General features: G+C 46.1%; 51 protein-coding genes (2 of these 51 running past the window's edge). 39 read left to right on the top strand and 12 right to left on the bottom strand.

The annotated features are described in order from the left end of the window. Window positions 1-1,032, top strand: the 3' portion of a protein-coding gene (gene recA / locus AB3F25_RS08985) for a recombinase RecA (protein ID WP_373603485.1). 27 nt of this gene lie to the left of the window's left edge; only the last 1,032 of its 1,059 coding nucleotides appear in the window; the start codon falls outside the window, past its left edge; it ends in the stop codon at window positions 1,030-1,032. Between the two features lie 73 nt (window positions 1,033-1,105). Then, the gene (recX, locus tag AB3F25_RS08980; protein WP_373603484.1) at window positions 1,106-1,564 is read left to right on the top strand and encodes a recombination regulator RecX; all 459 of its coding nucleotides are present in this window, start codon (window positions 1,106-1,108) and stop codon (window positions 1,562-1,564) included. Here recX and crcB read toward each other — a convergent pair whose 3' ends face one another. Continuing rightward, a complete protein-coding gene (gene crcB / locus AB3F25_RS08975; RefSeq protein ID WP_373603483.1) occupies window positions 1,565-1,948 on the bottom strand; it encodes a fluoride efflux transporter CrcB in 384 nt (127 codons plus the stop codon). Next, the gene (locus AB3F25_RS08970) at window positions 1,948-2,775 is read right to left on the bottom strand and encodes a Cof-type HAD-IIB family hydrolase (protein ID WP_373603482.1); all 828 of its coding nucleotides are present in this window, start codon (window positions 2,773-2,775) and stop codon (window positions 1,948-1,950) included. Before AB3F25_RS08970 ends, crcB begins: the two co-directional genes overlap by 1 nt. A gap of 219 nt (window positions 2,776-2,994) precedes the next feature. Here AB3F25_RS08970 and dnaE point away from each other — a divergent pair, with 219 nt between their 5' ends. The 14 genes from dnaE (at window position 2,995) to AB3F25_RS08900 (ending at window position 27,620) form a co-directional block, all read left to right on the top strand. Beyond that, window positions 2,995-6,471, top strand: a complete 3,477-nt coding sequence (dnaE, locus tag AB3F25_RS08965; RefSeq protein ID WP_373603481.1) for a DNA polymerase III subunit alpha — start codon at window positions 2,995-2,997, stop codon at window positions 6,469-6,471. Between the two features lie 74 nt (window positions 6,472-6,545). Further along, entirely contained in the window at window positions 6,546-7,058 is a 513-nt protein-coding gene (def, locus tag AB3F25_RS08960; RefSeq protein ID WP_373603480.1) for a peptide deformylase, read from the top strand. A gap of 252 nt (window positions 7,059-7,310) precedes the next feature. After that, the gene (gene fmt / locus AB3F25_RS08955; RefSeq protein ID WP_373604363.1) at window positions 7,311-8,267 is read left to right on the top strand and encodes a methionyl-tRNA formyltransferase; all 957 of its coding nucleotides are present in this window, start codon (window positions 7,311-7,313) and stop codon (window positions 8,265-8,267) included. 12 nt (window positions 8,268-8,279) lie between these two features. Then, window positions 8,280-9,647 (top strand): 16S rRNA (cytosine(967)-C(5))-methyltransferase RsmB, encoded by a 1,368-nt coding sequence (gene rsmB, locus AB3F25_RS08950; RefSeq protein WP_373603479.1) that lies wholly within the window; start codon window positions 8,280-8,282, stop codon window positions 9,645-9,647. Between the two features lie 8 nt (window positions 9,648-9,655). Then, window positions 9,656-10,462 carry a glycosyltransferase family 2 protein gene (locus tag AB3F25_RS08945; RefSeq protein ID WP_373603478.1) on the top strand — a complete coding sequence of 269 codons (807 nt, stop codon included), beginning with the start codon at window positions 9,656-9,658 and terminating at the stop codon, window positions 10,460-10,462. Next, the gene (gene trkA, locus AB3F25_RS08940; RefSeq protein WP_373603477.1) at window positions 10,459-11,835 is read left to right on the top strand and encodes a Trk system potassium transporter TrkA; all 1,377 of its coding nucleotides are present in this window, start codon (window positions 10,459-10,461) and stop codon (window positions 11,833-11,835) included. Before AB3F25_RS08945 ends, trkA begins: the two co-directional genes overlap by 4 nt. 69 nt (window positions 11,836-11,904) lie before the next feature. Beyond that, on the top strand, window positions 11,905-12,291 hold the full coding sequence (gene mscL, locus AB3F25_RS08935) for a large-conductance mechanosensitive channel protein MscL (RefSeq protein WP_373603476.1): 387 nt from the start codon (window positions 11,905-11,907) through the stop codon (window positions 12,289-12,291). A 167-nt stretch (window positions 12,292-12,458) separates the two neighbouring features. Beyond that, window positions 12,459-14,321, top strand: a complete 1,863-nt coding sequence (locus AB3F25_RS08930) for a ShlB/FhaC/HecB family hemolysin secretion/activation protein (RefSeq protein WP_373603475.1) — start codon at window positions 12,459-12,461, stop codon at window positions 14,319-14,321. Window positions 14,322-14,383: 62 nt separating this feature from the next. Beyond that, window positions 14,384-24,571, top strand: coding sequence for a hemagglutinin repeat-containing protein (locus AB3F25_RS08925; RefSeq protein WP_373603474.1), 10,188 nt, complete (start codon window positions 14,384-14,386; stop codon window positions 24,569-24,571). A 4-nt stretch (window positions 24,572-24,575) separates the two neighbouring features. Next, entirely contained in the window at window positions 24,576-24,923 is a 348-nt protein-coding gene (locus AB3F25_RS08920) for an Imm8 family immunity protein (RefSeq protein WP_373603473.1), read from the top strand. A gap of 408 nt (window positions 24,924-25,331) precedes the next feature. Beyond that, on the top strand, window positions 25,332-25,718 hold the full coding sequence (locus tag AB3F25_RS08915; protein ID WP_373603472.1) for a hypothetical protein: 387 nt from the start codon (window positions 25,332-25,334) through the stop codon (window positions 25,716-25,718). A gap of 140 nt (window positions 25,719-25,858) precedes the next feature. Further along, window positions 25,859-26,116: a hypothetical protein gene (locus AB3F25_RS08910; RefSeq protein WP_373603471.1), complete on the top strand. Its 258-nt coding sequence runs from the start codon at window positions 25,859-25,861 to the stop codon at window positions 26,114-26,116. 165 nt (window positions 26,117-26,281) lie between these two features. Continuing rightward, the gene (locus AB3F25_RS08905; RefSeq protein WP_373603470.1) at window positions 26,282-27,394 is read left to right on the top strand and encodes a hypothetical protein; all 1,113 of its coding nucleotides are present in this window, start codon (window positions 26,282-26,284) and stop codon (window positions 27,392-27,394) included. Then, entirely contained in the window at window positions 27,381-27,620 is a 240-nt protein-coding gene (locus AB3F25_RS08900; protein WP_373603469.1) for a hypothetical protein, read from the top strand. The genes AB3F25_RS08905 and AB3F25_RS08900 overlap by 14 nt, the downstream gene beginning before the upstream one ends. A gap of 206 nt (window positions 27,621-27,826) precedes the next feature. Here the strand turns inward: AB3F25_RS08900 and lysM are convergent, their stop codons facing one another. After that, window positions 27,827-28,270: a peptidoglycan-binding protein LysM gene (lysM, locus tag AB3F25_RS08895; RefSeq protein WP_373603468.1), complete on the bottom strand. Its 444-nt coding sequence runs from the start codon at window positions 28,268-28,270 to the stop codon at window positions 27,827-27,829. Between the two features lie 137 nt (window positions 28,271-28,407). Here lysM and AB3F25_RS08890 point away from each other — a divergent pair, with 137 nt between their 5' ends. Next, a complete protein-coding gene (locus AB3F25_RS08890; protein WP_373603467.1) occupies window positions 28,408-29,235 on the top strand; it encodes a neutral zinc metallopeptidase in 828 nt (275 codons plus the stop codon). A 264-nt stretch (window positions 29,236-29,499) separates the two neighbouring features. Here the strand turns inward: AB3F25_RS08890 and AB3F25_RS08885 are convergent, their stop codons facing one another. The 3 genes from AB3F25_RS08885 to AB3F25_RS08875 all read right to left on the bottom strand — a co-directional run bounded on the left by AB3F25_RS08885 (window position 29,500) and on the right by AB3F25_RS08875 (window position 32,504). Then, on the bottom strand, window positions 29,500-30,444 hold the full coding sequence (locus AB3F25_RS08885) for an alpha/beta fold hydrolase (protein ID WP_373603466.1): 945 nt from the start codon (window positions 30,442-30,444) through the stop codon (window positions 29,500-29,502). 57 nt (window positions 30,445-30,501) lie between these two features. Further along, window positions 30,502-31,617, bottom strand: coding sequence for an aspartate-semialdehyde dehydrogenase (gene asd / locus AB3F25_RS08880; protein ID WP_373603465.1), 1,116 nt, complete (start codon window positions 31,615-31,617; stop codon window positions 30,502-30,504). A gap of 167 nt (window positions 31,618-31,784) precedes the next feature. Then, entirely contained in the window at window positions 31,785-32,504 is a 720-nt protein-coding gene (locus AB3F25_RS08875) for an MgtC/SapB family protein (protein WP_373603464.1), read from the bottom strand. Window positions 32,505-32,671: 167 nt separating this feature from the next. Here AB3F25_RS08875 and rimO point away from each other — a divergent pair, with 167 nt between their 5' ends. Continuing rightward, window positions 32,672-34,009: a 30S ribosomal protein S12 methylthiotransferase RimO gene (gene rimO / locus AB3F25_RS08870; protein ID WP_373603463.1), complete on the top strand. Its 1,338-nt coding sequence runs from the start codon at window positions 32,672-32,674 to the stop codon at window positions 34,007-34,009. Between the two features lie 23 nt (window positions 34,010-34,032). Further along, window positions 34,033-36,288 carry an adhesin gene (locus AB3F25_RS08865; protein WP_373603462.1) on the top strand — a complete coding sequence of 752 codons (2,256 nt, stop codon included), beginning with the start codon at window positions 34,033-34,035 and terminating at the stop codon, window positions 36,286-36,288. A 32-nt stretch (window positions 36,289-36,320) separates the two neighbouring features. On the opposite strand, the gene recQ is transcribed toward AB3F25_RS08865, so the two are convergent. Both recQ and cyaY read right to left on the bottom strand, forming a co-directional pair. After that, a complete protein-coding gene (recQ, locus tag AB3F25_RS08860; protein ID WP_373603461.1) occupies window positions 36,321-38,177 on the bottom strand; it encodes a DNA helicase RecQ in 1,857 nt (618 codons plus the stop codon). A 1-nt stretch (window position 38,178) separates the two neighbouring features. Next, window positions 38,179-38,484: an iron donor protein CyaY gene (gene cyaY, locus AB3F25_RS08855; protein ID WP_373603460.1), complete on the bottom strand. Its 306-nt coding sequence runs from the start codon at window positions 38,482-38,484 to the stop codon at window positions 38,179-38,181. A gap of 96 nt (window positions 38,485-38,580) precedes the next feature. On the opposite strand from cyaY, the gene AB3F25_RS08850 reads away from it, so the two are divergent. Further along, entirely contained in the window at window positions 38,581-38,700 is a 120-nt protein-coding gene (locus AB3F25_RS08850; RefSeq protein ID WP_373603459.1) for a lipoprotein, read from the top strand. Window positions 38,701-38,763: 63 nt separating this feature from the next. Beyond that, window positions 38,764-40,011: a diaminopimelate decarboxylase gene (gene lysA / locus AB3F25_RS08845; protein WP_373603458.1), complete on the top strand. Its 1,248-nt coding sequence runs from the start codon at window positions 38,764-38,766 to the stop codon at window positions 40,009-40,011. 125 nt (window positions 40,012-40,136) lie between these two features. On the opposite strand, the gene AB3F25_RS08840 is transcribed toward lysA, so the two are convergent. Next, a complete protein-coding gene (locus AB3F25_RS08840) occupies window positions 40,137-40,562 on the bottom strand; it encodes an excinuclease ABC subunit A (RefSeq protein WP_373603457.1) in 426 nt (141 codons plus the stop codon). A 146-nt stretch (window positions 40,563-40,708) separates the two neighbouring features. Between AB3F25_RS08840 and AB3F25_RS08835 the strand changes: the two genes are divergently transcribed. From AB3F25_RS08835 to AB3F25_RS08750, 18 genes are read left to right on the top strand one after another with little or no spacing between them, the layout of a single operon-like run. Then, complete coding sequence (locus AB3F25_RS08835; RefSeq protein ID WP_373603456.1) at window positions 40,709-41,137, top strand: hypothetical protein; 429 nt, start codon at window positions 40,709-40,711, stop codon at window positions 41,135-41,137. 2 nt (window positions 41,138-41,139) lie between these two features. Continuing rightward, window positions 41,140-41,874 carry a beta-ketoacyl synthase chain length factor gene (locus AB3F25_RS08830; protein ID WP_373603455.1) on the top strand — a complete coding sequence of 245 codons (735 nt, stop codon included), beginning with the start codon at window positions 41,140-41,142 and terminating at the stop codon, window positions 41,872-41,874. Next, entirely contained in the window at window positions 41,859-42,629 is a 771-nt protein-coding gene (locus AB3F25_RS08825) for a lysophospholipid acyltransferase family protein (RefSeq protein ID WP_373603454.1), read from the top strand. Before AB3F25_RS08830 ends, AB3F25_RS08825 begins: the two co-directional genes overlap by 16 nt. A gap of 2 nt (window positions 42,630-42,631) precedes the next feature. Continuing rightward, window positions 42,632-42,895, top strand: a complete 264-nt coding sequence (locus AB3F25_RS08820; protein ID WP_373603453.1) for a phosphopantetheine-binding protein — start codon at window positions 42,632-42,634, stop codon at window positions 42,893-42,895. Between the two features lies 1 nt (window position 42,896). Then, the gene (locus tag AB3F25_RS08815) at window positions 42,897-43,154 is read left to right on the top strand and encodes an acyl carrier protein (RefSeq protein WP_373603452.1); all 258 of its coding nucleotides are present in this window, start codon (window positions 42,897-42,899) and stop codon (window positions 43,152-43,154) included. Then, on the top strand, window positions 43,151-44,818 hold the full coding sequence (locus AB3F25_RS08810) for an AMP-binding protein (RefSeq protein WP_373604362.1): 1,668 nt from the start codon (window positions 43,151-43,153) through the stop codon (window positions 44,816-44,818). Before AB3F25_RS08815 ends, AB3F25_RS08810 begins: the two co-directional genes overlap by 4 nt. Next, complete coding sequence (locus AB3F25_RS08805) at window positions 44,819-45,355, top strand: hypothetical protein (RefSeq protein WP_373603451.1); 537 nt, start codon at window positions 44,819-44,821, stop codon at window positions 45,353-45,355. A 3-nt stretch (window positions 45,356-45,358) separates the two neighbouring features. After that, window positions 45,359-46,675 (top strand): AMP-binding protein, encoded by a 1,317-nt coding sequence (locus AB3F25_RS08800; RefSeq protein ID WP_373603450.1) that lies wholly within the window; start codon window positions 45,359-45,361, stop codon window positions 46,673-46,675. Further along, window positions 46,656-47,384, top strand: coding sequence for a glycosyltransferase family 2 protein (locus AB3F25_RS08795; RefSeq protein ID WP_373603449.1), 729 nt, complete (start codon window positions 46,656-46,658; stop codon window positions 47,382-47,384). Before AB3F25_RS08800 ends, AB3F25_RS08795 begins: the two co-directional genes overlap by 20 nt. Beyond that, a complete protein-coding gene (locus AB3F25_RS08790; RefSeq protein WP_373603448.1) occupies window positions 47,384-48,307 on the top strand; it encodes a glycosyl transferase family 2 in 924 nt (307 codons plus the stop codon). Before AB3F25_RS08795 ends, AB3F25_RS08790 begins: the two co-directional genes overlap by 1 nt. Then, window positions 48,304-48,744, top strand: coding sequence for an acyl-CoA thioesterase (locus tag AB3F25_RS08785; protein WP_373603447.1), 441 nt, complete (start codon window positions 48,304-48,306; stop codon window positions 48,742-48,744). The genes AB3F25_RS08790 and AB3F25_RS08785 overlap by 4 nt, the downstream gene beginning before the upstream one ends. A 9-nt stretch (window positions 48,745-48,753) precedes the next feature. Continuing rightward, a complete protein-coding gene (locus tag AB3F25_RS08780; protein ID WP_373603446.1) occupies window positions 48,754-49,347 on the top strand; it encodes an outer membrane lipoprotein carrier protein LolA in 594 nt (197 codons plus the stop codon). Between the two features lie 6 nt (window positions 49,348-49,353). After that, a complete protein-coding gene (locus AB3F25_RS08775; RefSeq protein ID WP_373603445.1) occupies window positions 49,354-51,651 on the top strand; it encodes an MMPL family transporter in 2,298 nt (765 codons plus the stop codon). A 52-nt stretch (window positions 51,652-51,703) separates the two neighbouring features. Continuing rightward, entirely contained in the window at window positions 51,704-52,183 is a 480-nt protein-coding gene (locus tag AB3F25_RS08770) for a hypothetical protein (RefSeq protein ID WP_373603444.1), read from the top strand. 8 nt (window positions 52,184-52,191) lie between these two features. Beyond that, complete coding sequence (locus AB3F25_RS08765; protein ID WP_373604361.1) at window positions 52,192-53,412, top strand: beta-ketoacyl-ACP synthase; 1,221 nt, start codon at window positions 52,192-52,194, stop codon at window positions 53,410-53,412. Next, complete coding sequence (locus tag AB3F25_RS08760; protein ID WP_373603443.1) at window positions 53,405-53,863, top strand: dehydratase; 459 nt, start codon at window positions 53,405-53,407, stop codon at window positions 53,861-53,863. Before AB3F25_RS08765 ends, AB3F25_RS08760 begins: the two co-directional genes overlap by 8 nt. A 36-nt stretch (window positions 53,864-53,899) precedes the next feature. Beyond that, a complete protein-coding gene (gene fabG, locus AB3F25_RS08755) occupies window positions 53,900-54,628 on the top strand; it encodes a 3-oxoacyl-ACP reductase FabG (protein WP_373603442.1) in 729 nt (242 codons plus the stop codon). A 22-nt stretch (window positions 54,629-54,650) separates the two neighbouring features. Then, window positions 54,651-55,895 (top strand): beta-ketoacyl-ACP synthase, encoded by a 1,245-nt coding sequence (locus AB3F25_RS08750; protein WP_373603441.1) that lies wholly within the window; start codon window positions 54,651-54,653, stop codon window positions 55,893-55,895. 166 nt (window positions 55,896-56,061) lie between these two features. Here AB3F25_RS08750 and AB3F25_RS08745 read toward each other — a convergent pair whose 3' ends face one another. The 3 genes in view from AB3F25_RS08745 to AB3F25_RS08735 are tightly spaced (each overlapping or abutting the next) and all read right to left on the bottom strand, a layout consistent with a single transcriptional unit that may run on beyond the window. Further along, complete coding sequence (locus tag AB3F25_RS08745) at window positions 56,062-56,652, bottom strand: hypothetical protein (RefSeq protein ID WP_373603440.1); 591 nt, start codon at window positions 56,650-56,652, stop codon at window positions 56,062-56,064. Then, on the bottom strand, window positions 56,649-57,635 hold the full coding sequence (locus AB3F25_RS08740) for a beta-ketoacyl synthase N-terminal-like domain-containing protein (RefSeq protein ID WP_373603439.1): 987 nt from the start codon (window positions 57,633-57,635) through the stop codon (window positions 56,649-56,651). Before AB3F25_RS08740 ends, AB3F25_RS08745 begins: the two co-directional genes overlap by 4 nt. Beyond that, window positions 57,635-57,671, bottom strand: the end of a protein-coding gene (locus AB3F25_RS08735) for an acyl carrier protein (RefSeq protein WP_373603438.1). The gene runs 254 nt beyond the window's last position; 37 of the gene's 291 nt are visible here — the last part of the coding sequence; its start codon lies off the right edge, out of view; it ends in the stop codon at window positions 57,635-57,637. Before AB3F25_RS08735 ends, AB3F25_RS08740 begins: the two co-directional genes overlap by 1 nt.

Here is a 57,671-nt window from a genome sequence, read left to right as displayed (position 1 = left end):
GCCCTTGCGGCGGCATTAGGTCAAATTGAAAAGCAATTTGGTAAGGGTTCGATTATGAAATTGGGCGATACCAAAGCGCTTGATGTCGAATCGGTTTCAACCGGCTCAATCGGCCTGGATGTCGCGTTGGGGATCGGCGGTTTGCCGATGGGACGTATCGTCGAAATCTTCGGGCCGGAGTCCTCCGGTAAAACTACGCTAACTCTCTCCGTTATTGCGCAAGCGCAAAAAGCAGGTAAAACCTGTGCCTTTATTGATGCGGAACATGCGCTGGATCCGATTTATGCGGCGAAACTTGGCGTAGATGTAAAAGAATTATTGGTTTCCCAACCGGATAACGGCGAGCAAGCGTTGGAAATCTGTGACGCTTTAGTACGTTCCGGTGCGGTAGATGTTGTGATTGTGGACTCTGTCGCTGCATTGACGCCGAAAGCGGAAATCGAAGGCGAGATGGGCGATTCGCATATGGGGTTACAAGCGCGTTTGATGTCCCAAGCGTTACGTAAATTGACCGGTCAAATTAAAAATGCAAACTGCTTAGTCGTGTTTATTAACCAAATTCGGATGAAAATCGGTGTGATGTTCGGCAATCCGGAAACTACAACGGGCGGTAACGCGCTGAAATTCTATTCTTCCGTGCGACTGGATATTCGTCGCACCGGTTCGGTGAAAGACGGCGAGGAAGTCATTGGTAACGAAACCCGCGTAAAAGTGGTGAAAAATAAATTGGCCGCCCCTTTCCGTCAAGTGGATTTCCAAATCCTTTATGGCGAAGGCATTTCAAAGGCCGGCGAACTGATTGAATTGGGCGTAAAACATAAACTTGTGGAGAAATCCGGCGCTTGGTATGCCTACAACGGTGAAAAGATCGGTCAAGGTAAAGCAAACGCTATGAAATGGTTGCATGAAAACCCGGCGAAAGCGGACGAACTTGAAGCTAAACTTCGTGCGGAATTGGTTGCAAATCCCGAACAGGCACTAATGGCAGATATTGAGCAACTCGACGACGATACTGCCGACAACGAACTATAAATCTGATTCTTATTTTATTTCTGTGCGGTCAAAATGAATGTAATTTGGCCGCACTTTTTTATGGCACAAAAATATGTCTGATATGGCTTTAAGTTATGTGGTGAATTTGCTTGCTCGTCGTGAGTATAGTGAATTTGAACTGCGCAATAAAATGCAAGAGAAAATGTTTTCGGAACAAGAAATTGAAAACGTCCTTCGTTATTGTCAGCAAAAACACTGGCAGAGCGATCGTCGTTTTGCGGAGAATTATATTAATGCTAGAGCGCAACGTGGTTATGGCGTAAATCGCATTAAACAAGAACTTCGTCAATTGAAAGGCGTGCCGGAAGATGTGATTGAGACCGCATTGGAGGACTCAATGGTGGATTGGTCGATGATTGCATTGCGCGTGCTGAAAAAGAAATTTCCTTATTACGGGGAAAAGCAAACCCCCAAAAGCAGGCAAAAAATTTGGCAATATATGCTTTCTCACGGATTTTATCGTGAAGACTTTGCCGATTTGATTGGTTTTACACCAGATGAGGATTTTTAGTTAGGATTTAACCAAAAGCCCGTACAATACCAGGCCCAATGCGGTGCTAAATAGGCCGCCCGTCACATGGAGCAAAATGACGACTAATCCGTTTAGCCATTTTTCTGATATGAACAATTCGATCGTTTCCGATGAAAAAGAAGAAAAAGTGGTAAATGCGCCGAGAAAGCCGGTATTCAAGAATAATTTCCATAAGCCGTTAAACTGCGGAAATTGCCAGAAAAAGGCCATTAACAGGCCGATAAGAAAACAACCGACAAAATTAACGAATAGCGTACCAAAGTTAAAAGCAGAAAAAATAGGATTTAGCCATTGGCTTAAGCCCCATCTTCCTAATGCGCCGAGCACCGCACCCGCGCTAACACACAAGATTGCTTGCCACATTATTTCATTCCAAATGTTCTGCGGAGATATTTTGCTACGGATTCGTTTTTATTTGTTCCGATTTGTTCCAGCTGTGGGCAAGCCGCTTTTAAGCGTGTATCTGCGTTTTCCATAATACAACCTTTGCCTACGGAGGATAGCATTTCCATGTCATTCATGCCGTCACCAAATGCGATACAATCTTTTAGATCGTAATCGCGTAGAGCCAGCACTTGTTTTAGGGCGTCGCCTTTTGAGACGTTTTTATTCATAACCTCTAAGCAAGCGAGCGCTGAATAGACAATCGTCGTTTCGTTGCCGAAGTGTTCGCGCAAATAATTTTCCACTTCAATAAGATCTTCCGGCGTTTTTCCAATAAAAAATACTTTTTCCACATTGCGGGCGTGGTGTCGGGCGAAATCGACCACTTCGTACATAAAACCGGAGTCTTGGTGAAATTTTCTTAATGCGGGTACGTCTTTATTGATAAACCAGCCTTCATCTTGGTATGTATTCAAACAGACTTTCGTTGTATCGAACGGTGTTTGGTAAAGCTTGAACACAATTTCTTCCGGCAAGCTGTTGCTGTAGAGTAAATTGCCCTTTAAGTCGCGCACTCTTGCTCCGTTTGAGGTAATCATGAGTGCGCGTTCTGCTCCGATTTTAGCAAGGATAGAAGATACGTCCGTATGGTTGCGACCGGTTGCCAAGACGATATCAATGCCTTGTTGTTCAAGTCTGTTTAAGGTATCGATAGTGAAATCGCCAATTACATGGTTGCTGTTTAATAAAGTGCCGTCCAGATCAGATACAACAGCACGAAAGGGTTGTTTTAATTGATGTGACATAGGTGAGCCCCAAAAAAATCTTGCATATCATAGCAAAAAATTTAGCGTTTTTTATAGTGCTGTTTGAGGAGATACAAGAAACGGCGATTTCTTGGCGTGTGTGTTCCATAGTTTTGGGGATAGAGGCAAGATTTGCCTGTTAAATTCTCGTATAATACGCGGCTGTAAAAATACCTCCAAAGATCAATCGTATTGGGCTTTTAATAGCAAGGATTTTAAATGACACAACCCCGCTTCGTTCATCTCCGAGTGCATACGGATTTTTCTATGATTGACGGCATCGCCAAAGTAAAACCCTTGGTAAAAGCCTGTGCAGAAAATAATATGGTGGCGATGGCACTGACGGATTTTACCAATTTTTGCGGTGTGGTGCGGTTCTACGGCGAAGCCCTGTCTTCCGGCATCAAACCGATTATTGGCACCGATGTGCTGGTGAAAAGCGCAATGTTTGGCGATGAACCGTTCGAATTGACATTGCTGGCAAAAAATAACGCCGGTTATAAAAATATTACTTTACTCCTTTCCAAAGCCTATCAACGCGGTTATGTGGATTTACCTTATATTGACCAAGATTGGTTGATTGAACATCGTGAGGGCGTCATTATTTTATCCGGCGGTACCAAAGGCGATGTAGGCAAAAAGTTACTCAAAGAGAATCTTGCCGAAACGGAAAGCGCGGTTAAATTTTATCAAGAATTTTTCCCCGACCATTTTTATCTTGCGTTGTCGCGCACCGGTAGAACAGATGAGGAACGTTACATCAAAGCTGCCTTGAAACTCGCGAAAGAAACCGGCTTGCCGTTAGTGGCGACCAATGACGTGGTGTTTTTAAAATCTGATGATTTTGAGGCGCACGAAATTCGTGTAGCGATTCATGACGGCTATACTTTAGATGATCCGAAACGTCCGAAACATTATAGCGAGCAACAATATTTTCGTAGCGAAGAAGAAATGTGTGCGCTATTTGCGGATATTCCGTCAGCATTGGAAAATACGCTATTGATTGCGCAGCGTTGTAGCGTGACTTTGCGCCTCGGGCAATATTTCTTACCGCAATTTCCAACAGGCGATTTAACAACGGAAGATTTCTTGGTGCGAAAAGCCAAAGATGGCTTGGAAGAACGTTTGGCTTTTTTGTTCCCAGATGAAAAGGAGCGGGCGGCAAAACGCACGGAATACGATAAACGTTTGCAAGTGGAACTTGACGTTATTAACCAAATGGGCTTCCCGGGCTACTTCTTGATCGTGATGGAATTTATTCAGTGGTCGAAAGATAACGACATTCCGGTCGGGCCGGGACGCGGCTCCGGTGCGGGTTCGTTGGTGGCCTATGCGCTGAAAATCACTGATCTCGATCCGCTAGAATTTGACTTGCTGTTCGAACGTTTCTTAAATCCGGAACGGGTTTCCATGCCTGACTTCGACGTGGATTTTTGTATGGACGGGCGCGATCGCGTGATCGAGCACGTAGCGGAAACTTACGGGCGCGGTGCGGTGTCGCAAATCATCACCTTTGGTACGATGGCGGCGAAAGCGGTTATCCGTGACGTAGGGCGTGTGTTAGGACATCCTTACGGTTTCGTGGATCGTATTTCCAAACTGGTTCCGCCCGATCCGGGTATGACCCTTGCGAAAGCTTTTGAAATGGAACCGCAACTACAGGCCGCTTATGACAGTGATGAGGAAGTGCAGGCGCTCATTGATATGGCGCGCAAATTGGAAGGTGTCACTCGAAATGCCGGGAAACATGCCGGTGGCGTAGTAATTTCGCCGACTTTGATTACTGATTTCGCCCCACTGTATTGCGATAATGAGGGCTTGCATCCGGTGACTCACTTCGATAAAAACGACGTGGAATACGCCGGCCTTGTGAAGTTCGACTTCTTAGGATTGCGCACGCTCACCATCATCAAATGGGCGCTGGATATGATCAATGCCCGTATGACGAGCGAAGGCAAACCACCCATCGATATTGCGGCGATTCCATTAGATGATGCGGAATCCTTTGATTTATTGAAACGCTCCGAAACCACCGCCGTATTCCAATTGGAATCGCGTGGCATGAAAGATCTGATTAAACGTCTGCAGCCGGACTGTTTCGAAGATATTATCGCGTTGGTGGCATTGTTTCGTCCGGGGCCTTTGCAATCGGGCATGGTGGATAATTTTATCGACCGTAAACATGGGCGTGAAGAAGTCTCTTATCCTGATGCGAATTATCAGCATGAAAGTTTAAAGCCGATTTTAGAACCCACGTACGGCATTATTTTATATCAAGAACAGGTTATGCAAATCGCTCAGGTGTTAGCCGGTTACACGCTTGGCGGGGCGGATTTATTGCGCCGCGCGATGGGTAAGAAAAAACCGGAAGAAATGGCGAAACAACGCTCCGTGTTCGAGGAAGGCGCGATTAAAAACGGCGTGGACGGCGAGCTTGCCATGAAGATTTTCGATTTGGTGGAAAAATTCGCCGGCTACGGTTTTAATAAATCCCACTCCGCCGCTTATGCTTTGGTGTCTTACCAAACGTTATGGCTGAAAACCCATTTCCCGGCAGAATTTATGGCTGCCGTGATGACCTCGGAAATGGACAACACCGACAAAATTGTTGGTTTGTACGACGAATGTTTACGCATGGGCTTAAAAGTTACGCCGCCGGATATTAACGTCGGCAAGCATCATTTCAGCGTGAACGAAAATGGCGAAATCGTGTACGGCATCGGCGCCATCAAAGGTGTGGGCGAAGGGCCGATTGAAGCCTTGATCACCGCGCGTAACGAGGGCGGTTTCTTCAAAGATTTATTTGATTTATGTGCGCGTGTGGATTTGAAAAAGATTAATCGCCGCACTTTTGAAAGCCTCATTATGTCCGGCGCCTTCGACAAATTAGGACCGCATCGCGCGGCGCTTACTAAGAATTTGGAAGATGCGCTGAAAGCTTCCGATCAGCACGCCAAAGATGAAGCGTCGGGTCAATCGGATATGTTCGGCGTGCTAACCGAAACTCACGAAGAAGTAGAAAACGCCTATGCCAATACGCCGCCTTATACGGAAAAACAAATCCTCGATGGCGAACGTGAAACCTTAGGCCTTTATTTAAGCAGTCATCCGATCAGCCGTTATTTGAAGGAGCTCTCCCATTACAGTCCTACGCGTTTAAAAGAATTAGTACCGAATCGCAGAGGCCAAATTAGCACCGCATCGGGGCTTGTGATCGCCTCGCGCATTGCCGTCACCAAAAAAGGTAACCGTTTAGGCATTGCGACACTTGACGATAGATCCGGTCGCTTGGATATCACCTTATTCGGCGAAGCGCTTGAACAATTCGGAGAAAAATTGCAAAAAGACACCGTGGTGGTTGTTTCCGGCCAAGTCAGCGTCGATGATTTCGCGGGTGGGCTAAAAATGACCGTGCGCGACTTAATGACGCTGGATGACGCGCGTTCGCGCTATGCCAAATCGCTGGCCATCAGCCTGTCAGACGAACAAATTACGCCGATATTTATTAAACGATTAAAGGAAACGCTCACGCCGGCCAGCGGTGGCAGCTTGCCTATTAACGTTTATTATCAAAGTCCGAAAGGTCGCGCTTTGTTACGTCTCGGCGTTCAATGGTCAATTAACCCGACCGACGAAATCCTTACGGAACTGGTGAATATGTTGGGCGAAAATGCTGTGGAATTGGAGTTCGGTTAATGCAAATTCAGGACAGCTTAAGCTTCCTGTGCTACAATCCCGCCGCTATTTAGCGTTACAAAACAAGAGAAATTATGACCGCACTGAATGTATTAATTTATCCCGACGAACACTTGAAAGTTGTTTGCAAACCCGTCACCGACGTGAATGACGAAATCCGTAACATTGTGGATGATATGTTCGACACCATGTATCAGCAAGAAGGTATTGGTTTGGCTGCGCCGCAAGTGGATATTTTGCAACGTATTGTCACTATCGATATCGAAGGCGACAAGCAACACCAGCTGGTATTGATTAACCCTGAAATTCTGGCCTCTGAAGGCGAAACCGGTATCGAAGAAGGGTGCCTATCGATTCCCGGCTTTCGCGCCTTGGTGCCGCGTAAAGAAAAAGTGAAGGTAAAAGCGCTGGATCGTAACGGCAAAGAATTTACCCTAGATGCGGACGGCTTACTGGCCATTTGTATTCAACACGAAATCGATCATCTTAACGGTATTTTGTTTGTGGATTATCTTTCTCCGCTGAAACGTCAACGAATTAAAGAAAAGTTGCTGAAATACAAAAAGCAGCTTGCGAAAAACGAATAACTAACGAAAGTGCGGTTGTCTCGACCGCACTTTTAACTTTTCCTCTTGCCGCTTAGCAAAGGAAACGCCGAAAGCGGAAAAACGCGACTTCAATGCGGTGCTGATCGGCGACTTCGTCGCAACACGCCTTATTACGAAGCCGCGGCGAAAGCCACTTCAATGCGGTGCTCCGGCGCACTTCCTCGGCAAGTCAGTTGCCCGCGACACACGATAAATCGCGCACCGTTTACCTGAACCATAACGCAGAATATGATGAAACCACTCAATATTATCTTCGCCGGCACGCCGGATTTTGCTGCACAGCATTTGCAAGCGCTTCTCAATTCCCGACACAATGTGATTGCGGTTTATACGCAGCCCGATAAACCCGCCGGCCGCGGCAAAAAATTGCAAGCAAGCCCGGTGAAACAGCTTGCAGAACAACATAACATTCCGCTTTATCAGCCGAAATCCCTCCGTCAAGAAGCCGCACAGGCCGAACTTAACGCGCTTAATGCGGATGTGATGGTTGTGGTGGCGTACGGTTTGATTTTACCGAAAGCGGTGCTGGATGCGCCGCGTTTAGGCTGTTTGAACGTGCACGGTTCAATTCTTCCGCGTTGGCGCGGTGCGGCACCGATTCAGCGCGCTATTTGGGCGGGCGATGCACAAACCGGCATTACCATTATGCAAATGGACGAAGGTTTAGATACCGGCGATATGCTACATAAGGTTTATTGCGAGATTTTGCCGACGGAAACTTCCGGCGACCTTTACCATAAATTAGCGCAATTAGCGCCACCGGCATTAATCGATGTATTGGATCACTTAGAAAACGGTAAATTTAGCGCCGAAAAACAAGATGATGGGCAAAGTAACTACGCCGACAAACTTTCCAAAGAAGAAGCGAAATTGGACTGGGCGCTTCCCGCTGCGCAGCTTGAACGCAACATTCGCGCTTTTAATCCTTGGCCGATGGCGTATTTTTCCGCAACAGACCAAGAAGGTCATCCGCAAACCTTGAAAGTGTATCAAGCGGAAGTGTTGCCGCATCAAGAGAAACCCGCCGGCACGATTTTACGAGCCGATAAAAGCGGTATTCAAATTGCCACTGCCGACGGCGTGTTAAATCTTTTGCAATTACAGCCGGCCGGCAAAAAACCGATGTCGGCACAAGATTTATTAAATGGCCGCGCAGCATGGTTTCCGCTTAATAAAACCTTAGGGTAAGGTGCTTGCCTAATGAAAAAATCCCATTTAGTTAAAAAGCCTCATTCAACAATATCGGCAAAAACAGCAACTCAAACCGCCGCACCCTCAACCCGTGCTATCGCCGCCCAAGTCGTTTTGCAAGTGTTAGACGAAGGCCAATCCCTTTCTGCACTCATTCCGCCACTTCAACAAACCGTAAAAGCGCAAGATTTGCCGTTGCTGCAAGAAATTTGTTTCGGTGTGTGTCGCGTGTTGCCGCGCTTGGAACAAATCATCAAGCATTTGGTGGATAAACCGCTCAAGGGCAAAGCACGCATCGTGCATTGCTTATTGTTGGTCGGTTTGTATCAATTAGTTTATCTGCGCGTGCCGACCCATGCTGCGGTGGACGAAACGGTGAACGCCGCTAAATCTTTAAAAACCGAGTGTTGGCGCGGTTTGGTGAATGCCGTATTGCGTCGATTTTTACGCGAACAACGTGATATTTTGGCGGTGGTGGATAAGAATTGGCAAACGCTGCATCCTGAATGGTTTGTCGATAAATTGAAAAAAAACTATCCGAATTGGCGTGCAATTATTGAGGCGAACAATCAAAAGCCGCCCATGTGGTTGCGCGTTAACGAACAAAAATACACCCCGGAAACCTATCGCGCATTACTTGCGGAACAAGGTATTGAAGCTAATACGGCCGCTCATCCGAATGCCCTTTGTTTAAGCGCGCCCAATGCGGTGCTGAAATTACCCCTCTTCGCCGAGGGTGCGGTAACGGTGCAAGATTTAAGCGCGCAATGGGCGGCGACGTTGCTCGAAGCTAAAAATGACGAATGGATTTTAGATGCTTGTGCCGCGCCGGGCGGCAAAACCACCCATATTTTAGAATTGGCGCCGCAAGCCAAGGTGATCGCACTGGACGTGGAAGCGCATCGCTTAAAACGGGTGGAGGAAAATCTTGCGCGTTTGCATCAACGGGCAATGGTCATTTGCGGCGATGCGAGTCGTCCCGACGAATGGTTGGCGCAAATCGACCAACGTACGCTGCTGTTTGACCGCATTTTGCTTGATGCGCCTTGTTCGGCGACAGGCGTGATTCGCCGCCATCCGGATATCAAATGGCTGCGTCAAGCAACGGATATCGCGCAGTTGGCGGAATTACAGAACAAAATTCTTCACGCGCTGTGGGCGAAACTCAAACCAAACGGCATTTTGCTGTACGCTACCTGTTCCGTGTTGCCGGAAGAAAACCGCGAGCAAATTCAAACCTTTTTGAACCAACAGGCGGATGCCGAATTACTGCCTTTGCCGTTTACCGATGAGAAAAGTGCGGTAGGTTTCCAGTTTATTCCAACAGAAAATGGCGGCGACGGCTTTTATTACGCCAAACTGCGTAAACGTGCCTAGGGGGCGAAATGTTCGCTAAAATCGATGTGATTATTCCTTGTTATAACGCTGAGCGCACCTTATCGCGCGCGGTACAATCAGTGATCGGACAAGTTTGTTTAGGCAAACTTTGGCTGATTGACGATGCGTCTACGGACAACACGCTGGCGTTGGCCAAACAGTGGGCGGCGCGTTATCCCGAACAAATCTTCGTTGAAGCAATGCCGCACAACGGTGGCGTGGCAAAAGCGCGCAATTGGGGTGCCTTGCAATCCGACAACGAATTCATCGCGTTTTTAGATGCGGACGACGCTTACGAAACCGGAGCGTTGGAAACGGCGGCAGCCACCTTTTATTTCCAACCTGATACCGCATTGGTTCGCCTTGCTTTAAAGCCGATCGATTTGCCGGCGTGTTATGCCGAACAGCCAAATTTTGAGTTCGCTTGGCAACATATGCGTATGACTTGTGGCGGCAATACGGTATTTCGCCGCGCCTTTTTGTTGGCCTGTGGCGGTTTTCCGCAAAACGACTTATTTCGCCAACTTGGCGGTGAAGACGGCGCACTCGGCATCGCCACAACAAAAATCGCCAAAGTCGCTACGTTGTTCGGTGAACCGGGCGTGTTGCATTATTGCCGTGCCGGAATGCATGCCGAGCGCTTGTTGAATGCGGTGCTGTTTCAGCAACCCGTGGAAGGTGTAACGGCACGAGAAATGGCGCAAGCCGAGGAGGTGACCGATAAAATTTGTCGGCAAGTCGAGGCGTTAAAATGTGCGCTGAATTCGCCGCAAATCGGCATTTGTCCCCTTGAGATCACAAGGAGTGAAATATGAAAATTATGATTTTAGGCGCCGGGCAAGTGGGCACGACGCTGGCGGAAAGTTTGGTTAGCGAAGACAACGACATCACGCTGGTGGATAACGAATCGGCGCAACTGCAAGCGTTGCAGGAAAAGCACGATTTACGCGTGGTTCAAGGTTCGCCTTCATCACCGAAGGTGTTGCGCGACGCGGGCGCGGCGGACGCGGATTTGATGGTGGCGGTCACCGCCTCGGACGAAATCAATATGGTGGCCTGTCAAATGGGCTACACGCTGTTCAACACCCCAACACGCATTGCGCGTATTCGCAATTCCGAATATTTGCGTGAAAAAGACAAGCTGTTTAATGATGAAAACATTCCTATTGATCACTTGATTTCGCCGGAAAATTTGGTGACAGAAGAAATCACGCGTTTAATCGCTTATCCCGGAGCCTTGCAAGTGGCGCACTTCGCTCAAAATCGCATCAGCATAGTGGTGGTGAAAGCTTATTACGGCGGTGCCTTGGTGGGGCATGCATTGTCGGCGTTTAAACAACATATGCCGCATATTGATTGCCGCATTGTGTCGATTTTGCGTAACGACAAAGCCATTCGGCCGCAAGGTTCAACCATTATCGAAGCAGGTGACGAAATCACCTTTATTTGCGCAACGGAACACATTAAAGCGGTGATTAGCGAGTTACAGCGGTTGGAAAAACCGTACAAACGCGTGATGATTGTCGGTGGTGGGAATATTGCCGCGGGCGTGGCGAAGCGATTGGAAGATCATTGCGCGGTGAAATTGATTGAACGCAATGGAGAACGCGCGCTAATGTTGGCGGAAAAGCTATCAAAAACGCTGGTATTTCACGGCGATGCGTCCGATCAAAATTTGTTATTTGAAGAACATATCGAAACCGTTGATGTGTTCCTTTCCTTGAGCAGCGATGACGAAGCCAATATTATGTCCGCCTTGCTGGCGAAACGTTTAGGGGCGCAAAAAGCGATGGTGTTGATTCAACGCATGGCGTATATCAATTTGATTCAAGGCGGCACCATAGATATTGCCGTTTCGCCGCAACAAGCGACCATTTCCGCTTTGCTCGGGCACGTGCGTAAAGGCGACGTGAAAAATGTAGCCAGTTTACATCACGGCATTGCCGAAGCGATTGAAATCGTTGCACACGGCGATGTCAATACGTCCAATATCGTGGGTAGAAGCATACGTGATCTTCGTTTGCCGATCGGTTGCATTATCGGTGCGATTTTACGTAATAACGACGTGTTGATTGCACGTAAAAACCTCGAGATTCAGGACGGTGATCACGTAGTCATTTATTTAAGCGACAAGAAAAATGTGTCCGACATTGAGAAACTGTTCCAGCCGAGTTCATTCTTTCTTTAACGAGGTTTACTTTTTAAGTCAACTTCATATAATACGCCTCCTCTTAATTTAACTAAAAAGGACAATTCAATGAGTTTTATCAAGGAATTCCGCGAATTTGCGATGCGCGGTAATGTGGTCGATATGGCCGTCGGGGTAATTATCGGCGGTGCATTCGGCAAAATCGTCAGTTCTCTCGTGGGCGACGTGGTAATGCCGGTATTGGGCATCTTAACCGGCGGCGTAGATTTCAAAGATCTGAAATTAGTGTTAGAACCGGCAAACGGCGACATTCCGGCGGTAACCTTAAACTATGGTATGTTTATCCAAAACGTTTTTGACTTTATCATTATCGCATTCGCCATATTCATGATGGTGAAAGGCATCAACAAACTGAAAAAACCGGCGGAAAAAGTCGCGGAACCGACCAACGAAGAAAAATTGCTTGCGGAAATTCGCGATTTATTAAAAAAATAATCTCTGAAAAAAGAAAGTCGGCCAATGCCGACTTTTTTATTATTCAATGATATAATCTTTACGGTTAATTAGTTTAATTTACTGCTTAACATATTGTATTAATTGAATTTTTAATATATTTACTTAAGATAAACATTATTTAAATACAAATAACCTATCTATTTTTTATGCAAAAAATCCATTTATCCCAACTTGTTTTATCTGTTTTTATTTCGGGTTTATCTTCAATTGCATTAGCCGCACCCTCCACTCCCTCCACCGCCGAAAAGCAATTCAGTGCCCGCCAACAGCAACAACAAACCGCGCTTGATGCGGAAATTCAAGCGCAGCAAGTGCAAAATCCAAACGTGCACTTGGAAAGCGAAAAAACGAAATCTGTTGCTTTTCCGGTCAACGAAGCACCATGCTTTCCAATTAATCAACTGGTTCTCACCGATTTTAATGCCGATGCCGATGCCGATGCCGATGCCGGTGCTGATGCTGATGTCAATGCCAATGCCAATGCCGATACCGCCCAACCCGCCAATGCGGTGCTCAAAACGGCATCTAAACCGCTGCAACGGATTCAACCAAGCCGTTTTTCTTGGGCCTTGCAGGCCGCCTATGCCGAAGGTGATTTTGCTCTGCCGGTCTGTATCGGTTCGCAAGGTATTAATGTGCTGTTGCGTCGCATTCAAAATCAGCTGATTGATGATGGCTTTGTAACCACGCGCGTGGTGGTGGCGCCACAAGATTTGCGTTCGGGAAGGTTAGTGCTCACGGTGATTCCGGGCAAAGTCGGGCGCATTCAATTACAAGACCGAAGCGCGATTCCCTTTGCTACGCGCGGCACTTTGTGGTTTGCCATGCCGATAGCACAAGGCGATATATTAAATGTGCGCGATATTGAGCAAGGCCTGGAAAATTTAAAACGCGTGCCGAGTGCGGAGAGCGACATTGAATTGACGCCTACCGACTCGGTAGGCGAAACGGACGTGGTGATTCAATATAAACAAAGCCTGCCTTTTCATTTAACCCTTGGTTTAGACGATGCCGGCACAAAGACAACCGGACGTTTGCAAGGCTCGGCAACCTTTTCTTGGGACAATGCGCTGCGCTTAAATGACCTGTTTTACCTTAGCGGCACGCGCAGTTTCAAACGCGACAGTGACAAAGCCGAAGGCGATTACGGCAGCAAAAATGTCAGCCTGTATTATTCGATTCCTTGGCAAAATTATTTATTCGCCCTTTCCGGCTCGCGTTACACTTATCATCAAACTGTTGCCGGCGCCTTTGAATCCTACACCTATTCCGGCGAAAGCCGACAAATGAAAGCGAATTTAAGCCGTTTGATTACCCGTGGCAGTCAACACAAAACCTATCTCAATGCGGCGCTGTGGGCGCGCCAATCGTCCAATTACATCAATGACACCGAAATCGAAGTACAACGCCGTCGAACGGCCGGCTGGGAAGTGGGACTAAGCCATACGCAATATCTCGGGCAGGCCACGCTTCAACTTACCGCCAATTACAAACGCGGCACCGGTGCCCATCGCGCCCTGCGCGCCCCGGAAGAAGCCTTCGGCGAAGGCACTTCCCGAATGCAAATTCTCACCGCTTCACTCGATTTCACCTACCCCTTCAGCATTCACAACCAAGCCTTTCGTTTTAACACCAACTGGAACGCCCAATGGCACCTTACGCCATTGGTGCAACAAGACAAATTCAGCCTTGGCGGGCGTTACAGCGTGCGCGGCTTTGACGGTGAACTGACCTTGTCCGGCGAACGCGGCTGGCTGTGGCGTAATGAATTGGCATGGAACGTCATGAACAAAGGCCATGAGCTCTATCTCGGTCTTGACCACGGCGAAGTGCGTTCAAGCCGACCGGAATGGCAAGTGGGCAATAAATTGACCGGCGGCGTCATCGGCCTACGCGGCAAACTTTGGGGCTTAAATTACGAATATTTTGTCGGCACACCGATACGTAAACCGGAAGGATTTCGTACAAGTCATGTCACGACGGGATTCAACCTCAGTTATCGTTTTTAAATAAAAAGCATGCTCTAAGGTTCCATCTGAAATAAAGAAGAAAGAAATAAAGGAAAAAAATAATGAACAAACATCACTACAAAGTTATTTTCAGCCGCGTGTTAAATCAACCGGTGGTCGTGTCCGAATTGGCAAAAGCGCAAGGCAAAGCGGCGGATGAAAACAATCAAGCGGTGGCGGAAGGTCAAAATAGCACCGCATTGAACCTTCAAAATAGCACCGCATTGAAGTTCCAAAATGGCACCGCATTGACGCTGTCTTTAAAGCCGCTTTGTTTCGGGCTGATGTTGGCTTTGGGCTGGGTGAGTTTGTCCGAGAGCGCCTTGGCGGCGCCAAATCCGGTCGCCAATGCGGTGCCAAACGGTGCGGCGGAAATGGCCATTCGCGCCGATAAATCCGCACCAAGCAATCAACAGGCAACGATTCTGCACACGGCCAACAGCTTGCCACAAGTGAACATCCAAACGCCGAGCGCGGCGGGCGTGTCGCGTAATCAATATGCTCAATTTGACGTCGCCGAAAAAGGCGCAATTTTAAACAATGCGCGCAACGCCGCGCAAACACAGATGGCCGGCTGGGTGCAGGGCAACCCGAATTTGGCGCGCGGCGAAGCGAAAGTGATTTTAAACGAAGTGAATTCGGCAAATCCGAGCCGCTTAAAAGGTTATGTGGAAGTGGCGGGGCGAAAAGCCGATGTAGTGATTGCCAACCCGAACGGCATTGCGTGCGACGGCTGCGGCATCATCAATGCCGGCAGAGCAACAATGACGACGGGCCGCGCACAAATGGAAAACGGCGAATTAAAAGGCTTTGAAGTCAAAGGCGGCAAGCTTAGCGTCGGCAGCAACGGGCTGGACAACCGCCAAGCCGATTATACCGACATCATCGCCGAACGGGCGCAAATTGACGGCGGCCTGTGGGCGAACAAAGGCATTAAAGTCACCACCGGCCAAAACAAAGTCGACAAGAATAATCAAAGCGTCGTGTACGTTGGCGACCACGTGAACGCCCCAAATAGCACCGCATTGAACCCTCAAAATAGCACCGCATTGAACGCGGAGGACGCCGAAAACCCAGTTTACAGCGTGGACGTCAGCCACCTCGGCGGTATGTACGCCGAGAAAATTACGCTGGTGGATAACGGCACGGGTTTAGGCGTACGCAATGCCGGCCATATCGGCGCCTCGGCAGGCAATGTGCAAATTGACAGCCAAGGGCGAATTGTCAACGAAGGCACCCTCAGCGCAACCCAACAAGCAGACCTCCAAACCAAAGGCGACATTCAAAATAGCGGTAAAATTGAAACCAAACATGGCAAGATTCAATTAGCTTCCCAAAGCAATGTCGAACAGCATGGTTCGCTTATCGCTCAACACGCCGGCGTGGCAATTCAAGCCAAAGCGCAAATAAAGCAAAGCGGCGAAACGGCAGCGAAAGGCAACATTGAATATCAAGCGAAAGCCATTTCCGCTTCAAAAAATGCGCGCATTGCCGCCGGTGTCAATTCCGTTGAACAAAACGGCCAAACCGTTCGCACGCTTGATGCTGCCCATCCGCATGGCAGCGACATTAGATTAAACGCCGAGGAAAAAGTCATTTCACAAGGTCGACACATTGCCTCGGGGAAAATCAAAGTTGAAGCCGACGAAATCAAGCTCGACCACAGCCAAAGCGTGGGGCACGATATTGCCGTCAATTCAAAACAAGCGAATTTAAACCTTAATCACGCCCATATTTATGCGACCGATAAACTGGATTTAGCTACACCGAACACGCTTTCTACAAAGGCAAGCCAACTTAATGCGAATGCCATTGCCACAAATCAGCAAAATTTAAATAACCAAGGCGGAACTTGGGTACAACGCGGTACAAATGAGCTTAGGCTTCAAGCCGACCGCATCGACAATCAAGCGGCTAATATCGCGACCCAAGGGCGTTTATCGGTTAATGCTCAAGAGATTAATAACCGACAAGGTCAGCTCGTCAGTTTGGGCGGACAACAAATTCGCGCGGTAAATCTGTTCAATTCGGAAGGAAAAATGCTTTCCGGCGCTCATCAACAAATTGATGTGACGCAATTAGAGAATCGACGTGGGGCCATTTCCGCTCAAGGCAATCAGCAAATTGAGGTTCAGCAACAAATTGATAATCGCGAAGGGCGTATTAATGGCGTGACGAGTCGCATTCAGGTTGACTCTCTGGATAATCGCCAGCAAGGATTACTGCTGTCCTCGGCAGGCCTTGTCCTGCACGTAACTGCTGATTTAAATAATGCGCAAGGCATGATTAAAGGTACGACAAATACCGACATTGTCGCTCGATCGCTTAACAATGAAAATGGATTGATTTATGGCGATGAAGATGGACGAATTCAGGTAAATAATGAAATAAATAACCGAGATGGCGGCAAAATTATCAGCCTTGGTAAGCTGTCTATTCAATCTGATCGGTTTGATAATCGCGGTGGGGTTGTTCAGGTTGCCGAAACGTTGAATTTATCGATGCCGACTATTTTGAATAATAAAGTCGGAGAATCCGGCTCTTTTATTCAGGCGGGCAATGTAACGATCCATACGCAGAATATTAATAACGAAGACACAAAAAATTCCGCCGGGAACGTCATTACGCAGGGAATTTCAGCCAACAACCTCAAGTTAAATGCGCAAGCAGTGAATAATACCGAGGGGGGAATTTATGTGCAAAATGCAGGGCGACTAAATGTAGCACAAGCCTTCAATAATCAAAAAGGTGAAGTCTTAACGTGGGGAAATGCGGAAATTAATGGCGAAAATCTTGTGATTAATAACGATGACGGACGTTTGCAGGCCGGCAATATTTTAGCGATGCATGCGCGTTCGATTAGCGAAGACGGTCATTTAGAAGCCGATAAACTGCGTTTGACGCTACAGCATGATTTTAATACCAAGCGCGATATTAATGCCGAGACCGAATTTACCCTGAATACCGCAGGTAACGTACGAAATAATCATAAACTTTCCGCTGCTGAGCAGCTGACCATTAATGCGCAAAATGTGGATAACCAAGAAAACGGGCGGTTAAGCAGCGGTGAAACCCGTGTAACGGCAGTGGGCAACGTCACGAACCGCGGTTTAATCAATTCGTTTTCTGATGAAGACAACAGTAAAACCGTGATTAAAGCCGCTCACCTTGATAACTTGGGAAGCGGACGTATTTACGGCGATCATGTTGCCCTTCAAGCCGACAAAATTGAAAACCGTGATGAACGTGATGCGAATGGGAAAGTGAATTCGGCGACCATTGCCGGTCGTCAAAAAGTTGTGCTTGCCGGCAAAGCGATCATTAATGACACGGCAATTTACGAAGCGGACAAAAAAGGTGGTACCACCATTTACAGTGGCGGTCAAATTGAATTTGGTGAGCATTTAAATGCTGAAGATCAAGCCGAAGGCGAGGCGGACGTACTTCGCAATCAAAGCGCTATCATCGAAGCGGAAGACCGCATGGGGCTTAATCACGTTAAACAAACCTTTAATACGAATACGCATTTCGGCACCGCATTGGCGGAGTACCCTGACGAAGGCAATAAAAATGAAGTCGAATATGTGATGGTCGGAGTCAACGGCACGAATTTTAATGCGGGTGGCAAAGTGAAAATGGATCGCTTTGATCAACGTCGTACGCCGGGGAAAAATAAAGCCGGGGTTTACGATCTCGTTTGGAACACCCATCTCGAACGCAAGCTGTCCGATGACGAACTTGATGCCGGTTATATTCCGCCGGCTAACCAAAACGCGTGTGCTAAGTCTGATCCATCGCTTTGTTATGTCAAACCGTCCACGGTTTATGACGGCAATTACGGCATTTGGCAACGTTTCGGTGTTGATGTGCCGAAAGATGCGCCAAAGGTTGAAAACCTACCGAGTATTCGTGCCGAGCCAACAAAGCCGAAGGCATTAAACAAACGACAGGCGAGAAATCCCGTCCGTAAAGCGCAATATGACGAAGCGATGGCAAAATACACGGCGGAAATGGTGGCTTATCGGCAAGATATCACGCGCTACAATGAAGCGTTAAAAGATTATACGGATTGGGCAGAAAAAAACGCCGAGGCGTTTAATCAACTTAATCAGCGAATTCAAGCAAGTAATGGCAAGTTGCCAGACCATTATCGGGATCGCTGGACGATGCAGGTAAAAGAAGAAAAAGTCATTAAAACAACCGTGACCCAATCCTTACCCGGACAGATTCTCGCAGGTGGCGATATTGAATTGGGCGATAGCTATCTTGAAAACGATAAAAGTACCCTGATTGCCGGCGGACTGCTTCATAAGGCAAACGGCGAGCTCAGCAATTTGGATGAAAAAGGCATTGAATCCCGTCAATTGTATGGCACGGCGAAATGGGTGCACCCGAGATGGCGCGGCAAACTCAAAGGCTGGCGTTGGTACGGTGATAACTACAACGATGTCGTTAAACGTCGCGAAGAAAACAAATCTTTTGATATGAATCTTTTCACCGCATTGACGCAGGCGAATAAACAAACGGCGAATCCTTTTTATACAGATCAATCCGAGCACAAAATAAAACAACATAACGGCGTCGAACTAACCGACTTAACGCCGATGAAAGTCCGATATGCGGACAAACCGGCAGGTTTACAACAAATCGACAGCCGGTGGGATGATCGTTTGGAAATTCGCACGATTCAACCGGATAGCCGTTTGCCGACACAAAGCCTGTATCGAATTAATCCGACCGCGACAGGCCGACCGATTATCGAAACCGATCCGGCCTTTACCAATAAAAATCGTTGGTTAAGCTCTGATTATATGTTCAATCAATTGCGCAGCGATCCGCAAAATATGCTGAAACGCTTAGGTGATGGCTATTATGAACAACGCTTGGTGCGTGAACAAATGAATCGCTTAACAGGTCGCCATTTCGGTGGCAATAACCGCACTTTTGAGGAACAGTACAAAGCCTTAATGGATGCGGGTGTAACCTTTGCACAGAAATTTAATCTCACCGTCGGCATTAGTTTAACACCGGCGCAAACGGCGCAATTGACTTCCGATATTGTCTGGCTGGAAAAACAAACGGTGACGTTGCCAAGCGGCAAACAAGTGGAAGCGTTAGTTCCTCGTGTTTATGCTGTGGTGAAAAAAGGCGATTTAGACGGCAATGGCACCTTGATTTCAGCGGAGAAACTCTATGTAAAAGGTACTGAATTTATCAATCAAGGCACAATCGCCGGCAAAGATTTCACCGACATCAATACGGAAAACTTCAAAAATAGCGGCAAATTGAGCGGTGGAGTATTAAATGTTACGGCAGCGGGGCAGCTTGAAAATATCGGCGGTACATTAGAAGCCGATCGCGCCATGCTGCTGCGCGCAATGGGCGATTTCATTCATCGTTCAACCACGCAAACCAATGAAATTAAAGCACACGGCCTTAGCCGCACGGAAACCAATCTTGACCGCAATGCCTTGTTATACGTCAGAGGCGAAAACGGCGTATTAAGCGTCAGTGCCGACAACATTACGCTAGATGGTGCCCAAGTGCTTAATGAGGGCAAAGGATTAACCTTACTGGATGCCAAAAATGGCTTGAATCTGACTGCGCTTTCTGTGGGTTATGATGAAAAATTAGGTCAGTCCAATAGTTATCGTAATGCGAATTTGCAGGATGTGGTGACTTCTTCCGTGAAAGGACGCGGTGATGTGCAATTACAAGCTAAAAACATCCATACAGATGGCGGAGAGCTTGAGGCGGCACAACGTCTCACACTGATTGCGGAAAACGATGCGGTGCTCGGCGCGGCGGACAAAACGGCAACTCTTGAACAATACGCTAAAACCAAAAGCCGCGGATTCCTCTCCTCCCATTCTTCCGAACGCTACACTTATGACAAACTCAGTGTCCACGAAGCCACCCGACTTCAAGGTAAAAATATCGAATTAAGTGCCAAACATGAGATTCGCTTACAAGGCACACAAGCAAAAGCGACGGAAAACCTGGTTGCAACGGCCGGCGGCGAAATCAATGTTGATACGCTGATGAACCGTCATGCAAGCGTAAATTGGGAAAAACATAAAAAATCCGGCTTAAGCCGCGCTTTTTCCGGTGGTGTTGCGCAAATCGGCTATCAACGCAGTAAATCTGATTTTGATGCCAAAGGTTATGATGAAACCGTTATCGGCAGTCAACTTGCCACTGAACAGGGCGATTTAACCTTGAACGCCCGAAAAGACATCAAGGTGAATGCTTCGCGCTTGGCTTCAGGCGGCGATATGATGCTTTCGGCTAAAAATGTGTCATTCAATGCGGTGCTCGAACGGCATGACGACGAAATTCACCGCAAACAAAAGGCAAGCGGTTTGGGGCTAGGTTTTGTATATGGGCCGGAAAGTCGGGCGAAAGAAAATTATCGCCAAAAAGAAGCGCAAGGCAGCGCCAATACGCTGGTCGGCAAAGGCCTGACGGCACAGGAGGCGGTAAGCGATGCGGCGGAATCTACGGCGCGCGGTTTGCAACCTTATTTGCGTCACAATCAATATCAATCGCACAAGTTCACGCAAAAAGACGAAGCCAAAATCAGCGAATTGGACGCCGGCGGAAAGCTTTCCATGCAGGCGCGTGAAGGTAATATACTCAGCCAAGGCGGTCGAATTTCGGCGGAGGGCGATGCGCAGTTTATCGCTAAAAACAATGTCGAGTTTGGTACCGCCACCCACACCCAAGGACAACAGGCAAACAGCCGTCAAAAAGGCTTTAGCGCGGACGGTTTAAATAAATATGTGGCCGGCGTACATCTGCAACATGAAAACGGCAACACGGCGATGGTGCAGGAAACGGGCGGCAGCCTTTCCATTGGTGGTAACAGCACCACCATTGCCGAACAGGGAGACATTATCTTGAAGGGCACCGCATTGGTGGCGCAAGGTCACAATCGCCTACAAGCCAACGAAGGCAACATTACGTTATTGACCGCCGAAACCCGTGACGACAGCCGTCAGGCGCGCAAAGGCCATGCTATCGGCGAAGCGGTGATATCGGATACCGAACGCTTCTTTGGTTACAACCGCACGCGCATGAATCAAAGCGGTGAGCGTGTTGTCCACCAAGGTAGCCAATTGACGAGCCTTAATGACAGCATTGAAGTTTACGCGGGCAAAAATTACCGACAAACGGCAAGTGATGTATTGGCGAAAGACCGCGTTAACATCAACGCACAAAATATCACCATGAATAACGCATTCAATCACCAAGCGAATAGCCAAAGCGAAAGCGATTTAAAAATCGGCCAGTTCGCCCGCGTGAAATCGCCGATAATCGATTTACTCAACACCATCGAAAGTGCGGTAAAAAACAAAAAAGCGTCCGACCGCTTGAATGCAGCCAATGCCATGAGCATTGCGGCGCAAGGCTATAACGTTTATGACTTGGTGAGCCGCAACCTAAAAGGTAACCCGAAAGACAGCACGTATTTGCTACGTATCGAATCGGGCAGTGGCGTAGCGCACAGTCGCCAAAGTCAAGCGGGGCTGGCCGATATCAGCGTGGGTAATCGCATTAACGCCAAAGATATTGCCCTCATTGCACGAGGTGATGACGCCCAAAAGACAAATGAAAAAGGCGAACAAAAACTCGGCGACATCAACCTCACGCACACCGACCTAACAAGCAGAGATGCCCACGGGCACCGCATTGAAGGCAGTCAAATCAACCTGACCGGCCACGAACTGAATATCCTGGCGGGTGAAAGCCGCACCCAATTTAAAGCCCGCAATCAAAGTGTCGGCGTTGAAGTAGGAGTTGCCGCCACACTCGGCGCACAAACCGGCGTAGGTGTGTATGCAAGAGTGGGCGCAAGCTCGGGCAAAGAAGACGGCGAAAGCAAAACTTACCAAGCGAGCCACTTAGAGGCACAAACCGTGGCTTTAAACAGCCAAGGGGATACCAACCTGCTGGGGAGTCAAATCAAAGGCAATACCATCACGACTAATGTAGGCGGTAAGCTCAACATTGAAAGCCTTCAAGACGAAGAACACTTTAAAACCAAATCAAGCGGAGGCGGTTTAGAAGTGGAATTCGGCTTTGGCAACAACTGGAGCGCAAGCGGTTACGGCAACGCCTCAAGCGGCAAAACCTCGAGAAAACAAGTGAAGGAGCAAGCAGGGATTTTTGCTGAAGAGGGTGGTTACCATATTGATGCCAAAGATGTTCACTTAAAAGGCGCCGTGATTGCAAGCACCAATGCGCAAAACAGCACGCTTAAAACCAACACACTGACCTTTGAAGACATTCAAAATGAATCAAGCAGTAAAGCGGCTAGCGCAAGTATTAGCGGCAGCATCAAAGAATCGAAAGAAAAATGGGTGGATAACGAAACGGGAGAAAAGGTCAAACCGCACAGCCCAAATAGTACCTTTATTCCAAGCCAACGCAGTGGCGGTTTAAGCCCGGGCTTGCCGATGTTGCAACAAAGCAGCGACAGCTCAATCACGAAAGCCACATTGACGGAAGGGGCGGTTATCTTGAATAAAGATACTCATCCTACTCAAACGACAGCAAAAGAGTTAGGCATCAATACAGACCTTGCCCAAGCTAACAATCAAGTGGCACAGACGAAAGATGTAAAAGCACAAATTCAAGAGCAGCAACAAATTGCTACTGCCGTGGGACATGTGAAAAGTGCGGTGGAGACTTATACCTCCAACCAACGGGAAGCGGCAGAACAGGAGGTTAGACGTTTAAAATCACACTTGGCAACAGCCGAATCACAGGGTAATCAACAAGCGATTAATAAGCTCAAAGATGAACTTATCCAAGCCGAAACTCAAGCCGAAAATTGGGGAACGGGCGGTAGTACTAAACGCGCCATTGACGCCATCACTAATGCGGGTCTAATTGCACTTAGTGGCGGCAGAACACAAAGTGTAGCCACCGCAGCGGCTTCACCTTATGTGAATCAGCTTATTAAAAAAGCCACAGAAGATTATCCGGCATTAAACATCCCGACTCATATTTTATGGGGCGCAGTGGAAGCCGAACTGACGGGCGGTAACGCACAAACGGGGGCTATCTCCACGGCAGCCGGTGAATTGGGTGCAAGATACCTCACCGAACATCTTTACGGCAAAGAGGCGAAAGACCTGACCGAAACCGAACGTAGTCAAATTAAAGAAATGGCAAAAGCCTTGGCGGGTGTGGCCGGTGGTTTAGCGGCAGCGGGACAAGATGCTGGTGCGGTTAAGATGTTGAGTGAATCCTCCATTGGGGCGACCGTGGCGAATAATGCGGTGGAGTATAACTATCTTTTCAGACAGGAAGCGGAAGAAAAAGCGGTTTTAGCGCGAAAATTTAAAAATAATCAAGCTACCGAAGAAGAAAAAGCAAGACTTTCCTATCTTGAAAAACTGGATTCGGAAAGAGACCGTGCGATTATAAGTGCCTGTTCCAACGGTGTAAGTAGTCAGGCATGCCAGTCTTTGGTAAATGAAGCGGATTATGCCAGATTCGGTTATGAACAAAATTTAAGTTATAACCTTAAATTTAAAGAGCTTTACCCTCAGGATTATCAAAATGTAGAGGCTATTCTCAAAGGTAAAGATGCGAATTCGGTCGAGTTTGAGAAGATAGCGATTAATCTGGCAAAAGAAAATAATATGTCTTTAGCAGAGGCGAAAAGTTTCTTAAATAAAGTTTATACCTATAAAGCCTTTGCAGAATTGGTCGGAGCGGTAAGAGCAGGAACGGCATTGAATTATGCAGGAGCTAAGTTACCTAAGGGGGCTAATGCGAATGAGGTATTGCCGGTTGTTGGTAAAACTAAGGGATATGAGAATCAAGATATTCGTATTTCAAACGGGGCTGAGAATATAGCTCTTTATCCTAAATTGAAAGAACAATTAATTAAAGAAAGTTTTAAAGGTATAGCTAGTCAAGATTCTAGATTACAGGCGGTATATGATGGGTTAAATAAGGATCTTAATTATGGAATAAAAGGTATAATATCATCATCTGAATCAGATAGATTAGGAAAGCTTTGGGTTGGGGAAGGGTATTCTGAAGTTAGAAATCCTAAAGGTGAAATAATTGGTTATAATAGTCAAGATAAGCTAAGAGGATATAGAATTCCTTCAAAGAAAAATTCTCCATATGCCGAAACAGGGATTCAATCTAATTTTGAAACATATAGGATAAACCCTATTACGAATGAAAAAGAAAAAATAGGTAATGCTCACTTTAATATTAAGGATTAATTATATGAAGGGTCAGTTGAAGTTAATTATGGACAGAGATGGAGAGGTTGAATTAGAGAATTTCACTCCTTTTGATGCTCGTTTTTGTATTAATATTTTACTAGGTATTGGTTTAGATGATGAAAAAATGGACTATTTTGAACTTAAAGTATGTTCAACCAAATGGTTAGAACTAAGTAGCAAACCTATTTTATTAAGACACACATTAATTGTAGATAACTATAATTATAATGATATATTGAGGAGTATTGAATATTATATTAGCCAATGTGAAGATTCTTCTTGGAAAAATATTTCATTAAAATTATCACGTTACTTCTTATGGGAATTTGAAGATTACATTGAAGAATAAGAGTTGTTTCAAAAATATGCTGATTAAATTTATAATATCTTAGATTCTAAAGAAAACGCTGATAAAGCTAGAAATCATCCTGAAAAAATGACCGATGAAGAATGGAGCTAATTAGGCGGTTATTTACAACGTTACGCTTCAGAAAGTTTACGAAGTGGAGAAACACCAAAAGAAATTAATCAAAATCTGAAAGAAATCGTTTCGGGAAATTATATTAAAGGTTACGGTTATGCTTATGCACTCGATCCGAAATACCGCAATAGCTTACCAAGTCGCTGGACAACGGAAGGCAAGTCTGCGGAAGAAAAACTGTATGAAGAGCTAAATGCCAAATACGTTACCAATCCGAACACGATAAACAACTCGTTTGACGGACAAGTAGCGACATCGACGAAGGAGGCGTTGGAGTTGGGTTTATCTGTTTATGGTGTCGGTAAAGTACTACAAGGTACTAAAGCGATTGAAGGCATTATGTCGAATTCGACTAAGTTTACTTTAGGCGTGGCTGGGGCCGGAAGTGTAGGTAGTCAGTTAATATCCGACGGAACAGTCGATCCGAGAAGTTTGGCAATTGATTTAGCGATGGCATATTCACTTAAAGGTAAAGGCTTTGTGATAACTGTGGGAGGGAATACTGCTTCAGGGGCGTTGAATAACTATGTTACAGATAAGTCTATATCCCAGGGAGCCATAAGTAGTGGTATTGGGGCAGCTATTGGTTATGGTATGGGTAAAGCCATTGAAGTACCGTTAGATAAGAAAATCAACCCAGATTTATCATGGATCCAAATATAATCCGCTGCCTTTAAATGATAAGGTTCCTTATGTTGATGTATATAGAAGAAATATTATACCTAACATAGGAGGCGGTTTAGGGGGAGAATTAGGTAATAGATGGTTCCAATATGAATATAATAATTGGAAGGATAAAAATAATGAAAAATAAATTCTTATCTATCTTATTAATAGCTGTTATTGGAAGTTTTTTATTGAATATCTCAATATTTATAATTGCTAGGGTTATTTATAATTTTGAAAGTAATATAACTTTGTTAAATATACATTTATTAGATTATTTTAATAATGGTTTTATTGAGCGTTTAAAAATGATTGCTATGCATGTTTTTATATTTTTTTATTTCAGTTTTATGTATCTACAAAAAATAACTTTCAATAATTGTAAAAGCATCTAATCTCATCTATTAAATAAGAAATTACCAGATTTAACATGGTTTAAATATAATTCTCAGCCCCCCTGATGACACAAGCGTTTACGTTTGTGCCATTACAATCAATTGTGGTTTCGGAGTTACCAAAATTCCGAGGCAATCCCTCAGATAGCGTGCATCTCCCGACTCGTGCTCCATCTAACCAAAAATAAACAAACTAAGTTTATTAATGGAAATACTGAAAAATCTGATTTAGGTAAATTTGATACTTTGTCATCAGATTGTGTGAAAGTGGCGAGTTTAATGGGTATTGCAGCACAAGGCTTCAAGCCAAGCGTAAGCGCCGGCATGGGTGCGGGTTACGGTCGAAAAGAGGGAGAGGCGCACCCGAATATGAGCCCGGGCTTACCGATGTCGGAACGTGAACACGACCACACAACAACCAAAGCCACGCTAACAGAAGGCATAATCCTCTTAAACAAAGACACAACCTCCGTTTTGAGCACCGCATTGGAACTGGGTATCAACACCGACTTAAGCCAAGCGAATAGCCAAGTGGCACAGACGAAAGATGTAAAAGCCCAAATCCAAGAGCAGCAACAAATTGCTACTGCCGTGGGACATGTACTTACTGACTGCGATATTGTTTGTCGAGAAATCGTGCCCGGCTTATTGGTTGCAGCAAATGATTTCTCGGAAGAACAAGCGATTGCGCTTGGTAGTATTTTATCGAAAATCCCGGCAGAGCAACGTTCACAGATTGATATGCTTGTTCAATCGGAAAATAGTAAAACGCTTGAGGCTATAGAAAACAGTAAGAGTGATGTGGAAAAACATATTGCTTTGGCAGTTAAGGTGATGAGATTTTTCCAAGCAGAGAATGCGGTGTCGGGTGGAAAAACAAGCAAGCCTTTTAAAGTTAGTACAGCGAAGGATAGCAAAAGTTATTACAAGGATAGCTCTTTTTCCTCAATAAACGCTCAAGCTGCATTATCTAAGAAATTATCAGCACTAGAAAGTGCTCAGAAGTCAGCAGTTAAAATAAAAACTCTTCCTGATGGACGAGTGCGATATTATGATAAAGAACGTTTTGCGAAAAAACTAGGACCAACTAGGGGAAACTCTCTGGTGACTGAATATAATCCTAAAACAGGGGGCGTAAAACAGTGGATGGAAAGTTACGATCATAATGGCAATGTTAATAGAGTTCATCCAAAATCAGTAAATGGTCAGGTTGTGGATAGTATCCATTACCCGCCTACAGGAGCAGAATTGGAGAAAATAAAAAATGATCAGATATAGTGAAAAAGACTTTATAAATGAAATTAGATTAATGGTAAGTAATAATGCATCAGAACAGGAGATTTCTTATAGAACCTTAGAATTGATGAATTCATCAATTGATTGGAGAGAGGAATTTCGTGATTTTGCATTGGATCTGATTAGTATAATAGAACCTGGTTTCTATATGACAAATGATGAAATATTAGAAAATATTAATTTGTTGGGTAAAAAATATTATCCATAAAATGAATGTTGGAAAATATCACCCCTATGTAGAAGTAAAAGGATATAAAGAACCTAAAGGGAGTATTTAAAATTCGATTGAATACTGTTTCCCATAAAAAATCTGTACGTGAATAAGTCGTTTATGGGGTTGACTTATTCACGTGCAGATGGCGTTTAATTTAAATGTTAAAGTGCGGTTGTTTATCGAAACGTTTTTAAATAAAACTATAAGCTTTTCGGTAAACGAATTTTTTGGCCCGGGAAGATTTTATCTGCGTCTTTAATCACTTCTTTATTTGCCGTTACGATCGCCGTGTATTTGTTGCCGTCACCATAATGTTTTTCGGCAATTTTCCAAAGCGTATCGCCTTTTTGGATAACATAAAATTCATCATCGCCGGCAAGGTTTTCACCGTTTTTTACCGTCACCTCATCAATATTGACGTTGCTGATACCGATGATGTTACCCGCCATTAATACCGCTTTTTCTAAAGCGCTGGCAGAGCTGGCCAGGCCAGAAATTTTAGCTACACCATTTTCGACTTTTACCGCCACATCGGCAACACCCGGATTGTCTTCGTTAATGTGTTGGGTTACTGCGGCGGAAGCCTCTTCTTCTTTGTTAAAAATTTTTTTGCCGATATCGCCGACAAAATCAAATAATCCCATTTTCATCTCCTTATTGATTTATTCAGGGTGCCACAACATAACCAATTCGGCCATATAAGTCTAGGAATAAAATGTTAGGCGGAAAAAAGGGTTCTGGATTAGAATAACGCGAATTTAATTTGAAGATAGGAAAGATTATGCGTTGGCAAGGTCGTAGAGAAAGTTCAAATGTGGAAGACAGACGCTCATCGGGCGGTGGTTTCGGTGGCGGAAAACCGACCGGTGTTTTGGGGCTGATCATTATTTTGGTTGGCGCTTATTATGGCGTGGATTTATCTGGCTTGGTCGGTAATATGGAGGTGGGCACTACGCAAAGTCCACCTTTGCAATCACAGCAAGAAGACCAATTATTTAAACTCTCCAAAGTGGTGCTAGGCGACACGGAGGAAGTGTGGTCGGCATACTTTTCCAAAAATAACCAACAATATGTAGAACCTCGCATGGTCATCTACAACGGCGTAACCCCGACGGCGTGCGGCACGGGACAATCTGCCGTGGGGCCATTCTATTGTCCGAATGATCAACGGGTCTATTTGGATTTATCGTTTTATAACGACATGAAAAATAAACTGGGTGCAGCCGGCGAATCTGCGTTTGCTTATGTGATTGCCCATGAGGTGGGGCACCATGTACAGAATTTATTAGGTACGTTGACACAAGTGCATCGTCTGCAAAGTCGTTCATCTCGCGCAGAAGCGAATCAACTTTCCGTGAAATTGGAACTCCAGGCGGATTGTTATGCCGGCGTGTGGGCATCGCAAGCGGTAAAAAGCGGTTTATTTGAACGTGGTGATATTGAAAAAGCGTTTAACGCCGCGGAATCCGTAGGCGATGATCGTTTGCAAAAACGCAGTCAAGGTTATGTGGTTCCCGATAGTTTCACGCATGGTACCTCAGCCCAGCGTTTGCAATGGTTTAAAGTGGGGCTAACTAGCGGCAATCCGGCACAATGTAATACTTTTTAACGGTTGGCAGAAACAAAAAAGTACGGTGGATTTTTGAGGTGTTTTTCAATGCAGAAAAACATGTTGAAAACCGACCGTACTTATTCATTAAAAAGGCTGATGTTGACAATATGTCAAAATCAGCCTTTGATTTATTGAAAGGGAAATTTAATCAGATTTGATTTAAATTCAAACTAATGCGTGCTGATATAACTAAAAATAGACAAGCTGAAGTGGATCGCTGATTTAGCACCGCATTGAACCCGCGCGGTACGGCGTGCCAGCTCAGCATGAGCAATAAAACGCGCGTAACTTATCCATCACCTTGGCGCGAATTTCGTCGCGTTCGAATAAAATCTCATGCTTAGCGTTTTGCACCATTTCGCAACGGGCGTTAGGAAAGATCGCGGCCAATTCTCCCAGCTTTTTGTTATCGACGATTTTTTCCTTTTCCGATTGCAAAATCAGCACCGGAATTTCTACCCGAGGAATAATGTTTGGTAAGCGCTTGATGGCGTTGAGGCACAAATGGACCCAACGAAAAGTCGGGCCGCCCAAATGAAGTTCAGCGTGTTTGCGATTTACCCGATTCATCCATTTCATCCGAGTTTTACAAAAACTCAGTTCATTGTGTTCAAGGTGAGCCGGTTTATAAGCGCCCTTGCCGAACACATAACGCTCACCTTGGCCAAACAAATTCATCAGCGCAATAATCAATTCGTCACGCAGCGGATGTTTTAGCGGCAGGCCGAAACAGGGCGAAGACAGGACAGCTTTTTGTACGCGGTGAGCACAGTTTGCCAAATAATAAGTGGCAATTAACGAACCGAGAGAATGGGCAAGCAGATGTTGAATTTGGTAGTTGAAAAGCGCAGTTGTTTTTTCGACAATTTTTGCCATGTCATCGACATAAAAACGGAACTCGTCCAAATGTCCTTTTTCACTCTCTTTTAACAATCTGTCGGAATAGCCTTGCCCGCGATGATCGAAAAGTAACACGTCGTAGCCTTGATGATAAAAATCATAGGCGAGTTCCGACCATTTCAGCATATTCTCCGCGCGTCCGTTGACTAAAATCATTAATTTTCTGGGCGCACTTTGGTTATGCGTTAAGTGGCGATAAGCGATATTGACATCATTTTTGCCTACCAGATATTGGGTGGGAAATTGCGCGAAGAAAGGCAACAGTTCTCTGAGGGCGAACTCGGTGAAGCGGGGTTCTCGGATCATAAGATTTAATAATGCAAAAGGGCGTATTAAATACGCCCGTTATTATGTGAATCAAAATTATGCAACTAATTGTCGCAAAATACGACGCACCGGTTCGGCAGCGCCCCATAATAATTGGTCGCCCACCGTGAAGGCGGCTAAATATTCCGGCCCCATCGCCAATTTGCGTAAACGGCCAATCGGCACGCTTAAGGTGCCGGTAACTTTCGCCGGCGTGAGTTCGCGGAGCGTGGCTTCTTTATCGTTCGGAATTACTTTTACCCATGGATTATGGGCCGCGATGATTTGTTCGATTTCAGCCAATGGCAAGTCTTTTTTCAATTTAATCGTGAATGCTTGGCTGTGGCAACGTAATGCGCCGATGCGCACGCATAAACCGTCTACCGGAATCGGTTTATCGTTTAAACCGAGAATTTTGTTAGTTTCCGCGTAGCCTTTCCATTCTTCTTTAGTTTGTCCGGTTTCTGGCAGTAGTTTATCAATCCAAGGAATCAGGCTGCCGCCCAATGCGGTGCCAAAATTCGAGGTCGGGAAATTATCGGCACGCATTTGCGCGGTGACTTTGCGTTCGATATCTAAAATGGACGAGGCCGGATTGGCTAACTCTTCACTGACGGATTGTTCCAATAATCCCATTTGTACTAAAAGTTCGCGCATATTTTTGGCACCGGCGCCGGAGGCCGCTTGGTAAGTTGCGACAGAAATCCATTCGACTAAATCTTTTTCAAATAAACCGCCGATTGCCATTAACATTAAACTCACCGTGCAGTTGCCACCCACAAAAGTTTTAATGCCGTTTTTTAAGCCGTCGGCAATGACGTGTTGATTTACCGGGTCGAGCACGATGATGGCGTCGTCTTTCATACGCAAGGCGGAGGCTGCATCCACCCAATAACCGTCCCAGCCGCTGGCTTTGAGTTTCGGATAGACCTCATTGGTATAATCACCGCCTTGACAGGTGACGATAATGTCTAATTTTTTCAGTTCTTCGATGTCGAAGGCGTTTTTTAATTCGCCCGCCGCTTTGCCACCAAAAACCGGTGCAGGTTGACCGGCTTGAGAGGTAGTAAAGAAAACAGGATTTAAATTTGCGAAATCATTTTCCTGCACCATGCGATCCATTAATACGGAACCAACCATTCCGCGCCATCCAATAAAACCGACTTTTTTCATAATTTTTCCTTAGTTAATGTTGTGTTTGAAGGGCTATTAATTACAAGATAGTCCATTCAAAATCAAGTTTTTTCCGTTCCGAGCAAGATAATTTGCTTTTACGCGATTTCAATGCGGTGCTATTTGGTATGTTCAAATTAAGTGTCGATGATGTATTTGACGCCATATTAATTTTCAAATAATTCTACGCTTAATACTTCAGGTTCGGTTTTCAACAGCGTATAAACATCCTTCAACATAGATTGCTCGATAGCGAGACAACGCACTTGTACGCGTACTTCGCCATTGGCTAAATCTTTCACCGAAAGGTTTTCAATGCGGTAGTCATTTTGTATCAATAAGTTCGTCACTGCCGCGATGGCCGCCGATGAACCGAGATGAATGATAATTTTGTTTTTCTTTTTGCGTCCTTTTCGGCGCACAAGGCGCTGAATCAGGGGGCTGAAACGAATGGCGATTAAAATCATCGCGGTGGCAATTAATGCGTCAAAAATAAAACCCGCGCCGGTAGCAATACCGATACCGGCGGCTGCCCAAATAATCGCAGCGGTGGTTAAACCGGAAATGGCATCATTCTTTTTATGCAAAATGACGCCCGCGCCTAAGAAACCGATACCGCTAATTACTTGAGCGGCAAGGCGCATTGGGTCGGTACGAATATTTTCCGACACTTGCGCGTAATGTTCCGCGGCCTGAATGGAAACGATGGTTAGCGTGCATGTAGTAATTGCGATAATGGCGCAAGTTTTAATGCCGACGGGTTTGTGTTTAAGCTCGCGTTCCAAACCGATAATACTGCCCAACAAAAAGGCTAAAAACATTTTACCGAGCACCATTAAATGATATGACCCCAAAAGCGGGGCCAATAGAAGAGATGAATTTTCCATAATAATATTAAGCAACGGAGAAACAGGTTACCGAATTCTAACGACTTCATTTGGCAAAATATAGCAAATTCTTTATTTACAATGTTTTTGGTTTTAACTTGTCGCCTTTTTTGTTTAAATTGAGTACAATCTGCAACCCGAAAAATGAGGAAATATAGAGATAATTTATGCAAATTTCAGCGCCGAGTATTGGTTTCGTCAGTCTGGGTTGTCCAAAAAATCTGGTGGATTCCGAACGCATTTTGACCGAATTGCGCAGTGACGGTTACCACATCGTACCGAGCTACGAAAACGTGGATTTGGTCATCGTTAACACTTGCGGTTTTATCGATAGCGCGGTGCAGGAATCTCTCGAAGCCATCGGCGAGGCGTTGGAAGAAAACGGTCGCGTGATTGTCACCGGTTGTTTGGGTGCCAAAGAGGACCGCATTCGAGAAGTACACCCCAAAGTATTAGAGGTCAGCGGCCCGCACAGCTACGAAGCGGTGATGCAACAGGTGCATAAACATGTGCCGAAACCGGTTCACAGTCCCTACACCAGCCTGGTACCGAAACAAGGCGTGAAACTCACCCCGAAACATTATGCCTATTTGAAAATTTCTGAAGGTTGCAATCATCGTTGTACTTTCTGCATTATTCCTTCAATGCGGGGCGATTTGGAAAGTCGTTCCATTACGCAGGTGTTGGATGAGGCCAAACGTTTGGCGGACGCGGGCGTGAAAGAATTACTTGTGGTGTCGCAAGATACTTCGGCTTATTCAATGGATTTAAAACAACAAGACGGCGGTGTGAAAACGTCTTTCTGGAACGGAATGCCGATTAAAAGCGATTTGATGACACTGTGTAAACAGCTCGGTAAACTTGGTATTTGGGTGCGTTTGCATTATGTTTATCCCTATCCGCATGTCGATGATTTGATTCCGTTAATGGCGGACGGTACGTTACTGCCGTATTTAGATATTCCGTTACAACACGCCAGTCCGAAAATCTTAAAAGCCATGAAAAGACCGGGCAGTATTGAGCGTATGTTGGAACGGATTAAAAAATGGCGCGAGATTTGTCCGGATTTGACTTTACGTTCGACTTTTATCGTCGGTTTCCCGGGTGAAACGGAAGAAGATTTTCAAATGCTATTGGATTTCTTAAAAGAAGCGCAGCTTGATCGTGTAGGTTGTTTTAAATTTAGCGCAGTAGAGGGCGCACCGGCGACAGAGATGGAAAATCAAGTAGCGGAAGAAGTGAAAGAGGAACGTTTCCACCGTTTTATGCAATTACAACAAGAAATTTCAGCGAATCGTTTACAATTAAAAGTGGGCAAAACATTCGATGTTTTAGTGGATGAAATTGACGAGCAAGGAATTATTGGTCGTTCGAAAGCCGATGCGCCAGAAGTAGACGGATTGGTTTATGTAGAAAATTTTAGCGGCATCGACGTGAAAGTCGGCGATGTAATTAAAGTGAATATTACCCATTCGGACGAATATGATCTGTGGGGAACCTGTTAATTTTAGTTTAAGGAAACAAAATTATGACTGAACAACAAAAACAGCCAAGTTTAATACGCTTTGAACAAGCAGTAGCGGACAAAAATTATGAGGCCGCTTGCCTAGAATTGCTTGATATTTTAAGCAAGATCGATTCAAATTTTGGTGCTGTTAACGGCATAGAATTTACTTTTCCGGAACAATTACAACCGGCATACTTAGAGCAAGACAGAACGGTGTATTTTGCCACCCGTATGGCACACGCGATGACGGAGCTGTTTAAAGATCCTAAACTTGTGATTTCACAATCCGGCGCATTACATTTCCTCACATTACAACGTTGGATTAACGTTATTTTTGCCGCCTCGCCTTACGTTAATGCGGATCATATTCTCGCCACCTTAAACCAAAACGAAGACCCTTATAATTTCGCCGATTTTCGTTTAAGTGATAGCAAAGAGGCGTTAATTAAATTTTGCATTCTTTATCTGCCTGAATCTAACATTAATTTAAATTTAGATGCGCTATGGAATTTAGATCGCGATTTTTGCGCGGCATTAGCGTTTGCTTTGCAATCACCGCGTTTCGTGGGGACTACGCAAGCTTTTAGTAAACGCGGTACCTTGTTGCAATGGTTCCCGGAAAAACTTGTGCAAATCGAAAACCTCAATAATTTGCCGAGCGCGATTTCTCACGATGTGTACATGCATTGTAGTTACGATATTGCGGAAAATAAACATCTCGTGAAAAAGGCGTTAAATCAAGTTATTCGCCGACATATTTTAACCGGTGGATTCCAAGACCGAGAAATCACCGAAATCGGTGAAATTAACGGCAAACCGGTCATGGTTGTTTTACTTGAACATTTCCATTCTTCCCACTCTATTTATCGTACCCACTCTACATCGATGATTGCGGCGCGTGAACGTTTTCATTTAATCGGAATCGGCAACGATGCGGTGGATCAAGCCGGCCGCGAGGTTTTTGACGAGTTTAGAGAACTAAAAGGCGAGAATATTTTTGAGCGCTTGAATTTTATTCGTGGAATTTGCGAAGAAAATAAGGCGGCGGTATTTTATATGCCGAGTATCGGGATGGATTTATTACCTATTTTTGCTAGCAATACCCGTCTTGCGCCGATTCAAGTGGTCGCATTGGGGCACCCGGCGACAACTCACTCCGATTTTATCGAATACGTGATTGTGGAAGACGATTACGTCGGTTCCGAAGCCTGTTTCAGCGAAACTTTATTGCGCCTACCAAAAGATGCCTTGCCTTACGTGCCTTCCGCTTTAGCGCCACAACATGTGGAATACAAATTACGCGAAAATCCGGAAGTGGTGAATATTGGTATCGCCTCCACTACCATGAAACTCAATCCTTATTTCATGGAATCGCTGAAAGCAATTCGCGATCGCGCAAAAGTAAAAGTCCATTTCCATTTTGCGTTAGGACAATCCATCGGTCTGACTCATCCTTATGTAGAACGCTTCATTAAAAATTATTTAGGTGATGATGCCACTGCACACTCCCACCTTCCTTACAATGAATATCTTGGTGTATTACAAGGCTGCGATATGATGGTGAATCCGTTCCCGTTCGGTAACACCAACGGTATTATTGACATGGTGACGCTTGGTTTAGTCGGTGTGTGTAAAACCGGGCCGGAAGTGCACGAACATATCGATGAAGGCTTATTTAAACGTCTCGGTTTACCGGAATGGTTGATTGCGCAAAATGCGGATGAATACGTGGAATGTGCAATTCGTTTAGCGGAAAACCACGCAGAGCGTTTAGCGTTACGTCGCCATATCATTGAAAATAACGGCTTGCAAACCTTATTCACCGGTGATCCAAGCCCGATGGGTAAAGTTTTGTTGGAAAAACTCAATGAATGGAAAACGGCACACTTGACCGAAAAACCGAAGAAAAAAGCGGCAACGAAAAAAACGGCGGTGAAGAAAACCACGACGAAGAAAACCACGGAGAAAAAAGAAACTGCAGAGAAAAAAGAAACTGTAGAGAAACCAAAAACCGTGAAGAAAGCGGAGACCGTGAAGAAAGCTGAAACCGCTAAAAAAGAAACCGCTAAAAAGGCAACGGCCAAAAAAGAAACGGCCAAAAAAGAAACGGTCAAAAAAGAAACGGCAAAAAAAGAAACGGCAAAAAAAGAAACGGTAGTCGTAGAAGAGCCTGCGAAGAAAGCGGCCACGAAGAAAGCGACAACAGCGAAAACCGCCGTTAAAGCCGAAGGCCAGTGCGACAGCAAAAGCAAGCACAAAGAAGACAAAAAAAACTGACGTTTAAGCAAAAATCCCCGAAAGGGGATTTTTTATTCGTTCTGAGCTTTCATTAAAAGCATTTTATGTTCATTAATTAATGCCATAAACGGTTGCGCGAAACGCTCCAGCTTTATTGCGCCCACGCCATTAATTTGCAACATTTCAGTTTTAGAGGTCGGCATATATTGCGCCATTTCTTGTAAGGTCGCGTCGTTGAACACGATGTAAGGCGGAATATTTTCCTTGTCGGCGATTTGTTTACGTAGAAAGCGCAGACGGGCGAATAAATCCTTGTCGTAATTTGGCACCGCATTGCGTTGTGGATTATGGGTGATTTTGGTGATCGCAGAAATACGCGGCATTGCCAATTCCAATGGGACTTCGCCTTTTAAGATAGGCTTCGCGCTTTCGGTGAGTCGCAACGTGGCGTTAAATTCACCGATAACTTGTTGTACAAAGCCTAAGTGAATCAATTGACGAATCACCGATTGCCAATGTTCCTTGCTTTTATCTTTGCCGATGCCGTACACGCTGAGTTTGTCATGGCCGCGTTCGATAATTTTTTGATTGTGCATCCCGCGCAACACGCCGATGATATATTGCGCACCGAAACATTGTCCCACGCGATAAATGGTTGACATCACTTTTTGTGCATCCATCAAGCCATCGTATTTTTTCGGCGGATCGAGGCAAATATCGCAGTTATTGCAAGGGGTTTGACGATGTTCACCGAAATAATTCAACAACACCAAACGGCGACAAGTTTGACTTTCGGCGAATTCACCGATGGCTTCCAGTTTGTGCTGCTCAATTTGACGTTGTGGTGTTTCCGGTTTTTCCAACAGCATTTTTTGTAACCAGGCATAATCCGCCGGCTCATAAAACAGCACCGCTTCAGCAGGCAAATCGTCACGCCCCGCGCGGCCGGTTTCCTGATAGTAGGATTCAATGCTGCGCGGCAAATCGAAATGTGCCACAAAACGCACGTTGGATTTATTAATGCCCATGCCGAACGCAATGGTCGCCACCACCACTTGTACGTTATCACGCTGAAAATCCTGCTGTACGCGTTCGCGTTGCGCCGTTTCCATGCCCGCGTGATAAGCTGCGGCGGGCACGCCTTTGCTACGCAAGCTTTCCGCAATGCGTTCTACTTTGCTACGGCTGTTGCAATATATGATGCCGCTTTTGCCTTTTTGCGCCAGCACAAAACGCGCCAATTGTTCCATTGGCTTGAATTTTTCTTCCAACGTGTAACGAATGTTCGGGCGATCAAAACTGCCGATGTATTGGAGCGGATTTTGCAGCTTTAAGTGAGTGAGAATATCTTGTCGCGTGGCGTAATCGGCGGTTGCTGTGAGCGCCATGATCGGCGCGTCGGGAAAGCTCGATTTTAGCCCGCCGAGTTGGGTATATTCCGGGCGAAAATCGTGTCCCCATTGAGAAATGCAATGCGCTTCGTCAATGGCGATAAAACTCACTTTAGTGTAAGAAATCAGCTGAAAAAAGCCGTTCGTCATCACTTTTTCCGGCGAAACGTAAAGCAATTTTAGTTGGCCGGAAATTAGCTTATTTTGCACCTGTTGCTGCTGTTGCAGGGTTTGGCTGGAATTGAGAAAATCAGCCTCGATACCGTTGGCTTGCAACTGATCCACCTGATCTTTCATCAATGAAATCAGCGGTGAAATGACTAACGTCAGTCCGTCGAAACAAAGGGCGGGAATTTGATAACAGAGCGATTTACCGTTACCTGTCGCCATCACCACCAGCGCATCTTGCCCGTTTAGCGCGGCGTTAATCGCTTCCTCTTGCCCTTTGCGGAAAGATTGATAACCGAAGGCCGAATGGAGCACCTCCAATGCGGTGCTATTTGGGCAGTGCGTTGATGACGAAGAACAATCGGTCATATTAAAAATGCACGGTCTCACCGTGGGCGGCACAAGTTTCCGTCAGAACATTCCAAAAGCGTTTACCGTCATTGGTGAGCCAATCGTCATTTTTAAAGGCAAAATGAAAACCGCCGAGTTTGCCGGCAAGCCAGAGTTCAAGCAGTGGCTCTTGTTTGTTGAGCACGATTTGAGTGCGGTTGTCGAATGTAATGGTGAACACGGAACCTTGGGTTTCGCAATCTGCGTCGATGCCTTGTTCCTCCAAATCTTCTTCGATTTTTTGCCAAACTTGTTCGATATTTTGGTGAAATTCTGTGATATTCATAAAATTTTCCCGCTTAAATCTGATAGAATGCGGCAGATTATAAAGCCTTTCGCACCCTTGTGAAAGGCGGATTTACCAATGAGCAAGTGAGAAAAAATGAAAAAGTTACTATCTGTTTTCTTATTAAGCGCGGTTTGCGCGCTGGTTTCCGGTTGCGGCGTAAAAGGGCCGTTGTATTTTCCGGAAAAAGAGCCGGCACAACAGCAAGTAAAATAAATTGTCGGGGCGAAGGTATTCGTCCTGAAAGCAAGTCAACATGGTTGCAACAAGGAACACAAGATGGATTTCTTCCAATATAAAAACGACCGACTTTACGCCGAGAATCTTCCGGTTCAACAACTCGCCGAACAATTCGGCACGCCGCTTTACGTTTATTCCCACGCCACGTTGGAACGCCACTGGCACGCGTTCGACAGCGCATTGGGCGAGCATCCGCATTTGATTTGCTTTGCGGTGAAATCCTGCTCGAATATTGGCGTGTTGAGCGTAATGGCTAAGCTTGGCTCGGGCTTCGATATTGTGTCGCAAGGCGAATTGGAACGTGTATTGGCAGCCGGCGGTGATCCGTCGAAAGTGGTATTTTCCGGCGTGGCAAAATCGCGCGAAGAAATTATGCGCGGATTGGAGGTGGGTATTCGTTGTTTTAACGTAGAATCCTTGTCTGAACTCAAACACATCAATTTAATTGCCGGCGAAATGGGCAAAATTGCGCCGATTTCCCTGCGTGTCAATCCGGATGTGGACGCGCATACGCATCCTTATATTTCTACCGGTTTGAAGGAAAATAAATTCGGCATAAGTGCGGACGAGGCCCGCGCCGCGTATCAATTCGCCGCGACTTTGCCGAATGTGAAAATTACCGGGATGGATTGCCACATCGGCTCGCAACTCACTGAGTTGCAACCGTTCTTAGATGCTACGGATCGCCTTGTTTTGTTGATGGAACAATTAAAACAAGACGGCATCAAACTGCAACACTTGGATTTAGGCGGCGGCTTGGGCGTGACTTACCATGCCGAAATAGCACCGCATCCGAGCGATTATGCCAAGGCGTTATTGGAAAAACTCAAAAATTATCAAGAACTTGAAATCATTCTTGAACCGGGACGTGCGATTTCCGCTAACGCCGGAATTTTGGTGGCGAAGGTGCAATATTTGAAAAGCAACGAAAACCGCAATTTTGCCATCACCGATACCGGCATGAACGATATGATTCGTCCCGCGTTGTATGAAGCTTACATGAACATCATTGAAGTCGATCGGACTTTAGTGCGTGAGAAAGCGGTTTACGACGTGGTGGGGCCGGTGTGCGAGACCTCGGATTTCCTCGGGAAACAGCGCGAATTGGCGATCGCCGAAGGCGATTTTATCGCACAACGCTCAGCCGGCGCGTACGGCGCCAGTATGTCATCAAACTACAATTCCCGCCCGCGTACCGCCGAAGTGCTGGTGGATGGGGAGCAAGCGTACTTGATTCGCCGACGCGAAAGTGTGCGAGAACTTTGGGCCTTAGAATCGATGATTTAAAAGATGCCGAAACGCCATTTACGCGAGACTGAAAATTGACCTTACCAAATAGCACCGCATTGGAGCCGGTTCCAATGCGGTGCTATTTTAAGATGAACAAAACCGGCTTTTCAGCCGGCTTTGGGTTATTTCACGATTTGACCTTTTAACGCCACACCGCTCATTAAATTGCCTGCATGGCATTCGTACTGCGAAGTACTTTGATAAGCGCGTTTTTTATAGAAACTCACAATATTGCCGACTTTCGTCGCGCCTTCTTTTTCTGCCCGTTCTTGTAATTGTTTAACCGCGGAGATAAACGCCCATTGGCAAGAGGCTTCATCGGTTTTATTTGCTGCATTGGTTTTTTTGTTAGTCACAGCATTCGGTACGACGACTTTCCCCGGCGCGGCTTTACCGAAATAAAGTTGTACTTTTGGATTAAGCGCCGTTTTCGCTTCGGAAGAATTAAGCGCATCGGAAATGGAATAATAGTGTACGGTGTCTCTTGGCGCGCAAGCTACGATTGAAGTGGCGGCCAAAATAATGCCGAGTTTACTGATAAGTTTCATTTTTTCCTCCGGGAATAATCAAAAAAGTCTTTGCGAGTATATCAGATTTATGCAAAGCGAAGCGCGGTATTTAGCGGTTCCCTGTAAATTTAAATTAGTGTAGAATCCGGGCTATTTTAATTGCTAAGTAACTTAAGGAAAACAGAGTGAAAAAATTACTTTTATCCAGTTTGGCGTTAAGCGTTCTGGCCGGCTGTTCGTCCGGTGTGGATGAGGACAATTTAAAAAGCGTTGAGCGTGCATTAAACATTCGCCATCTTTGTATTAAAGCAAGTACCCGTTCGGCTCCGGACAATTTTGTGGAAGCATTAAAAACCAGTTTGGCAAATAAAAGAATCAGCTCGGAAGCAATGAAAAATGAGGGTAAAGATTGTGAATATATCCTCATCGCCAATGCAAAAGGAAATCGCCAACTCATTGCAAGAGCCAAATTCAGCGTAATTAACGCGAAAACTAAATCGGAAGTGGGCGTTGTTGGCTATAAACGCCGAGGAGATGAAAAAGAGCGTGCAAAACAAACCGGTTTGCAGGGGCAAACCGACTTAATGGTTAATCAATTATTTAAAAACTACTAATTATGCCGATTTGCCAGTTTTCCTTTTCCATTAAACAATGGAAAATTGTTTGCGATAAATCATTAAGCGAAGCGGATTGGCTTAAAGGTAACGCTCATTGGCTGGCCAATCGGGAAAACTTCGAAGATTTCACACCGAAATTAGCTTTTTTACCGGCATTAAAACGTCGCCGTTTGAGTCATTCAGCGCGTTTGTTTTTTGAAGCAGCTTGGGATTTAGTAACCGAAAATCCGGATATTCCGGTGGTTTATGCATCGGCAAACAGTGAAATGGAGCGTAATTTTGCCCTTTGGCATTCGCTTTTGAGGGAAGGCGATGTTTCTCCCACCTCTTTTAGTCTTTCCGTGCACAATGCGTTGGTCGGCCAATGGTCGGAATTACGCCAAGTGAAATCGGAAACCACGTCGTTAATGGCGAATGGCGGTAATTTAGAAATTGCCTTATTGGAAGCGTATTTACAGCTTAATGAAGGCGTTGAGCAGGTGTTGGTTATTATCGCCGAAACACCGTTATCCTCAATGTATAACGCTGTTCCGGTGCATCGGTCTCCTTGGGGCTATGCTCTTGCTCTTGTGGTTGAAAAAGGCGAGCAATTTACTTTGACCTTAAACGAAAACGGACAAGGCGAATATACTCCGGACAGCGCTTTGGAGTGGGTGAGACAACAGTATTTGCAAGCGGTTGATTTTAATGTGAAAAATGCAAATGGAAGTACTTGGCAATGGCACCGAAACTAAACCGAATTGGTCGTTTCCTGGCAACTGCGTTGGCATTTTTCTTGTGGGCGATTGTTGGTGTGTTATTACAGTTCGTTTTACTTCCTTATGCTCAAAAAACTAAAAACGCAAGCTATGCCACACAGCTAAAAGTGCGTCGTTGGGTCGGTAAAATTTGGTTTTTCTTTGTGCGCTATCTTTCTTGGACCGGTGTGTTGCAGGTGTCGTATCAGGGCTTTGAACGACTCGGTAGAGCGGGCCAATTAGTGGTGGCCAATCATCCTTCGTTAATTGATGTGGTGCTGATTTTAAGCCGAACGCCGAGTCTTAACTGTATCGTGAAAAAGGATTTATTAAAAAATCCGACGATGCGTAATCAAATTTTAGCTTGCGGTTTTTTACCCAATAGCGAATCTTTAGAATTGTTGGAACAAACCGATGCGGTGCTGCAACGCCAAGCCTTATTGCTTTTTCCTGAAGGCACTCGAACCGGTTGGGATAGTGTCGTGAAATTAAATCGGGGGGCGATTTCTATTGGTTTGCGCAGCGCACAAGTGATTACGCCGGTAGTGATAAAAATGCATCCATTAAGCCTGAAAAAAGGCGATCCTTGGTATAAAATTCCCAATCAAAAAATTCATTATGAATTGATTGTCGGAGAAGATATCAATCCGCAAGAATGGCTGCAAAAACAATCCATTCCGATGGCTTCCCGCCGTCTAACAAAATATTTAGAAGATTATTTTAATTCTCAGACCTTACAAAAGGATAACTAACCATGCAACTTGAACAACAATTAAAACAACTCATTATTGAGAGCTTGGCGTTGGAAGATATTAGCCCGGCGGATATCGAAAATGACATGCCGCTATTTTCTGCCGATGGTTTGGGTTTAGATTCGGTGGATGCGTTGGAGTTAGGTCTTGCTGTGCAAAAAACCTTCGGTTTGCAATTAGACGGCGAACAGCAACAAGTCCGCCATTATTTTGAAAGTGTGAACACTTTAGCGGATTTCATTCGTTCTCAAAAAGGCGAGGCGTAAGATGACTGAACAAGAAATTCGCGATTTATTGGCCGATGCCTTGCATACGTTATTTGAAATTGAATCGGAGCGCATTAAGCCGGAAACCAATCTTTATGAAGAGCTGGAAATTGACAGTATCGATGCAATTGATTTAATTGATCACATTAAACGCAAAACCGGACATAAACTGCAAGCGGAAGATTTTCGTAATGTACGTACCGTGGATGATGTAGTGCAAGCGGTATTGAAAATTAGCCAAAACCGCCCGAACGCATAATGTTACCTTACTTAGAACATCATTTTATCGCCCAATCGCCCGCTTGGGCGTTTCGCGATTTTGAATATCGGGCCAAACAAATCGCTGCCGAATTAACACAACGTAAAATTCGGTCGATTTCCTTGTGGATGGAAGACGGCGCACAGCTCGCCTGCGTCTTATTAGGTGCGTGGTTTGTCGGTGTTCGCACGTTATTTCCGGCAAATGACACGCCGGAGAGTTTAGCCTGGGCGAATGAGAATGCGGATCTATGGATTACCGATCGCGCGGATTTTCATCAGCCGAATAGCGTATTATTTAGCGAATTCGGTTTGCAGATTGAATGGCAAAAAGATTGGCAAAATCAACCGCTCTTTGATGTGCATAATCAAACTGAAATCTGGTTGAAAACCTCGGGCAGCACCGGCGAAGCCAAAACTATCGTCAAAACCGCCCGTCAATTATGGCTGGGTGCTCGTGCCTTGGCAGAAGCGCTGCCTTTTAACGACAGCAATGATATTCACACTATCAGTACCGTTAGCATACAACACGTATACGGGCTAACCGTGCATATTATGATGTCGTTAGTGAAAGGTTGGCAAATCGGCCGCATTCAACAATTTTATCCGGAATGTATTATGCGCGAAGCGGAACAGGTTCGTCGCGCGATAATAGTCAGCAGTCCGGCGATGTTGTCCAGCATTGATTGGCAAAAGATGCCGATTTCAAGTCGTATTGAAGGCATTATTTCTTCCGGTGGCGCTTTGCCTGCGACGCTTTCCGACGAAATTCGCAGCCGTGTTCAGTATCCGTTAGTGGAAATTTACGGCAGTACGGAAACCGGTCCGATTGCAATACGTCAAGATAGCGGCTTATGGCGAATTTTGCCGAATAGCCGATTAGGCAGTGATGCGCAAGGTGCGCTTTGGATTGAAGCCGATTGGTTGGCTCGACGCGAACAAACCGCCGACGTGGTGGAGTTTGAAGCGAAGGGTTTCCGCCTTTTGGGGCGCGCGGATCGCATTGTAAAAATTGCCGACAAACGCATTGCTTTGGTTGGCGTCGAACAAGCTTTAATGCAACACCTTTGGGTAGAGGATTGTTACATCGCGCAGCACCGGCAAAAATCGCGCCTGGTGGCTTGGGTCGGTTTAACCGAGCAAGGTATTGAGCAATTTCGTGAAAAAGGACGTCGCGCGTTAATTCATCAACTCAAACAGGCATTAGAACAAACCCAAGAAAAGGCCGCCGTGCCGCGTTTTTGGCGTTTTACCGATAAATTACCGCGCAACAGCCAGTCGAAAATCAACAAAGCGGAATTTGAGCGTATTTGCGTGACCACTCAAACTGATGCTATTTGGTTAAATACCGAGCAAACCGAAAATGTCCACCGCATTGAAGGTAAAGTGCCGTTGGATTTAGTATTTTTAACTGACCATTTTGCGGATTTCCCGCTAGTGCCGGGGGTGGTGGAATTACAATGGATTACCGATCGGATTAGCGAATTTTTGGGTTTTGCTCCGACGATTACACGTTTTGAACAACTAAAATTCCAAAAATTCCTGCGGCCGGCGGATCGATTCCAAATTCAATTACAATGGGATGCGGTTAAACAACGGATAAAGTTTCAATTGCTTACCGAGCGTGAAGTTTGTTGTAGCGGTTTTGCACTGATGGAGCGCTAGGTGACGATTCTGCTCAATGCGGTGCTGATGCTGGCCACCATTGCATATCCGCTCGGTTATCTGCTCGGTGAACAACAACAGTTAGTGCAACTGCCTTATTTGCTGGCGATATTATGGGCGCTAAAAGCCTTCCATCAACAAGCCTCAAAACGCTATTTTTCTTGTCTAATGGCGATAATGCTCACGCTAGTCGGTTGGTATAAACAAACAGATGCGATGTATTGGTATCCGGTGTTGATGAACGCCTTAATGCTCAGTCTTTTCGGCGGCAGCTTGTTTACCAAACAATCCTTCGTCGAACGACTCGCTCGTTTACAAGAACCACAATTATCAAATCGCGCCGTCTTTTACACGCGTCGGGTGACCGAAGTTTGGTGCGGCGTTTTTATTTTTAATATTATCGTTTCCACTGGTTTAATTTTATTCGGTCGTTATGATGATTGGGCCTGGTACACCGGTGTTTGGTCTTATCTATTGATGGCATCAGTTATGTCGGTGGAATGGCTGGTTCGCCGACAAGTACAACAACGGAAATAAGCTATGAATCTTCCATTTCAAGCGACGTCATTAATCGCACGCAATCCGCAGTGGACGTGGCAAGACTTCGCGCATCGCTGTCGACAAATCAGTCAACAATTGCGCCAAGAACATATCCAAACGGTTGCCTTTTGGTTTGATGATGCGGCGTATTTTGCCTGTGCGATGCTTGCTTGTTTTGAGGCTGATGTCAAAATTTTATTGCCGCCGAATTTACTGGAAGAAAATCGCCGATGGGTTGAAGAAAATGCCGATTTTTTATTTGATGATGCTCTTTTTGAAACCTACGGCATCACACAAACTGTAGCGAATTCTGAGTTAAGTATCGACAAAACCAGTCAAACCGAAATTTGGTTGAAAACGTCCGGTAGCAGCGGGCAGCCGAAAATTATGAAAAAAACGGCGGAAAAAATGTGGCAAGAATCCGATGCTATCAGTCGTTCGTTAGCTATTCCGTCCGATAATAATATCCATGTCGTTTCCAGCGTATCGACGCAACACCATTACGGCTTATCTTATCGAGTGATGTTGCCGTTGACGATGGGTTGGTCAATTGCCCGTAAACAACTGCCTTACCCCGAGTACCTTATTGCGGAAAGTTTATCTGTTCCGCGTAGTATTTGGATTAGCAGTCCGGCCTTGTTGACTCATTTGAATTTATCCGATCCCGCGTTACATCGATGTCAAATTGTCGCTATTTTGTCTTCCGGCGGCATGTTACCCGAGACCACAGCAAAAGCAATGCGTGCGCAATTAAACACAAAAATCATTGAAGGTTACGGTAGTACGGAAACCGGCGTGATTGCTTTTCGCGAGCAGCCCGGTTTATGGACACCGACGCCGGTGACGCGTTTAGGCGTAAATGAGCAAGGCGCATTATGGGTGGAATCGCCTTGGCTAGAGCAGCGGGAACAAACTGCCGATGCGGTAGAAATTTCAGGAGCGCAATTTCATTTATTGGGACGAATCGACCGAATTGTGAAATTCGGCGACAAGCGCATTTCGCTGGTAAAAATTGAACAAGATATATTGAAACATCCTTGGGTGCTCGACGCTTATGTCGCGCAACACCCTAAGTATCCCCGACCGGCTGCATGGCTAGCCTTGAGCGAGGAAGGCATAAGCGCATATCGTCGCATAGGCCGTCAAGCGATAGTGCAACGACTACGCCGCGATTTAAGCGAAAGCCAAGAACATTCCGCTTTACCGCGTTATTGGCGCTTTACCCGCGCCTTGCCGCGTAATAGTCAATCAAAAATCAGCCGCGCAGATTTCGAGCAAATATTTTTGAATCAAAAAGATGAATCATTTTATGTTTAACCCGGTTGCCGTTATTCCTCATTACAATCATTCTGCAACCCTCGGTGCCGTGCTCGCCGAACTGCACCGCATTGGATTGCCTGTGTTAGTGATTGATGACGGTTCAACCGAATTACATCGCCAAGTGCTTCAGACTTTTGCGCAAGAAGGCGTAAAAATTTATTACCGTACACCAAATCAAGGGAAAGGCGGGGCGATGAAAGCGGGGTTGTTATTGGCGGCAGAACAAGGGTTTACGCATGCTTTGCAAGTGGACGCAGACGGGCAGCATAACCTGGCCGACTGTCCCGCAATGCTGGCGAAGTCTCAAGAAAATCCGGCCGCGTTAATTTGTGGCCGTCCGATTTACGGTGACGATGCCCCGAAAGCGCGTTTATACGGGCGTAAAATCACCGACTTTTGGAACGCCGTGCACACCCATTCATTTGATATTAAAGACGGGATGTGTGGTTTTCGGATTTATCCGCTAGCTACAATCGCCCCGTTAATTCAACGGGAATTTTTGGGCGATCGAATGGATTTCGATATCGAAATTCTCGTGAAAGCCCACTGGCACCGAATTGAATTTATTTGGCTCGACACCCGAATCCGTTATGCGCAAGACGGCGTGTCGCACTTTCGCAGCTTGGCGGATAATTGGTTGATTAGCAAAATGCACGCGCGTTTATTTTTCGCTATGTTAAAACGTTTTCTCATGGGAAAAATGTAATGAAATCGACCCATTGGGCAAAGCAAGCGGAACGCGGCAACGCCTTTTTCTTAGGGCTCACACGGCTCATTGTGAAATACAGCCCGCTTTGGTTAATTAAACCGATAAGCGTCATCGTGGTGAGTTATTTTTACCTCACGAGCGCAAAAGCGCGGCGCAATATTCGCGCCTATCAAACCCGTTTACGACGCTATTCTCCGACACTAAATCTTCCGCACGCTTCCGTCTTTCGTCAATTTTTAGGATTCGGCGAAATGGTTTGCGATAACTTTGCCGTGTGGCAACATAAAATTCATTACGATGATCTCACCATTGACGATAAAGATAATTTATTTGCCGATATGGATCGCGACGGTCGTGGACAAATTTTAGTTTGTTCGCATTTTGGCAATATCGAAATTTGCCGTGCCTTGCTCGATAACGGGCCGCATCAGGCTTTTAAATTGAATGTGTTGGTGCATAGTCGTAATGCCGAAGCATTTAATCAAGCGCTGACGGCAGCGGGGGCGAATACGTTGTCATTAATGCAAGTGGAAGACTTGGACGCGCAAAAAATGCTCACTCTCTCGCAACGTTTGGAACAAGGCGAATGGATTGCCATTGCCGTCGATCGTGTCCCGTTACGCGGTGATAAAACCGCATTGGTGAATTTTTTAGGCGATGTGGCGGAATTTCCACAAGGCGCCTGGTTGCTGGCAAGTATTCTCAAAGCACCGATCAATACGCTATTTTGTTTAAAAGAACACGGCCGTTACCGAATGAAATTGCGCCGTTTTGTGCCTTGTATTGAAGGACGCGGTGCCCAACGCGAGCAAGCGATTCTAACCGTGATGCAACAATATGCCGATATTCTTGCGCAAGAATGCGCGGAAAATCCGCTACTTTGGTTTAATTTTTATAACTTCTGGAATGATCAAGAATGAAAAAACATGCTTATTGTCGTCACAGTTCCGTTCATAAAATTCAATTTTTTGACGTAGACTCCATGGACATTATGTGGCACGGCCATTATGTCAAATACCTTGAAATGGCGCGTTGCGCATTTCTTGAAGAAATTGGTTACACCTACGACGTGATGAAAAAACAAGGTTTCGGCTGGCCGATCGTACAGCTTAATATCAAATACGTACAACCCGCCTTGTTTCGTCAACGTATTCGTATTGATCTTGCAGTGGTCGAATATGAAAGCTGTTTGCGCATTGATTATCTGATTTTTGATGCCGAAAGCGGTCAAAAACTCACCTCGGCCAGTACGACGCAGGTTGCAGTCAGCATTGCCACGCGCGAAACGCAATGGCAAACACCGCCTTGTTGGCGGCAAGCGATCGAAAACCATGCGAGTTTTAGCAAAGAAGATTAAGGAAAAACAATGCGTATTTTATTGATTATTGGCGGTTTTCTGTTCAGCGCTTTTACTTGGGCGTTCTCCGAAGCCGAGTTGGTACAACAACTGCAACAACCGCAAAACGTGCAAGGTCGGTTCGTACAACAGCGTTTCTTAAAATCTCTTGCCGCTCCGATTACTCTGCAAGGACAATTTACCTTAGTGGCGAAAAAAGGCCTGCTCTGGCAATTAGAAAAACCCTTTGCCAACCAACTGCGTGTTAAACCGGATGGCATCACGCAATGGAATGGCAAGCAATGGACGGGTAATCAAAAACCGGGGCAAAGCGAGCAAATTAGCTTATTCTTGGGATTGTTGTCCGGCAATATCGATGGGTTGAAATCTCAATTTGACATGAAATTATCGGGCAATGCACAAAATTGGAAATTGATACTCACACCGAACAGTTTATTGATGAAGCAAATTTTCACCTCTATCGAAATTGAAGGCGACCAAACCGCCAAACGCCTACAGCTCAATGAAGTGCAAGGCGACCGCACACAAATTGATTTTCAGCAGATTCGACTAAATCAGCCGCTGTCGGCGTTTGCACAATCCGCTCTTGAATCGGCTGACTAAAACACCATGAAAAAAACGATCGCGTTTTTCCCCGCTTATCAAACTTGGGGTTACGTCCTCTTTCTGGTATTCACCGTTGCGCTGTTAGCCGGTTTTTGGCACCAAGGCGAATGGTTGCAAACGGACTTACGCACGTTATTGCCTTCCCGGCAAGGCGTCAATGCGGTGCTCATTGAGGCAGACAAACGGCAAGAACAGCAATTAAATCGCCAACTGATCGCATTAGTCGGTCATACTGACCCTGAACAAGCTTTTACGTTGGCGGAAGAAACAGCACAAGTTTGGCAAACAAGCGGTGATTTCGCACAAGTAAATGCACGCATTCAGCCTGATTTAAATCAGCTTCGTCAAGAAATTCAGCAATTGGCTTGGGCGACTTTGCCCGAACACATTCAAGAACAATTGTTGCGACGTCCCGCCGAGTATTTTCAACACTATGCACAGCAATTAGCCAACCCTTTTGAACAGACCAATTTATTGCCTTTGGAACAAGATTGGTTGGGCTTCGGGCGCTTTGCAATGAACCGTGCGCAAATCGGGCGGCTTCAATGGAATGCGACAAACGGGATGTTGTCGGTAACACAAGACGGGCTCACTTGGGTTCTGTTGCGCGGCGAATTAAATGCGCAAACTTGGCTTAATCCCGCGGCTAAATTAACCACGTTGTTGGCGCAAAATCGTCGCCAATTGGAAGCCCGAGAAGCGCACTTTCTTGTGGCCGGCAATGCATTATTTGCCGCTGACGCCAAACAAAAAGCAGAGCGCGAAAGCACATTAATGAGCCTGTCGGGCATTAGTTTGACGCTATTGCTTTTGTGGAGCGTTTTTCGTACTTGGCGGATTTTGTGGTTGTTTTTGCCGATTGTCGTCGGAATGATGGCGGGCATCGCCGCTACATTATTGGTGTTTCGGCATATTCATATTCTGACGATTGTAGTTGGTACCAGTTTGGTCGGGGTGTTGATTGACTTTCCATTGCATTGGTTCGCAGGCTCGTTATTTAGAGCGAACTGGCAAGCGCGCCCCGCCATGGCAAAATTGCGTTTTACTTTTACCATGAGTTTATTGGTGACATTGCTCGGTTATGGTTTACTGGCATTTACCGACTTACCGGTGTTAAAACAAACGGCGCTATTTTCTGCAGTAGCATTAATCGCCGCAGTGTGGACTACACAACTTCTTTTGCCGTTTTTAATCGGCTCTTATCAAGTCGCGAATCGGTTGGTGGATCGCAAAGGTTACAACAAGGTGCGCGCAATATTTGAAAAATTTACGGCGTTTAAAGGTAATCGCGGGTTTGCCGTTTTATTGCTTTGTTTTACGGCGGTCGGGATTTATCGTTCACAATGGCAGGATGATATTCGCTCGTGGGTTTCCATGCCGAAAACGATGTTGGAGGAAATGCGCCAAATTGGCCAACTGACAGGCTTTGACTGGGGCGCGCAAGCGTTTTTAATTTGTGCCGAAAATGATGACGAGTTGTTGGAAAAGAGCACCGCATTGGCGGCGGATTTGACCGCGCGAGGTGTGAATATTCAAGCGTTAAGTCAATGGTTTGTCGCGCCGCAACGGCAACAAATGCTTGCCCGCCAAATTTCGGCGACGATTCAGCCGGCGGATTATGCACCGTTAACCGAATTGGGCATTCCGCAACATGCCGTCGTAGAGAGTTTACATATGTTGGCAGAACAACCGCCGCTTAGCTTGCAAGCGGCATTATCCACAACATTGGGGCAGGCTTGGCGGCCTTATTATTTAGGTCGGTTGAACGAAACGCAGGTTGCCGGCTTGGTCAAAGTAAAAGAGGCAGACGGCGCGGAAATGGCAAAATTGGCAAATCAGCAAGATATTTTCTGGCTTGATAAACGCGCGTCACTCAACCACGGTTTCCAAATGACGCGTAATCAAGCAGCGTGGTTAAAAGTACTGTCCTTTGTATTGGCGGCATTGTTGTTGCGTAAATGGTTTAACGGCAAAACGACTTTACGTTTATTACTCGTACCTTGTGTCGCGATTGTGCTGACGGTTGCGCTTTGCGGTTGGATTGGTTTACCGATCGGCTTATTTTCGATGTTCGGCTTATTATTGGTTTCCGCTATCGGTATCGACTATGCGGTGTATATGCAAACGGTACGGGCAGCGCGTTTCGAAAAACAATTTACACTGTTTTTAGCGGCGACCACCACGCTGATTTCGTTTGCATTACTGGGTATGAGTTCGACGCCGGCAGTGGCCGGATTCGGCTTAACGGTAACCTTAGGCGTGCTACTAAGCATGTTGTGCAGCGCAAAATTTATCCGTTGATCTAGATAAGGCTAATCGCTAGAATTCACTGCATTTTTTTCTCGGAGAAACGATGAAAAAATTATTTTTGCTGTCGGCGCTAGCGCTTTGTTTAAGCGCATGTACGAGTTTCCCAACGATCACGCAATTGCCACAACAACAAGTGGCAAGCGAGACGTTCAAAGTGGAGCGGCGGCAGAATCAAACCCTTTATCAAACCAGCTTGTTGACCGTGCAATTTATGCCGAATCAATGGCGTTGGGTGCAAACCGAGCCTTTAGGTTCGCCGCTGGCTCGATTGTTGCTTACTCCGCAAGGTTGGCAAAATGATGGTTTCGTTATGCCGAATAGCCAGGCTCAATGGCTCTTTTTGGCGCTTGCCTATGAATTTTCGCCACCGCTTCGTGCCGATCTTATTGAGGTTCAACAGACATCGCAAAATAAAATTTATCGCCGCCGAGGCGAGTGGCTGTGGACGACTCGCGCGCTTACCGAACAATGGGAAATCGTCTTAGCAGATGGCAGCGAGTGGCATATCGAGAGATTGAATTAGAGGATTACGTGCAATTATTTTTAACTAAACCCGCCATTGTTAGCAGTTTAGGCGAAGGTCTTGAGCATCACATCAAGGCGTTGCTAAATGAAGTTGAATCACCTCTTTATGCGTCGGATAAACTATTCCGAGAAAGCGGTTTAAAAGATAAATCCGCGATGGTCGGTGAAGTGGCGTTGTCGTTGCGGCCGTTCCCCGACGATTTGCCGAGAGCGCACCGAAGCCGCAATAACCAATTGTTATGGCATAGTCTGGTGCAAATTGAGGACCGCATTGAACGGGCGATTCGACGCTTCGGTAAACAACGGGTGGCAGTAGTGATTGGCACTTCCACTACCGGGGTGGATGAAAACTTGCCGGTATTTCAATATGCCGCACGGCACAATGATTGGTCGGGCGTTCCGTTTAATCAGCAACAACAATACTTTTCCGCCGCAGCCGATTTCATCGCGTATCAATACGGTTTATCGGGCATTTGCTACGGCATTTCCACTGCTTGCACTTCGGGTGCTAAAGCCTTAATCAGCGCCGCACGGTTATTGAAGGCAAATTTGTGCGACGCGGTGATTTGTGGCGGTGTAGATACGCTTTCTTTACTCACGTTGGTCGGTTTTCATTCGTTGTCCGTGTTATCGACGCAACCAACCAACCCGTTCTCCGCTAATCGCAACGGCATCAATTTAGGCGAAGGCGCCGCTGTTTTCGTGATGAGCAGAGAAGCCTTGGATGAATCCTCTGTTGCGCTGTTGGGGTACGGCACTAGCAGCGATGCTTATCATATGTCGTCGCCGCATCCGGCGGGCGAAGGTGCGATCTCGGCTTTTAGCACCGCATTGAAATCAGCCAAACTGACCGCCGACCAAATCGGCTGGATTAATTTGCACGGCACCGGCACTTTCCATAACGATCAAATGGAAGCCATCGCGGTAAAACATATTTTCGGTTCGCAAACGCCTTGTAGCACGACCAAACCTTATACCGGACACACCTTGGGGGCGGCTGGAGCGATTGAGGCAGCGATTTTATGGGGGGTAATTGCTCCGCAAACCAATCCGTCAGGCAAATTACCTGCGCAACGCTGGGACAATCAAGCCGATGAGGTTACCGCACAAATTCATTTAACGAGTCGAAACGATTACTGGCCGTACGAGCACCGCATTGGCGCTAGCAGTTCTTTTGCTTTTGGCGGCAATAATACGGTACTGATTTTAGGAGAAGCCGATGATTGATTTAACTTGTCCAATAACCGAAGTCGCCGCGTTGATTCCGCATAGTGGAGAAATGGTGTTGTTAGACGCGATCACGGAAGTTGATGGCGAACATTTGATTGCCGAAACTTATCTGCGCGCTGATAATTTATTGGTCCGTAACGGGCAACTTTCCACCTTTATGGGCGCGGAAATTCTCGCGCAAGGCATTGCTGCTTGGGCGGGTTATCAATGCGTGCGGGCTGGCAAGCCGATTGGCTTGGGTTATTGGCTTGGTTCGCGTCGTTTAACGCAACATCAGCCGTTTATTCCGGTTGGCACGGCATTACGAATTCGCGTGAAATTATCCATTGAAGACGCTTCCGGATTCGGCGTGTTTGATTGTGAACTGGTCGAAGCCGAAAGCGGTAACGTGCTGTTAGACGGCGCATTAAATGTATTTCGTCCTCGGCATAGCGAAGAACAAGCGTAAATTTGACGGCACTTTTTAGAAAATTTGAGAAAGAAGATGAAGCAAACCATTTTAATTACGGGTTCCAGCCGAGGTATCGGCAAAGCCATTGCCTTACGTTTGGCACAAGCGGGATTTGATATTGTGGTGCATTGTCGCAACCGTGCGGTAGAAGCGGAAGCGGTGGCTCAGGCGGTACGCGAACTAGGGCAAAATGCCCGCGTGTTGCAGTTTGATGTAAGCAATCGCGTCGAGGCGGCGGAAAAGCTGATTGCCGATGTGGAAGCCAACGGCGCGTATTACGGTGTGGTGCTAAACGCCGGTCTAACCCGCGATAACGCCTTTCCGGCGTTAACGGATGAGGATTGGGACAAGGTACTGCGGACCAATCTGGATGGTTTTTATAATGTGTTACACCCGATTATGATGCCAATGATTCGTCGTCGCAAAGCGGGACGCATTGTGTGTATTACCTCCGTATCGGGCTTAATCGGCAATCGCGGTCAAGTCAATTACAGCGCCTCCAAAGCGGGTATTATCGGCGCCGCGAAAGCGCTGGCGGTGGAATTGGCGAAGCGTAAAATCACCGTTAATTGTGTGGCACCCGGCTTAATTGACACGGATATTCTGGATGAAAATGTACCTATTGATGAAATTCTGAAAATGATTCCCGCCGGGCGTATGGGCGATCCGGAAGAAGTCGCGCACGCCGTGAATTTTCTGATGGACGAAAAAGCCGCATATATTACCCGCCAAGTGATCGCCGTAAACGGCGGTTTGTGTTAAATAAGCAAAGAGACGAATTAACATGAAACGAGTTGTGATCACCGGCATCGGTGCAGTGACTGCCTTCGGTAAAGAATGGCGGGACATCCAAGCGGCTTTCCGACGTAAGCAAAACGCCGTGCAGGCCAAAGCGGATTGGGCGACGCGCTATCCTGAGCTGGAAGCCCGTTTAGGCGCGGAAATTTTCGATTATCAGCCGCCGGCACATTGGAATCGTAAACAATTACGCAGCCTCGGGCGGGTGTCGCAATTTGCCGTGGAAGCCGCCGAACGCGCGTTAGCCGATGCCGGGTTATTGGATGAAAATGGTGAAATCCCGGCTTATTTGAAAGATGGCCGAATGGGCGTTGCCTGTGGTTCTTCCACCGGTTCCACCAACGATATTAAAGATGCCGCCGAACTACTGATGACCGGTAAATCCGACGGCTTTAACGCCAACACCTATGTGCGCATGATGCCACACACCGCCGCCGCCAATATTGGTATTTTCTTTGGTTTAACAGGGCGCATTATTCCTACTTCCAGCGCCTGTTCTTCCGGCAGCCAAGGCATCGGTTATGCTTACGAATCGATTAAATACGGCTTAATTCCGATGATGCTTGCCGGTGGTGCCGAGGAATTTTGTCCGTCGGAAGTGTATGTGTTTGATTCTCTTTATGCGGCAAGCCGTAATGTCAATCAGCCAAAACAAACCCCGCGTCCTTACGACAGAGATCGTGATGGTTTGGTGATCGGCGAAGGTGCCGGAATTTTCGTGTTGGAAGAACTGGAACATGCCCTCGCGCGCAATGCCAATATTATCGCGGAAGTGGTGGGCTATGGTGCCAACAGTGACGGCGCGCATGTTACTCGCCCGCAAAAGGACACCATGCAACGTTGCATGGAATTGGCGTTAAAAGATGCAAATTTATCGCCGCAAAAAATTGGTTATGTGAACGGACATGGCACGGCGACGGAGCAAGGCGATATTGCGGAAACCCTCGCCACCGAAGCGGTGTTCGGCAAGATTCCGTTAAGCTCGCAAAAAAGTTATTTAGGCCATACGCTCGGGGCATGCGGTGCATTGGAATCCTGGTTTTCTATCGAAATGATGCGTGACGGTTGGTTTGCACCGACCATTAATCTGGATAACATTGACGAACGTTGCGGTAAACTGGACTACATCCAAGGCGACGGACGTCATATTGACACGGATTATGTGATGAATAACAACTTTGCCTTCGGTGGCGTGAATACCTCGTTGATTTTTAAACGTTGGCAGGGATAAAAATAAAATCGGCGGCAGGACGCGGAAATTAGGTTTGCTGACCTCGAGCCATGCGTAATTTCAACCGGGTTTACCGTTCGTTCATCAAAAACAGCACCGCATTGAAGCCATTTCAATGCGGTGCTGTTTTGGACTTTCAATAATTGGCCAAGCCAAGCGTCTCGTGTTAAACAAACGTCGGATTTAATACAATAGATAAAAAATCCATCTCTTGCGTATTGTCAATATTCGGCAGATTATTCAACTTTTCGAGCGCACCTTCTGCGTCCTTCGACACTATCCAAAAGCACGCCCCTTCTTGTTGTCCGTTGTCGTTCTCCAACACCCAACCGACCAGCGCGGATGGCATTCCTTGCTGTTCCAGATCCAGCAACGCCAACCGTAACGGTTGCCAAATGGTTTGCTGATTTACCGCCAAAAACAGCGAATTGCCATGAATTTGCAAGGTTTGCGCCAGTTGAAAGGTCGCCGCGTTATTGATATTTGCCATAAAATCCAACGGGCTTGGCAGGTTTTGTGCCGTGAGTTGGCGGAACATTTTGTCGAATTTACCGGGTGAATTAAAGGGTGAGCCGAGATAAATACCGCTTTTCTCCGTTAAATAAGGCTTGAGCGGTAATGCACCTAGAAGAGCAAGTTGAGTGAAGCGGCTTAAACGACGGGCATCAACGCCATGAGCTTTGAGTTGTTGGCGCAAGATTTTGTCGTCCATATCGTTGCTGATGAACTGATGGATTTGTCGGATAAAGTAGGTCATTTGTTTACCTTAAGCACCCAAGCTATGTTGCTTCCACCGAAACCTAAAAAATAATTTAAAAAACGACCGCACTTTTGCGGTTCGCTTTTCAATTGATTGAATAAAATGGCGCTTTCAAGCGCCCCACTTGCGCCAAGGGTGTGTCCCGTTTGGGTTTTTATGGAAAGCCATTGCGCATGAGGGAAAATTTCTTGTAAAACCCGTAGCTCCATTTCATCGCTGTTGCCGCCAACGCCATGGACTTTCACGCCGTCAATGTCGGCCGGCATGAAATTGGCATTATTGAGGCAGGCATTAATCAGGTTACGCAATGCCGATTCACTGCTGTTGGTGAGATTTTCGTTATCGGTTAGCAGCGTGACGCCCACTATTTCGCAAGGCAATTGTGGATTCGGTTGAGTAGATAACGCCACACAGCCGATGCCTTCGCCTAACACAATGCCCGTTGGGTTCGTGAGTGGCGAATATTGCGTTTCCTGTGATAACAAATTCATCGCCTGAAAATGCTCGAACGTCAGACGATTAAACATCTCAAAGCCGATAACCAAGGCTTTTTCATACATGCCGCTTTTCAGCATTTTATAGGCATACCCCATCGCCTGTGCGGAAGAAGTGCAAGAGGTGGCGAAACTGAACACCTCCGTTTGATAACGGGCACGTAAATCATCGGCAATCACCGCCAGACTATGTTCTTTCGGCAATGGGAGATTGTGCGCCAGACGGGCTTCGCAATCGCTGATAACATAAGCGGTGGAACCGAGCAGAATAGGAATATGCTTCAACTCGCTTTTATCCCAGCCCGCCTGCTGTAAAGTGCGGTCGATTTCCACATCAAAATACGCATAAAGCTGTTCAAGGGAAAGCAAAGGCTCCTCAAAAGCATTGAAGTACGGAAAACGGAGCGGTTGCCCCAACATATTGGAGGTGCGCTGCCCTAAATTATCGGCAAACTTGGCGGAGGCGGCGTTGAGATAAATATTCATCAGACTTTTTGGTGCTGTTCGCGGATAAAGGCGGCA

It is taken from the genome of Aggregatibacter sp. HMT-949 (assembly GCF_041734645.1).
Classification (GTDB): Bacteria; Pseudomonadota; Gammaproteobacteria; order Enterobacterales; family Pasteurellaceae; genus Rodentibacter.
The sequence above is the reverse complement of the archived record's forward strand: the minus strand, read 5'-3'. Positions and strand labels throughout refer to the sequence as shown.

Excerpts from the sequence above, each read along its gene's own strand:
- asd (WP_373603465.1), bottom strand. The coding sequence starts at position 31,617 with ATGAAAAAAGTCGGTTTTATTGGATGGCGCGGAATGGTTGGTTCCGTA.
- AB3F25_RS08795 (WP_373603449.1), top strand. The coding sequence starts at position 46,656 with ATGAATCATTTTATGTTTAACCCGGTTGCCGTTATTCCTCATTACAAT.
- crcB (WP_373603483.1), bottom strand. The coding sequence starts at position 1,948 with ATGTGGCAAGCAATCTTGTGTGTTAGCGCGGGTGCGGTGCTCGGCGCA.
- def (WP_373603480.1), top strand. The coding sequence starts at position 6,546 with ATGACCGCACTGAATGTATTAATTTATCCCGACGAACACTTGAAAGTT.
- AB3F25_RS08745 (WP_373603440.1), bottom strand. The coding sequence starts at position 56,652 with ATGACCTACTTTATCCGACAAATCCATCAGTTCATCAGCAACGATATG.
- AB3F25_RS08770 (WP_373603444.1), top strand. The coding sequence starts at position 51,704 with ATGAAAAAATTATTTTTGCTGTCGGCGCTAGCGCTTTGTTTAAGCGCA.
- AB3F25_RS08920 (WP_373603473.1), top strand. The coding sequence starts at position 24,576 with ATGAAGGGTCAGTTGAAGTTAATTATGGACAGAGATGGAGAGGTTGAA.
- dnaE (WP_373603481.1), top strand. The coding sequence starts at position 2,995 with ATGACACAACCCCGCTTCGTTCATCTCCGAGTGCATACGGATTTTTCT.
- mscL (WP_373603476.1), top strand. The coding sequence starts at position 11,905 with ATGAGTTTTATCAAGGAATTCCGCGAATTTGCGATGCGCGGTAATGTG.
- AB3F25_RS08825 (WP_373603454.1), top strand. The coding sequence starts at position 41,859 with ATGGCACCGAAACTAAACCGAATTGGTCGTTTCCTGGCAACTGCGTTG.
- AB3F25_RS08925 (WP_373603474.1), top strand. The coding sequence starts at position 14,384 with ATGAACAAACATCACTACAAAGTTATTTTCAGCCGCGTGTTAAATCAA.
- fabG (WP_373603442.1), top strand. The coding sequence starts at position 53,900 with ATGAAGCAAACCATTTTAATTACGGGTTCCAGCCGAGGTATCGGCAAA.
- rsmB (WP_373603479.1), top strand. The coding sequence starts at position 8,280 with ATGAAAAAATCCCATTTAGTTAAAAAGCCTCATTCAACAATATCGGCA.
- AB3F25_RS08850 (WP_373603459.1), top strand. The coding sequence starts at position 38,581 with ATGAAAAAGTTACTATCTGTTTTCTTATTAAGCGCGGTTTGCGCGCTG.
- AB3F25_RS08815 (WP_373603452.1), top strand. The coding sequence starts at position 42,897 with ATGACTGAACAAGAAATTCGCGATTTATTGGCCGATGCCTTGCATACG.
- recQ (WP_373603461.1), bottom strand. The coding sequence starts at position 38,177 with ATGACCGATTGTTCTTCGTCATCAACGCACTGCCCAAATAGCACCGCA.
- cyaY (WP_373603460.1), bottom strand. The coding sequence starts at position 38,484 with ATGAATATCACAGAATTTCACCAAAATATCGAACAAGTTTGGCAAAAA.
- AB3F25_RS08750 (WP_373603441.1), top strand. The coding sequence starts at position 54,651 with ATGAAACGAGTTGTGATCACCGGCATCGGTGCAGTGACTGCCTTCGGT.
- AB3F25_RS08900 (WP_373603469.1), top strand. The coding sequence starts at position 27,381 with ATGATCAGATATAGTGAAAAAGACTTTATAAATGAAATTAGATTAATG.
- fmt (WP_373604363.1), top strand. The coding sequence starts at position 7,311 with ATGAAACCACTCAATATTATCTTCGCCGGCACGCCGGATTTTGCTGCA.
- AB3F25_RS08780 (WP_373603446.1), top strand. The coding sequence starts at position 48,754 with ATGCGTATTTTATTGATTATTGGCGGTTTTCTGTTCAGCGCTTTTACT.
- AB3F25_RS08875 (WP_373603464.1), bottom strand. The coding sequence starts at position 32,504 with ATGGAAAATTCATCTCTTCTATTGGCCCCGCTTTTGGGGTCATATCAT.
- rimO (WP_373603463.1), top strand. The coding sequence starts at position 32,672 with ATGCAAATTTCAGCGCCGAGTATTGGTTTCGTCAGTCTGGGTTGTCCA.
- AB3F25_RS08840 (WP_373603457.1), bottom strand. The coding sequence starts at position 40,562 with ATGAAACTTATCAGTAAACTCGGCATTATTTTGGCCGCCACTTCAATC.
- AB3F25_RS08930 (WP_373603475.1), top strand. The coding sequence starts at position 12,459 with ATGCAAAAAATCCATTTATCCCAACTTGTTTTATCTGTTTTTATTTCG.
- AB3F25_RS08800 (WP_373603450.1), top strand. The coding sequence starts at position 45,359 with ATGAATCTTCCATTTCAAGCGACGTCATTAATCGCACGCAATCCGCAG.
- AB3F25_RS08890 (WP_373603467.1), top strand. The coding sequence starts at position 28,408 with ATGCGTTGGCAAGGTCGTAGAGAAAGTTCAAATGTGGAAGACAGACGC.
- AB3F25_RS08790 (WP_373603448.1), top strand. The coding sequence starts at position 47,384 with ATGAAATCGACCCATTGGGCAAAGCAAGCGGAACGCGGCAACGCCTTT.
- AB3F25_RS08820 (WP_373603453.1), top strand. The coding sequence starts at position 42,632 with ATGCAACTTGAACAACAATTAAAACAACTCATTATTGAGAGCTTGGCG.
- AB3F25_RS08830 (WP_373603455.1), top strand. The coding sequence starts at position 41,140 with ATGCCGATTTGCCAGTTTTCCTTTTCCATTAAACAATGGAAAATTGTT.
- AB3F25_RS08760 (WP_373603443.1), top strand. The coding sequence starts at position 53,405 with ATGATTGATTTAACTTGTCCAATAACCGAAGTCGCCGCGTTGATTCCG.
- AB3F25_RS08740 (WP_373603439.1), bottom strand. The coding sequence starts at position 57,635 with ATGAATATTTATCTCAACGCCGCCTCCGCCAAGTTTGCCGATAATTTA.
- AB3F25_RS08885 (WP_373603466.1), bottom strand. The coding sequence starts at position 30,444 with ATGATCCGAGAACCCCGCTTCACCGAGTTCGCCCTCAGAGAACTGTTG.
- recX (WP_373603484.1), top strand. The coding sequence starts at position 1,106 with ATGTCTGATATGGCTTTAAGTTATGTGGTGAATTTGCTTGCTCGTCGT.
- AB3F25_RS08775 (WP_373603445.1), top strand. The coding sequence starts at position 49,354 with ATGAAAAAAACGATCGCGTTTTTCCCCGCTTATCAAACTTGGGGTTAC.
- AB3F25_RS08945 (WP_373603478.1), top strand. The coding sequence starts at position 9,656 with ATGTTCGCTAAAATCGATGTGATTATTCCTTGTTATAACGCTGAGCGC.
- AB3F25_RS08865 (WP_373603462.1), top strand. The coding sequence starts at position 34,033 with ATGACTGAACAACAAAAACAGCCAAGTTTAATACGCTTTGAACAAGCA.
- AB3F25_RS08970 (WP_373603482.1), bottom strand. The coding sequence starts at position 2,775 with ATGTCACATCAATTAAAACAACCCTTTCGTGCTGTTGTATCTGATCTG.
- AB3F25_RS08910 (WP_373603471.1), top strand. The coding sequence starts at position 25,859 with ATGAAAAATAAATTCTTATCTATCTTATTAATAGCTGTTATTGGAAGT.
- lysM (WP_373603468.1), bottom strand. The coding sequence starts at position 28,270 with ATGGGATTATTTGATTTTGTCGGCGATATCGGCAAAAAAATTTTTAAC.
- lysA (WP_373603458.1), top strand. The coding sequence starts at position 38,764 with ATGGATTTCTTCCAATATAAAAACGACCGACTTTACGCCGAGAATCTT.
- trkA (WP_373603477.1), top strand. The coding sequence starts at position 10,459 with ATGAAAATTATGATTTTAGGCGCCGGGCAAGTGGGCACGACGCTGGCG.
- AB3F25_RS08785 (WP_373603447.1), top strand. The coding sequence starts at position 48,304 with ATGAAAAAACATGCTTATTGTCGTCACAGTTCCGTTCATAAAATTCAA.